Here is a 57,428-nt window from a genome sequence, read left to right on the forward strand (position 1 = left end):
TATTACTTGACCAGTTCAAGCCCGCTCCCACAGGGTCTCCGCCCGGTACACCCTCAGATGCTACAAAGGTCGCTTCCACGCAAATGAATAAACCTTCTCCACGCCCGGAGACTGGCAGCTCCGGTTATCGGCATCAGCCCCCACCAGAAACCACTCGGCCCTGGAGGTATCGCCAACACGTTGGGCCTTCTGTGGGTCATAACAGCGGGCCATTTCCCGCCCGGGCACCAGGGCAAAGGCCTGGGGATGGCTGCGCAGCCACTGGGCGGACTGTTCCAGTGAATGGCGGTTGTAGAAACCGAAATGCACAACAGGCTGTTGCGCGAACAACCAATGGCCCTCGCGCCAGCCCACAAGTGCCAGATCGGCGCCCTTCGTCAACCGGCCCACATCGCGCATGAGGGTTTCGTGGGGGTTGATGCCTTCCTTGTGCGGCTCGATAAAGCCTCGGGCAAACCACGCGCACAGCCACACCGCGGTCACCACGGCGAACACCATCCTGCCCCGTGGGCGCTGGCCGAACCAACGGCGCAGCATCCATGGAACCAGTGGCGCTACCACCAGAATCAAGGCCGGCAACGCCGGGAAGATGTACAGCTTGCGCTTGCCGCTGCTCAGGCTGAAGAACAGCAACACCAGTACCACCCAGCCCAGCAGCACCAACACCCGACCGTCATGCTTGAGCAGTTGCTTGCGCCAGGCCGGTACCAGCCAAGGAAGCATGAAGACAATCGGCAACCAGTACTTGGGCATCACCTGGACGAAGAAATACCAGAAGGGCTCACGGTGCTCCCAGGCATTGGCATATCGGCCAGCTGTCTGCTTGAGCAGAATTTCCTGGGCATACGCCAGGCTGTCTGGGCTGCCCTGCCAGACGATCATCAGCAACGGGCCGAGCCAGAATGCAATGGCCGCCAACGCCACCAGCAATCCCAACCACCAGGCCCCCGCCTTGCCGGGCATCGGCACCACGCCTTTCCAGCCTTTGCGCACCGCGTACGCATAGGGAACGAGCATCAGCGCCGGGAGAAAACCCACGCCTTTGCTGATGATGCCAAATCCCATGGCGGCGCAGGCCAGGTAATACCAGCGCCATTCCGGGCCGAGCAATAGATGCCGGCACAGGCCATAGATCCCGAGGATGGTCCAGAGTGCCAGGAAACCATCGATTTGCCCCGTCCGCAGAATGCTGTAGGTCTGGTAGGTCGCGAGAAACAACAGCACGGCGATCACCCCGACCCGGCGTCCCCACAGGCGTCGGCCCAGGTCATACAAACAGGCCGTGGTCACCGCGCTGGCCAACAGCGCAGGCAGGTACAGAGCGATTTTTGGCACGTGGGTGAGTTGCACGAACAGCGCCACCGCCCACATGAACAACGGCGGTTTGTCGGCGTAGATCTCGCCGGCGCGATGGGGAATGAACCACGAACCGTTCTGCAGCATTTCCAGGGCGACGCCGAGGAAACGCTCTTCATCGACATTCATCGGTTGGCGCCAGCCAAGACCGGCGCCCACCATGACCAGCGTCAACAGCACGACAGCCAGCCACTCCAGCCGTGAGGAAGCCAAGCGTATCCGCACCCTGTCAGCCCTTCTCGTCCAATTCACGGTTGGCCTGTTCCTGGTGCTTGGCGATCAGTTGCAAGTTGCGCAGGTACACCACGAAACCGAACGACTGGCCGACGATAAACACCGGGTCTTCGCGGTAGATCGCATAGGCCAGTAACAACGCGCTGCCGACGATGCTCAAGTACCAGAACCCCACGGGGATCATGCTGCGCTTCTTGTATTCACTGTAGAGCCATTGCAGGGCAAAACGCCCGGTGAAGGCCAACTGACCGCTGAAGCCTACGGCCAGCCACAAAGATTCTCTGCCCATGTCAGACCTCGGTTTCTTGTGCGTTGACGTCCAGGCGCGTGCGCTTTATCAGCCACCACACGCCGAACAGATCGACGATGCCCACCAGGGCACGGTCGAGGTTCCCGTAGTTGGACACCCCTGCCCCGCGTTCACGGTGGTTCACCGGTTGCACCAGCATCCGGCCGTTATGCCGGCGGATCAGCGCCGGGATGAAACGGTGCATGTGATCGAAGTACGGCAGGCGCAGGAACGCCTCGCGCTCGATCAACTTGATGCCGCAGCCGGTGTCGGGGGTCTGGTCCTTGAGCAAGCTGGCACGCAGCTTGTTGGCAAACCGCGAGGCCCAGCGCTTGCTCGCCGTGTCCCGCCGGTTGACACGGTGCCCCGCCACCAGCTTGACGCCTCCGGGCTGGCCTTCGGATCCACGGACCCGATCAAGCATCTTCGGCAGATCAGCCGGGTCGTTCTGCCCATCGCCATCAAGCGTTGCCAGCCAATGCCCGCGCGCCACCTGGGCAGCATGGTGAACCGAGGTGCTCTGCCCCAGGGACCGGGCATGGCTGAGGACGCGAAGTTGCGGGAAACCGTCACCCTGCAAGGCTCGCAGCTCAGCCGCCGTGGCATCGGTGCTGCCGTCGTCCACCACGATGATTTCAAAGGTTTCGTTGACCAACGCGGCACGCACCTCTTCCAACAATGGAATGAGGTTGCCGGCTTCGTTCTTGGCCGGAATCAGCACCGACACATAGGGGGTTTCGTGCATGACGCTCCCGTTAAAAATGAGCAATGAGCGGTTAGACGCCGTAATAGCTGCGATACCAATCGACAAATGACTGCACCCCGGTGGGCACGGCGACCTGCGGGCGAAACCCCACTCGCGCCTCCAGCTCACGGGTGTCCGCCCAGGTGTTGACCACGTCGCCCGCCTGCAACGGCAAGAAGTTCTTTATGGCGCGCACGCCCAGTGACTCTTCCAGGCACTCGATGAATTGCAGCAGCTTTACCGGCGCGCCAAACCCGATGTTGTAGACCTTGTTGTGCACGCCAGTCACGTCAGTCGGTGGCAGCGGCAGCAAGCGCACCAGCGCCTCGACGATGTCGTCGACATGGGTGAAATCCCGCGACATCGCGCCGTCGTTGTAGACGTCCAGCGGGCGACCATCAAGGATGGCCTCGGTGAATCTGAACGGCGCCATGTCGGGCCGCCCCCACGGTCCATACACGGTAAAAAAGCGCAGGCCGGTGGTGGGAATACCATAGAGGTGCGAATACGCGTGGGCCATCAACTCGTTGGCGCGTTTGGTCGCCGCATAGAAGGACACGGGCTGATCGACCGGGTCATCGATGCTATACGGCAGGCGATCATTCAGTCCGTAGACCGAACTGCTCGAAGCAAACACCAGGTGCGCCGGCTTATGCGTGCGGCAGGCCTCCAACACATTGAGAAAGCCCACCAGATTGCTTTGCGCGTACACGTCGGGATGGTCGATGGAATAGCGCACACCGGCCTGGGCTGCCAGGTGAACGACTTGCTCAAAGGCATGCTCGGCGAACAGCTGCAGCAACGCTGGCTTGTCCGCCACGTCCATCCGCTGGAACTGGAAGTTGCTGAAGACAGCCAACTGCGCCAGCCGAGCCTGTTTCAGTTCGACGCTGTAGTAACTGTTGAGGTTGTCGATGCCGACGACCTGATGGCCTTCGCTGCATAGGCGCTTGGCCGTATGAAACCCGATAAAACCCGCGGCGCCGGTGACCAGAACTTTCATGCGCCTGACCCTTGTCCAGCCTGGGTACAGGAAAACTCAGTGAAGCCAACCCACCCGCTATCAAAAACAGTCACTTGCATAATGAACTCTGTTTAATGGCCAGACTTTTTCTGGCACTTGCAGAGCCTTTTATCAAAAGTAAATGACGGTTTTATGATTAAAACATGACGCGCTAGCACGGCGCGTCACTTGCCCGGAACGCCAACGCTTGTTACCCCACCGTTTAAAACATCCGCGCCCAGTCGCAAAAACGTAATCCAAATTAAAAAGTCGCTGTAAGCCTTTTTCCATTGGCGATGTAAGCCCTTGTGCTGCAAGTCGGGCCGAGCTTATCCGTGAAGAATTATTTATCTGGCTTTTTTTCACACTTCTTTCAAAAAGCCGTGCTTAACCTCAATGGATACGGCGCCAACCTGTCGTCAGCGCTCAGTTGCGCAACGGGCGATAAAACAACCTCCGGTACATTTCCTACAAGGTAACCCTTTGATGCGGCTTTTCTTTTAACGTCTACGCTGTCGTTGGATCCAACTGCTCGTTTTAAAAAATTATTGTCTGCCCGGCCTTCGAGGTGCACATGAGTCAAGCGTTTCTTCCATTCTCTCGCCCCAGCATCGGCGACGAAGAAATAGCCGCCGTAGAGCAAGTACTGCGCTCTGGCTGGATCACCACTGGCCCCAAAAACCAGCAACTCGAAGAGCAGTTTGCCGCCTATGTCGGCTGTCAGCATGCGGTTGCACTCTCGTCAGCCACCGGCGGCATGCACATCACCTTACTGGCATTGGGAATCGGGCCCGGCGATGAAGTCATCACCCCGTCCCAGACCTGGGTGTCGACCGCCAACATGATCTGCCTGCTGGGCGCCACGCCGGTGTTCGTCGACGTGGACCGCGATACCCTGATGAGTGATCTGTCGAGTATCGAGGCAGCGATCACGCCGCGTACCAGAGTGATCATTCCGGTGCATTACGCCGGCGCGGCGTTTGATCTCGACCCGCTTTATGCACTGGCGGACAAGCACGGTATTGCAGTGATCGAAGACGCCGCCCATGCGGCGGGTACCCTCTACAAAGGGCGCCCCGTCGGGGCGAAAGGCACGGCGATCTTTTCGTTTCACGCCATCAAGAACATGACCTGCGCCGAAGGCGCCATGTTCGTCAGCGACGATGAGGCGCTTGCCTCCCGGGTGCGCATGCTCAAGTTTCACGGCCTCGGCGTGGATGCCTACGATCGGCTCACGCACGGTCGCAAGCCCCAGGCGCAAGTGATGGAGCCGGGTTTCAAATACAACCTGGCAGACATCAACGCCGCCATTGCCCTTGTGCAACTGGAGCGCCTGGACGCCATCAACGCCAAGCGCACCGAACTGGCGAAGGCTTACCTGCACCGGCTGGAAGGATCGAAGGTGCAGCCGCTGGCGATTCCGGCCCATGCGCAGCGGCACGCCTGGCACCTGTTCATCCTGCGCATTGATGCCGAACGCTGCGGCCTGGACCGCGAAGCGTTCATGAAAGCCCTGCAGGAGCAGCACATCGGCACGGGCATCCATTTCATCGCAACGCACCTGCACACCTACTACCGTCAACGTTTCCCCGACGTTCACCTGCCCAATACCGAATGGAACTCGTCGCGCCTGTGCTCGATTCCGCTGTATCCCGACATGACCGACGACGATGTGAATCGCGTTGTCGACACCCTTGAAAACGTCCTGGACGCACACCTGTGAAACCGTACCCCATCAACTGCGTGTCGATCGTCATACCGGTCTACAACGAGGAGGGAAGCCTGCCCGAGTTGCTTCAGCGTACCGAAGCGGCTTGCCGGCAGCTGCACCACCAGTACGAAATCGTGCTGGTCGACGACGGCAGTCGGGACGATTCGGCGCAGATACTGGAAGAAGCAGCGGCCCGCCGGGGCAGCCCGATCGTGGCGGTCATCCTCAACCGCAATTATGGTCAGCACGCGGCGATCATGGCCGGCTTCGAACAGTGCAAGGGCGACGTCATCATCACCCTTGACGCCGACCTGCAGAACCCACCCGAAGAGATTCCACGCTTGGTGGCCCAGGCCGAACTGGGCTATGACGTGGTCGCCACGGTGCGCAACAACCGCCAGGATTCGGCACTGCGACGCTGGCCGTCGAAACTGATCAACCTGGCGGTCCAGCGCTCAACCGGCGTGGCCATGAGCGACTACGGTTGCATGCTTCGCGCCTACCGGCGGTCCATCGTCGACGCCATGCTCGCCTGTCGCGAACGCAGCACATTCATCCCGATCCTCGCCAACAGCTTCGCTCGGCACACCACGGAAATCCTGGTGAGTCATGCCGAACGCGAACACGGGGAATCCAAGTACAGCGCCATGCGCCTGGTCAACCTGATGTTTGACCTGATCACGTGCATGACCACCACCCCGCTGCGCTTGCTGAGCATCGTCGGCTTCGCCATGGCCGGCCTGGGCGTGCTGTTCGCTACCGCGTTGATCATCCTGCGCCTGGTTTTCGGCGCCGGTTGGGCCGGCGGCGGGACGTTCGTCCTGTTCGCCGTGCTGTTCGTCTTCACCGGCGGGCAATTCATTGGCATGGGCTTGCTGGGCGAATACCTGGGGCGGATGTACAGCGATGTCCGTGCCCGCCCCCGATTCTTCGTCGAGAAAGTCCTGCGGGGGCAACCCGCCGCGCCAGCCCCTGTTGTCACCGTTGACGGCCTTACTCCCACTTCTTCAGATCAGGTTCACTCATGAGCGCAAAAGCCGTAGTTTTCGCCTATCACGATATTGGCTGTGCCGGCATCGAAACCCTTCTCAGCTCGGGCTTCGAGATTATCGCGGTGTTTACTCATGCCGATGATCCCAGGGAAAACGCCTTCTATGGCTCGGTTGCACAGTTATGCGCACGCAAGGGCATTGCCGTTCACGCCCCGGAGGACGTCAATCATCCACTGTGGATCGAACGCATTGGCAAGCTCGATCCCGAGTACCTGTTCTCGTTCTACTACCGCCACTTGTTGAGCGAGCCGCTGTTGGCTACCGCCCGTAAAGGTGCGTTCAACCTGCACGGTTCGTTGCTGCCACGCTATCGCGGACGGGCGCCGGCCAACTGGGTGCTGGTCAACGGTGAAACGGAGACCGGCGTAACCCTGCACCGCATGGTCAAGCGCGCCGATGCCGGAGCGATCCTTGCCCAGCAAAAAGTCGCCATCGAGCGCAGCGACACCGCGTTGAGCCTGCACGGCAAATTGCGTCAGGCCGCTACCGATCTGCTGCGCGACACGCTGCCTGCACTGTTGGCCGGCAAAGTCAGCGAGGTGGAACAGGACGAAACCATGGCCACGGTGTACGGGCGACGCACCGCCGCCGACGGCAAGCTCGTATGGCAGCGCCCGGCCGAAGAGCTGTTCAACCTGGTTCGCGCCGTCACTCAACCTTATCCCGGGGCGTTTTGCGCCGTGGGCGAACACAAACTGATTGTCTGGAGCGCGGAAGTCGTCAGGGGCAACGAAGGCCGGGAGCCGGGCCGCGTCATCAGCGTCAACCCGTTGCGTATCGCATGTGGCGTGGATTCCCTGATGATCACTTCAGGCCAACGTAACGAAAACGGCCTGTACCTGAGCGGGCCACAACTGGCCAATGAGTTGGGTCTGGTTGACGGTTCCGTGCTGCGCGGCACCGAGTCCGGCCGGGGCCCACGTCGCACCCGGGTGCTGATCCTGGGCGTCAACGGCTTTATCGGTAATCACCTGTCGGAACGGCTGCTGCGCGATGACAGGTACGAGGTGTATGGCCTCGACATCGGCTCCGATGCCATCGACCGTCTGCGCAACCACCCACGCTTTCATTTCGTCGAAGGCGACATCAGCATTCACTCCGAATGGATCGAATACCACATCAAGAAGTGCGACGTGATCCTGCCGCTGGTGGCCATCGCCACGCCGATTGAATACACCCGCAACCCGCTGCGGGTGTTCGAACTGGACTTCGAGGAAAACCTGAAGCTGGTCCGCTACTGCGTCAAATACAACAAGCGCGTGATTTTCCCATCGACGTCCGAAGTCTACGGCATGTGCCAGGACAACAACTTCGATGAAGACACCTCCAATCTCGTCGTTGGCCCGATCAACAAGCAACGCTGGATCTATTCGATTTCCAAGCAACTGCTCGACCGGGTGATCTGGGCCTATGGCCAGAAAGGCCTGAAGTTCACCTTGTTCCGTCCCTTCAACTGGATGGGTCCGCGGCTGGATCGGCTGGACTCGGCGCGCATTGGCAGCTCCCGGGCGATTACCCAACTGATTCTCAACCTGGTGGAAGGCACGCCCATTCGCCTGTTCGACGGCGGTGAACAGAAGCGCTGCTTCACCGACATCGCCGACGGCGTGGAGGCACTGGCGCGGATCATCGACAACGACAATGACGCCTGTGACGGGCAGATCATCAATATTGGCAACCCGGACAACGAAGCCAGCATTCGCCAATTGGGCGAGGAACTGCTGCGACAGTTCGAGGCACACCCGCTGCGGGACAACTTCCCGCCCTTCGCCGGTTTCCGCAACGTCGAAAGCAAGGCTTTTTATGGCACCGGTTATCAGGACGTGTCGCACCGCAAGCCAAGCATCGCCAATGCCAAGCGCCTGCTGGACTGGACCCCGACCGTGCAGATGAGCGAAACCATTGGCAACACGCTGGATTTCTTCCTGCGCGAAGCCATGCGCGAAATCGCGGACAAGCGCTGATGCAGGCGGGTCTTCGAATCGATGTCGACACCTACCGCGGAACCCGCGAGGGCGTCCCGCAGTTGCTGGAGATCCTCCAGGAGGCGCAGGTCAAGGCGACGTTTTTCTTCAGCGTCGGGCCGGACAACATGGGGCGTCACCTCTGGCGCCTGGTCCGGCCCCGGTTTCTCTGGAAAATGTTGCGCTCCAATGCGGCGGGCCTGTACGGCTGGGACATTCTGCTGGCCGGTACCGCCTGGCCCGGCAAGCCGATCGGTCGCGATCTCGGGCACCTGATGCGTCAGGCCCGGGCCGCAGGCCATGAGGTCGGCCTGCATGCCTGGGATCACCATGGCTGGCAAGCCAATGCCGGGCGTTGGGGGCAATCGCAACTGATCGAGCAGATCCGCCGAGGCGTGGACAGCCTCAGTGACATCCTCGGTGAACCCGTGACGTGTTCGGCAGCGGCCGGTTGGCGCGCCGATGCGCAAGTGGTCGAGGCCAAGCAGGTGTTTGGCTTTCGCTACAACAGCGATTGCCGTGGGCGCAGCCTGTTCCGGCCGGTGCTGGCCGACGGTGGCCTGGGAACGCCGCAGATTCCGGTGGACCTGCCGACCTTCGATGAAGTGGTCGGTCCGAACGTCACGGTCAAGGATTACAACGCTTATGTTCTTGGGCGCTTTACTGCCGAAACGCTCAACGTCTACACGATCCATGCCGAAGTGGAAGGGATATTGATGGCAAACGATTTCCGTCAATTGTTGGCCGATGCGCGCCGACGAACTATCCGCTTCCAGCCGCTGGGCGAGCTGTTGCCGCCAACCGTTGGCGACCTGCCGGCGGGGCGCGTGGTACGCGGCACACTCGAAGGTCGGGAAGGCTGGCTGGGAGTGCAAGGCGCATGAGCAAGCACTGGGCACTACCGCTGCTGCTGGCGACCTTCCTGCTGGCTTATCTGCTGCCGTTGGGCACCCATGGGCTATGGATCCCCGACGAAACCCGTTACGCCCAGGTCAGCCAAGGCATGTTGCTGAGCGGCGATTGGGTTTCCCCGCATTTCATGAGCCTGCGCTATTTTGAGAAACCCGCGGCGGGCTACTGGATGATCGCCCTAGGCCAGGCTGTGTTCGGGGAAAACCTGTTCGGCGTGCGCATCGCTTCGGCCATCAGCACCGGCCTCAGTGTGATGCTGTGCTATCTGCTGGCCCGGCGGCTGTGGAACGATCCTCGCAAGGGTTTCGTCTGCGCCCTGTTGTACATGAGCCTGACCGTGATCGCCGGCGCGGCGGGTTACGCCAACCTCGATCCGCAATTCACCTTCTGGGTCAACCTGAGCCTGGTGGCCTTGTGGTTTGCTCTGGACAGCCGCGGCCGCAGCACTCAACGCTTGATCGGCTGGGCGATGCTGGGACTGGCCTGCGGCATGGGTTTCTTGACCAAGGGCTTCCTCGCCTGGCTGTTGCCGGTGCTGGTCGCCCTGCCCTGGATGCTTTGGCAAAGACGCTGGCGTGAGTTGCTGGTCTTCGGGCCGGTGGCAATTGCCGTGGCTATCGCCGTCAGCCTGCCCTGGACCCTGGCGGTGCACGCAGAGGAACCGGACTACTGGCGGTTTTTCTTCTGGCACGAGCATATCCAGCGTTTCGCCGGGGACGATGCCCAGCATGACGCGCCATGGTGGTTCTATCTGCCGCTGCTGGTGGCGTTCAGTCTGCCATGGGTGGCGCTGCTGCCAACTGCCTTGCGCCAGGCCTGGCAAACACGTGGTCAGGCGAATATCGCGTTCCTGTCGTTATGGCTGTTGATGCCGCTGCTGTTTTTCAGCCTCAGCAAAGGCAAATTGCCCAGTTACATCCTGCCATGCCTGCTGCCGCTGGCGCTGCTCATGGGCCATGCGCTCGCGGACCGGCTGGAGCAGCAACAACGCCGGCCGCTTGTCATCAACGGTTGGCTCAACCTGACGCTGGGCCTGGTCGCGCTGCTCGCCCTGACCTATCTGCAGTTGAAAAACCCGCTTTATGACCGTGAGCCACACAATCTGGTGCTGCTGTGCTTCGCCCTGGGCGGCTGGGTTATCGCCAACCTGTTGCAGGCCCTCAGACCCTTGCGGTTTTGGGCCGCCCCGGCCTTCGGCAGTCTGCTGCTGATCGGGTTGCTACCGGCTGCGATGCCCGCGTCCGTGGTCACCAACAAAATGCCCGACCAGTTCATCCTCGAACACCTTCAGGCGCTCAGCCACACCGACAAGTTGCTGAGCAACGATCTGGGTGCGGCGTCCGCCCTTGCCTGGCGCCTGAAACGTGCCGAGGTGGCGTTGTACAACACCATCGGCGAGCTGAAATATGGCCTGGCCTACCCTGACGGCATCCACCAGCGTGTCGACCCAGCACAGGTGCAACAGTGGATGCGCGAAGCCCGCGCGAGCGGCTCGGTCGGTGTGGTCATGCGGGTCAAGGGCGATGAGGAACTGCAGGAGATCGAACGGTTGCCCAAGGATGGAACGCGTTATGAACGTGGCAACCTGGTCATTCTGATCTTCCCCAAGGAGGCGTCATGAGCCTGTTGTTGCTGTTGGCTGCCTGCCTGCTGACCTGCCTGGGACAAATCGCCCAGAAGTTCGCCGTTGAAAGTTGGCGCGGCGGGTCGTCGAGCTGGGTCGGGAAACTTCGATCACCGTGGCTGTGGTTGGCGCTTGTCGCCCTGGGCGCCGGTCTGCTGGTGTGGCTGCTGGTGCTGCAGCGCCTGGAAGTCGGTATCGCCTACCCGATGCTGAGCCTCAATTTCGTCCTGATCACCGTAGTCGGCCGGTTCGTATTTCACGAAGCCGTCGATCGTCGCCACTGGTTGGGGGTTGCGCTGGTGATGGTCGGTGTGATGTTGCTGGGGCAACACGCATGAATCTTCGTCGCGGCGTCATCTTTGCGCTCGGCAGCGTGCTGCTCGTCAGCGCCGCACAATTGGCTTTGCGCTGGAGCATGAGCCGTCTTCCGCCGCCCGGGCCGGGGCTCACCGAGCACCTCGACACCACGGCGCTAGCCGTGGTTCTGGGCGCCATTCTTGCCTACGCCCTGTCGATGCTCAGCTGGCTTCTGGCACTGCGGGACCTGCCGCTGGGCCGGGCCTACTCGCTGCTCAGCATCAGCTACGCGTTGGTGTACCTGCTCGCGGCTGCGCTGCCGGTCTTCAATGAAGGCTTCAGTCTTTCGAAAAGCCTGGGGGTGACGTTGGTCATCCTCGGTGTCCTTGTCATCAACTCTCGCCCCGTTCAAGCGGCCGAGTCCAGGAATGTCGTATGAAAATCAGTGTATTCGGTAGCGGCTATGTCGGCCTGGTTCAAGCCACCGTTCTGGCGGAGGTAGGTCATGACGTCGTCTGCATGGACATCGACTACGAAAAAGTGGCCGCCCTCAACCAGGGCCATGTCAGCATTTTCGAGCCCGGGCTGGCCGGGTTGGTCAAGGACAACCTGGATAACGGGAGGCTGCGGTTTACCTGCGAGGAGAAGCTCGCCGTAGAGCATGGCAAAGTGTTGTTCATCGCCGTGGGCACGCCATCACGCCCCGACGGTTCGGCGGACTTGAGCAGCGTCTTCGCGGTAGGCGAAGCCATTGCCAGGCACCGTATCGAGCCGGTCATCGTCGTGGAGAAGTCCACGGTCCCTGTCGGTACGGGGGATGCGCTGCGCGATCGAATCACCCAAGCCCTGCAACGCTATGGCCAGACACTGGACTTCGATATCGTCTCCAACCCCGAATTTCTCAAGGAGGGCTCGGCCGTTGCCGACTGCAGGCGTCCGGACCGGATCGTCATCGGGTGCGAGCGTGATGACGTCCGCGACGTGATGCGCGAGCTTTATGGGCCGTTCAATCGCAACCACGAGCGAATCATGTTCATGGACCTGCGCAGTGCGGAGCTGACCAAATATGCCGCCAACTGCATGCTCGCCACCAAGATCAGCTTCATCAACCAGATCGCCGAGCTCGCCGAGCATCTGGGCGCCGATGTCGAATCGGTGCGCCTGGGCATTGGCGCCGACTCGCGGATCGGTTATGACTTCATCTATCCCGGTTGTGGGTACGGTGGATCCTGCTTTCCCAAGGACATGCGCGCATTGATCCACAGCGCCCAACAGGTCCAATGTTCCAATGACCTGCTGCAGGCCGTGGAGGCGATCAATCAACGGCAGAAACAGAAGCTGTTCGAGCGCATCAACGCGTTCTACGAGGGGGACCTGCATGGCAAGACGTTCGCGGTGTGGGGCCTGGCGTTCAAACCCAACACCGATGACATGCGCGACGCCCCCAGCCGGGTTCTGATGGAAGCCTTGTGGGAAGCCGGGGCGCATGTTCGGGCATTTGATCCAGAAGCCATGCAACAGACTCAATCGCTGTATCAGGACCAGCACCATCTGAGCTTGATGGGCACTCCGGAAGCAACCCTCAGCGGTGCCGATGCGCTGATCATCTGCACCGAGTGGCAACAGTTCAAAGCGCCGGACTTCGACCTGATCCACAAACGGCTCAAGGCCCCGGTGATCTTCGATGGCCGGAACCTGTACGACTCAGAGCGCCTGGCGCAGCGCGGATTCCAGTACTTTCCGATCGGGCGTGGCGACTCCTGCAAGTTGCCGGTTGCGCAACCCAGGAGCAACACCGGGATTGCGCTGTCATCGATCAGCCACGGTCGTTGAGAATCAGACTGCGATAGTGCCCCGGGTTGGACCCCGACCATTTGCGAAACGCTTTGTAGAAAGAGCTGGCATCGGCAAAGCCCAGGCGCGCGGCGATTTCAACGAAACTGATCGACGGCTCGGCCAGCCAGGCGATTGCCAGCTCCCTGCGCACGCTGTCCTTGAGCCCCTGATAGGTCTGGCCCTCCTCTGCCAGGCGTCGGCGCAGGGTGGAGGCGGACATGCACAACTGCTGGGCCAGTGCATCGGTTTCCGGCCACTGCTCGGCGGGTAATTGTCGCAGGTCATGCCGGATGCGACTGGCGAGGCTTTGCGGGTCGCGGTACTTGACCAGGATATTGGCCGGCGCCTGGGCCAGGAAACGCTTGAGTTCCTCCGTGCTGCGGCGGATGGGCAGGTCCAGGCATTCAGCGGCGAAAATCATCCGGGTGCGGGGTCGGTCGAAGCGCAGGTTCTGGGAAAACATCACCCGATAATCGTCGCAGAAGTCCGGCGCCGGGCAGCGCAGTTCGACCGACAGAATCGGGATGCGCCGCCCCGCCAGCCAGCAGGCCACGCCATGGACGATCATCCAATAGGTGAAATAGGTAAAGGCCCGCCGCGGTTCCTGGTCATCCTCCAGCAGGACGATCTCCGCCAGGCTTTGCTGGCGCACCCACTGCGCCGGCAGGTGTTCGAGCATCAACGACAGAAAGCCGAGGCCCGCGGTCAACCCGGCCGCCAAGGTGGGTTGGGCCATGGCGCACTGGCAGAGGAATGCCAGGCTGCCAGACCTGAGCTTGCGCGGGTCCATGCCGAAAAATTCGTCATCCAGGCGCCGCGCCAGCAACCGCCAGAGCCGCGCATAGTCGTGGGCCGGCACGCGCGCCTGAGGATCCTCCAAGAGCACCGGGTCGATCCCCACCTTGCTCAGCACCTCAGCGGTGGCCGCGCCGGGGGCGCAGCTTTGCAGCAGCGCTTCCCTCACCAGTTGGATGGAGATGGTGTCTTTTTCCGACACGATGCGGGTGTTCACAGGATCCGGTAAAGCAGCCGCTCGATCCGCACCCGACTGACCCGCTTGAGGAACTTGGCGACGGCGGCCGGGTAATCCGGCAGCGCTTCCAGGTCCAGGAAACGCTCGATCCGGCGCGTGTGCTGGAAGATCTGCTCAAGCTCGCTCCGGCGCGGCGCCAGCCATTCACCCTTGGGGTCGTCCAGCAGCAAGGCGTTTTCCAGGTCCAGTCGAAAGGCCCGCGGGTTGAGGTTGTTGCCGGTCAACAAGGTATAGCGCTCGTCAACCCACATGCCCTTGAGGTGATAGGTGTTGTCGCCATCGCGCCACAAATGCAGGTTCAACTGGCCGCTGTCGATGTAGCGCTGATGGCGCTTGGCGAAGCGCCGCAGGCTGATTTCATACAGGTACGGCAGCGCCGCGATGATCTTGAACGGCTCGCTCGGCGGGATGTAGAAGTCGTTGGCGGTCTTGTCGCCGACGATGATGTCGATCTTGACCCCGCGGGCCAGGGCGCGGTTGAGTTCACGGGTCACGGCCAGGGGCAGGTTGAAGTACGGTGTGCAGATGGTCAGTTGCTGGCGACTGCTGGCGATCAACTCGCCGATGACCCGGCTCAGCGGATTGTTCTTGCCCACGCCCAGCAGCGGACTCACCGACAGGCCAGTCTTGTCGACGCTGCCGGCTGTGGTGTCATAGGCCGCGTATTTCAACCGGCTGCGCAGGTCGCCGATGTCCTTGCGCAGGCTGCGGGTGCTGGGCAGGTTCGGCAGGTCCAGGCGATGCACGGCCTTGGAGGTGATCAGGCCGTGTTGCACCAGGTGGTGCATGGAGTCGGCCAGGGCGGTGTTGTGCAGCAGGTGATAGCGGTCGTAGCGGTACTTGTCGAACTTGTGCAGGTACACGTTATTCAGGCTCGCGCCGCTGTAGAGCACGCAATCGTCGATCACGAAGCCTTTCAAGTGCAGCACGCCGAACAGCTCGCGGGTCTGCACCGGTACGCCGTAGATCGGTACTTCACTGGCGTGGCTGCGCGTCTGCTCCTGGTACCACGCCGAATTGCCCGGCTGCTTCTTGGCACCGATCAGCCCGCGCTGGGCCCGCAACCAGTCCACCACCACGACCACATCCAGTTCCGGACGGGCCGCCTTGGCGGCGTGCAAGGCATCGAGAATTTCCTGGCCGGCTTCGTCCTGTTGCAAGTACAGGGCAACAATGTAGATACGCTGGGTGGCCTGGGCGATTTTCTCCAGCAGGCAACGGCGGAATTCGGCGGCGCCATCAAGGATGGTCACGGCATCAGCGGTCAGTGCAAAGCTGCGCAGCTTGGGCAGCAAGGAGCGTTTGAAAAGCGACGGCATAGGGCTCGCAAAAGGTCGATTCCGAAGAGCGGATGAGCTTACACCATCACAGGTAACCCTGTGGAGCATCGCTTTGCTGGCGCTGTCACACTTCACATGCTATCGCTAGCGTCGTGCCTTTTATTTATCACCCGCTGGAGATCTGCCATGTCTGCCCCTGCTGAAGCCCGTCCGCCGTTGCCGCCCTTCACCCGCGAGTCCGCCATCGAAAAAGTCCGCCTGGCCGAGGACGGCTGGAACTCCCGCGACCCGCAGCGGGTATCCCTGGCCTATACGCTGGACACCCAATGGCGCAACCGCGCCGAATTCATCCATGACCGCGAGGAAGCCAAGGCGTTCCTGACCCGCAAATGGGCCAAGGAGTTGGACTACCGGCTGATCAAGGAGCTCTGGGCGTTCACCGACAATCGCATCGCCGTGCGCTACGCCTATGAATGGCACGACGACTCGGGCAACTGGTTTCGTTCCTATGGCAATGAAAACTGGGAGTTTGACGAGCACGGGCTGATGTCCAGCCGTTACGCCTGCATCAACGACCTGCCGATCAAGGAAAGCGAGCGCAAATACCATTGGCCCCTGGGTCGTCGGCCGGATGACCATCCGGGGCTGTCTGAATTGGGGTTGTAGCGCCACACCGGATCCTGTGGGGAGCACTTTATTGGAGCAAAGCCCGTTTGCGATGACACATTCGCTGCGTGCCGATTGACTACCGCGATCCACTATTCCCCGCAGGTGGATCGCGGTACCGTCGAGCGACAGATTACCCGTTGCGCGCACGCCGATGATCAGCAAAAAACGGCTTACCTACCCCAATACGATCCGACGCCTTGGGCGCATTCGCCGCCTGGCCGTCCTGAGCATCCACATACCAATAGCAATGCTGCACCGCCCGGGTAATCCCCACGTACGCCAACCGCAGGATCTCATCCTTCTGTGCCGTGTCGTACGGTTCAGCATCACCGTCCTGGCCCAGCCCGGCCATTCGATAGACCTGGTTCTTATAGGGGGAGCTGGTCAAGTGCTGACAGTCACCCAACAGGAATACCGCGTCCGCCTGAAGTCCCTTGGCACTGTGGTAAGTCATCTGCCGGAGCCGTCGCGCCTCATAAGGCAAGCTAGAATCCACATTAACTATTGACTGAATATGCTTTTCAATCAGTAGCTTATCGCTGCTTTTTCGATACAGCATCAAGATCGAATCGCCCTGGCGATAATGCTCATCCAACCGCTGAGCCAAACCCTCGTCATCCCGATCCAGCACGTTGACCGGGCTCAACGAACGAGGTTGGCCACTGGCCTTGGCCTTCTTCCCGGGGATCGCCGCCGCCGCGCGCACGATATGCTCGGCTGCGTCGATGATGTATTGATGGCTGCGGTAGTTGTCGGCCAGCATCACCCGGGTGGTCGCCGGCGACGGGAACTGTTTGTTGAAGGCCATGAAGTAGCTTGGCGAACTGCCGCGCCAGCCATAGATCGACTGCCAATCGTCGCCGACGCAGAGCAACGACGAGCGCTGGGCCCCGCGTCCTACATGCATCGCCGGGCCTCGACTACGCACTTCCCGCAGGCTGGCGCGCAGCCAGGAGACGATTTGTGGCGAAACGTCCTGGAACTCGTCGATCATCAGGTGCGACAGTGGCCTGAGCAATGCATCACCCAACAGCTTGAAGTTTTCCGGCGATTGCTCGCTGAACAACGCAAACATTCGGTTGTAAGTCATGACCGGCGGCGACTGGTCCAGCAAGTGATCTTCGAAGGCCCGCCAATAGCGGCTCAACGCCTCGAAGAAATACCGATCGGGATCATCCTGGGCAAACGACATCCGTCCGACAGCCTCCGGGACATCCAGGCCGAGGTTCTCGATAAAGCCTGCGGCGGCGACAAAACAATCCAGTAAAGGCGCTGAAGCCAGCTCCCCCTTGACCTTGTAATCGAATCCCGGACCGGCGCTAGCATCTCCGGCCAGCGAAGCCAGCACCCGCTTTGATGACTCATAGCTTTCTAGCCAGATCAGTGACTTACGGCAGAAAGCTTGAAACAACGTGCGCTTTACCGCCCATTCGGCCCGCAGACTCAGCTTGGCCCCGGGGCGAGACGCGCGTCCATCTTCCTGCGAATCGAAACCCAGCATGACCCAGGCATCCAGGGAGGAAATGTAGCCGTGGCAGCGAAACGTCGAGTCATTGATTTCAAAGGTCTGCCGTTTCGGCTCGATGCCTTTGATCGGCCAGGCACCTGCGCGGCGCCACAGGTTTTCGATGGCATCGCACAATGCGTCATCGCGCTGGGCCGCCAGTTCCGTCACGGCGACTCGTTTCTGCACGTCCGGATGATCGCGCTCCAGCGCCTTGAGCTGCAAGGCGTTCCGTGACAACGGCTTGATCAGCTCACGAAAGCGCTCGTCGCGTTGGTAAAGACGGTGATAACAGGCGTTGAGTTGCTGGCGCTGGACATCGTTGATACGCAAATCAAAGGGATTGCCTTGGCCATCGTCGTCGCCGGTGTCGCGGTGGCTGAGGGCCTCGAAGGCTTGAAGTCGTTCAAACCCCGGCAGGCTGCGCACCATCGGCAGGATACGCGAGTGGAAGGTCCGTACTAGGTCACGCGCCTCTTTGAGGCTGACCGTTCGCCCCCAGAGGGCAAACACCTCGATCAGTTTCTGGATGAAATCCTTGCGCGACTCCCGGGTAAACGTCACCACGGTCATCGAGTCCAATTCAAAACCCAGGTAATGGGACAGCAACACGATGCGCAGCACCAACGTCGTGGATTTGCCCGCGCCTGCCCCGGCGACCACCGAGGTGGACGGCGTGTCGCTGAATATCATCTTCCATTGCGCGGCACTGGGCTGTGCGTGGGCCGGCAGTAACCGGACGACGTCAGCCTTGATGCGCTTCTTCAATTCGGCGGTCAGAGGCAGGCGCCAGTCATCAAACAGTAAATCGTCGACCTGCGGTGCCGGGTGCTCTGTGCTGCGGGAGTCGCGGATCAACAGGACCTGTCGCCCGTCTTCGAGGCCTTCTTTATAGCCGTAGTCAAAACCTGCGGTATGACCGCTGCGAAAGCCATCGGCCTGGCCGTGCAACCAGGATGCACGATGCTGGGCCCGAAGGCGGGTCAGGCCGTGACCGAAAAAGCGCGCGGCCAGGCGTTTGAGCCACGGCATCTGGGCCAGGGGTAAAAGCTCGGGAGGAAGATCGGGGGTGTGTTGCGACACGCGTGGAACTCCGGTGTGCTGAACCATGGCGGACATGGTGTCTGCATTTGCCGCCGGGTTCCACCTGAAATGTTATCTGTCAGGGGGTTAAGCGATGAAGTGAAAGTTGTATGGAGTTCTACAGCTGACACTTGCCCCTGTGGGAGCGAGCTTGCTCGCGATGGCGGCGCAACAGTCAATTATGTGCCGACTGATACGCCCTCATCGCGAGCAAGCTCGGCTCCCACAGGCGGCTCCCATAGGGTTCAGGTGGTTTCAATCACTGCCCGGAAATAGCCCCGTCCACCAGCGTCTGCGCCTCGGCCACCAGTTGCTTGAGGTGCCCATCGCCAATGAAGCTTTCGGCGTAGATCTTGTAGATGTCCTCTGTACCCGATGGACGTGCCGCGAACCAGCCGTTTTCGGTCATCACCTTCAGCCCGCCAATGGCCTGGTCGTTGCCCGGCGCGTGGCTGAGGATGCTCTGGATCTTCTCCCCGGCCAGTTCGGTGGACGCCACCTGATCCGGCGACAGCTTGCTCAGCAGTGCCTTCTGTTGCGGACTGGCCTTGGCGTCGACGCGCACCGAGAACGGTTCGCCCAGTTCATCGGTCAGGGCGCGGTAGGCCTGGCTCGGGTCACGTCCGGTACGGGCAGTCATTTCGGCCGCCAGCAGCGCCGGGATCAGGCCATCCTTGTCGGTGCTCCAGACACCGCCGTCCTTGCGCAGGAAGGAAGCGCCCGCGCTTTCTTCACCACCAAAGCCCAGGGAGCCATCGAACAGGCCATCGGCAAACCACTTGAAACCCACCGGTACTTCGTAGAGGCGGCGGCCCAGACGCTTGGCCACGCGATCGATCAGGCCGCTGCTGACCACGGTCTTGCCCACGGCGGCATCGGCGCGCCATTGCGGCCGGTTCTGGAACAGGTAGTCGATGGACACCGCCAGGTAGTTGTTGGGGGCCAGCAGACCACCGGACGGCGTGACGATGCCATGGCGGTCATGATCCGGGTCACAGGCAAACGCTACGTCAAAACGTTCTTTCAAGCCAATCAGCCCTTGCATGGCGTGGCTGGAGGACGGGTCCATGCGGATCTGCCCGTCCCAGTCGACGGTCATGAAACGGAAGGTTGAATCCACCTGGGTGTTCACTACCTCCAGGTCCAGGCGGTAATGCTCGGCAATCGCCGGCCAGTAGCGCACCCCGGCGCCGCCCAACGGGTCGACGCCCAAGTGCAGCCCGGCGGCGCGGATGGCGTCGAAATCGATCACGTTGATCAGGTCGGCCACGTAGGTGTTGACGTAGTCGTGGCGGTGGGTGGTGTCAGCCTTCAGGGCCTGCTCGTAGCTGATGCGCTTGACCCCCGCCAACTGGTTGGCCAGCAGCTCGTTGGCCTTGGCTTCAATCCATTTGGTGACGTGGGTATCGGCCGGACCGCCGTTGGTGGGGTTGTACTTGTAGCCACCGCTTTGAGGCGGGTTGTGGGACGGGGTGATGACAATGCCGTCTGCCAGGCCGGTGGTGCGACCACGGTTGTAGCAAAGAATGGCGTGGGAAATGGCCGGTGTCGGGGTGTATTCATCCCCTTCGGCGATCATCACGGTCACGCCATTGGCGGCGAACACTTCCAGGGCGCTGGCGCCTGCCGGCGTCGACAACGCGTGGGTGTCGATACCAATGAACAGTGGACCGTCGATGCCCTGGGCTTCACGGTACAGACAGATCGCCTGGCTGATTGCCAACACATGCCATTCGTTGAAACCCAGGTCAAAGGAGCTGCCACGGTGGCCGGAGGTGCCGAATGCCACGCGCTGGGTCGCAACCGATGCATCGGGGCGGCCGGTGTAATAGGCCGTCACCAGTCGCGGGATATCGATCAACAACTCTGCCGGTGCCGGCTTGCCCGCAAATGGACTGACTGTCATGCAAAACCTCTGGATGGAGTGGCTCGGGAAATGGGATGCAGTTTACTGACAGTTCGACCGTGAAGCGACGGGTTCGATCCATCGCTGTCGGATTACGATTGCTCAAGTCGCAACGCATCAGCCAGTGCACAGAGTGCCGCGTCCAGGTCATGTGAACCACTCAAGGCGTGAGTCAGGCGCATGTGTTGCGTATACAGCCCCTGGAGACTGAACAGTTCGCCGGGCGCGATGACGATTCGCTGGGCCAGCAGCCGATGGAAAACCCGCCGCAGGTCAACCTGCCGCGTCGACTGCAACCAGATCGTCGCGCCACCCTGGGGCTCTGCCCAATGGAGGCTGTCGCCCAACCGCTCGCGCAACAGCTGTGTCGCTGACGTCGCGCTTTCTCGCAGCAGACGCCGCAATACCAGCAGATGCTGGTCAATCCTGCCGTTGCTGTACAAGCGGGCGATGGCTTTCTGGCGGATCGGCGACAGACGAAACGCACGCAGCAGAAAATGTCGCTGCAGATGCGCGGTCAACTGGCGCGACAGTACATAGCCATAGGGTGCCTCCGGACCGATGGTTTTCTCGAACGTGGAATAGACGATCAGCCGGTCCGGGTCGAGCAAGTCGCGAAACGGTGTCACCCCTGCCTCAAACGCCAGGTCCGCATAACTGTCGTTCTCCAGGACCCAGGTGCCATGCCGCTGCAGCAGATCGGCGACGGTACGACGGTTCTCTTCCGGAACCCGCGTTCCGCTGGGCATGCTGAGGACCGAAGACAGCACCACCAGGCGTACGGTTTCGCGCTCCAGCAGGTGTTCGAGCTGCTCGATATTGATTTCACCGCCCGCTTGCAGCGGCAACTCGATGACGTTGATGCTGGCCGCTTGCAGCAAGCGCAGGACCGTCCAGTCGCAGGGCGACTCGATCAGGACAGTCGTATCCCTGAGCGTCAGCACGACGATAAGGATCTCCAGGACGCCACGCAGGTCGGCGCCAAGGTAGACATCATCGGCATTCCAGCAACGGGCCGGCGAAGAGGTGTAGCGGGCTGCCAGCGCCGTGCGCAGCTCCTGCTCGCCCCAGGGCTGCAAGGGTGTCTGCGAAGATCGTGGGTACTGGCGCAGCAATTCACGTTCGAGCAACAACAACGGACTGTCCAGCGGCTGCATCGAGGCCGGCTCATCCGCGCTAAGCACGAGCATGCCCGGCCGCCGGACATTGACGTACAGGGTTTCGAGCAAATCGCCATCGCCGCCCAGGTTCGCGACGCAGGGTACTGGCAACGCGTAATAGCCAGACTTGGCAATCGAGTAGACCCGCCCCTCCTTCTCCAGCAACGAATAAGCGTACTGAATGGTTGAAATCGATACGTTGAGGCGCTCGGCCAGTTGTCGCAGCGACGGCAGGCGCACCCGGGTATCAACCCCCAGTTCGTTGATCAGCGTGGTCAGGTACCGATAAACCGCCTGGTAGGCGAAGTCTGTCTCTCGACAACCCTTCATGAGTTCGGGCCACGGGAGCGAAACCAGGCGGTCCCTCTCAAAATGCCAGGCGCCACGACCGGACAAGGAGTAGATGAATCCGTCAAACCCCGATCCTCAATGCCTTGCCGAGCGTTCGCACAGATCATCCGCGTCCTGCCCGGCGTCTGCGGTGTCGGCTCCGTCAAGGATCTGTTGCAGCTCGTTTGCGGGCGAAGCGTCCGTTTTTTCCAGCTGCGCAATGCTTGTCTGATAGAGCTTGCTGATGATGTCGAGGGGCAAGCCGCTGACATCGACCATCCATTGAGTGACCTGATCGGCAACGACCATGCCCTGCATCGCCCTGTGCAGGTCCGGCATTCCTATCAGCATGCCGGGGTGGCAGCAGCGCAGGAAATGCTCCAGGCCGGCGCCTTTTTGCACGAAGGGCGCAAACAGCATGCACACCAGTTGCGTTTCGCCGAGCCCCAGGGACTTTTGCGCCTCAATGGCGGCCTGGGCACGGCGTTGAGGGACCGATGAAGGTGAGCCGAACATGGCCTGCGCCTGCTCGCAGGCGTATATCGGCATTTGCTTGCGATGCATGAGCATGACCGCCCGCTGCGCATAATCTCCATAACCTGCTTCGTAGCTGCGCCCATGCAGGTAGCACGCCTGCAAGCCATGCAAATGGGCCGATAACAGGGGGCTGAGGAAGTCGTTTTCGGGCGCCGAGGGAATGAGACTTTCTGTCTGCACTCGCAGGAACTCGTTGAAAAGCGGCCAGTTGGTGCCCTCCAGACGGTCGACGGTCAGGTCATCGATGCCGATGTGGCTCACTGGCCGGCACGCCTCGAAATGGCCTTCCGGTTGCCACTTACCGAGGTGTTGCGGCTCATAGATCTGCCCATAGAGCTCGCCGCCAAGTGCGTCCAACTGTGCAAACAGGCTGTCGAAGCTGCTTCCACTGTCAGTGACCAGGCCAACCTTGCGAGCCGCGCGTCGAAGGCCCGACATGAAGTGTCTCTGCTGGCGCGGTGTATCAATGCTGACCCACGAATCCACCCCCGATTGCCAGCGCGCCATGTAGCGATAGAACTCTGCCATTGCCAGGTAACCTTCGTCCCCTACCTCCAACAGGTTGTCAGCCAGGCGAATATGCCCCAGTACCAGCATGTCCATGCGATTGGCTTCATGCCCCGCCAACGACAGGACATGCAAGTGGTTGAACGGCATCACTTCGCGGTTGTCGGCCATCAGCAACTCGACGCGTGGGTCGTCATAGACAAACAGCGCGCTGTAGCAGCGGTGAATGTTTTCCAGGGTGGCCTGGCTGGTCTGGCTCTGACGCGGCGTGGCCACGCGCAAGGAGAACGTCACCGGATGCCTGCCCGCGATGCTCAACTGCGCGGCCCGTAACGCCGTCAGGGCGTAAAAGCCGTCCCGGCTGCCGTTCTGCACCGTCAATACCCGATAATCGCCAATCCGATCGATGCCTCCGGCGGCGACAATTAAACGCTGGATCAGCAGCTGCAATGCGGTACGTTCTGCCCGGGAATAAAAACCCAACAACCGTTGCAATACTTGTTGATACACGTGAGTCATTGCTTGCTCATGGATTGCACTCATAGCCATTTACCTGGAAATTCAACTGTCGGCGTCGCATCCGCACCCGTATGGCCGGGCGACGTATTGATCTGAAGAGATTTTTATAGCGCTGCAGAGAGTATTAGCCGTACGTTCAAACTTTGCTTGTCGTAATTATTTGATACATACGCGCCGGAATCGATCCGCCTCCTTCGAGCCTGCCCTGGGAGCCGCGTGGACGCTGGGCCTAGCCGAATTTTCAGAAGGTCCTAGGAGATTTCCGACAACGTCCCACAGACAATGAGTACAAGAAATAGAGAACATGCCGAACTTGAAATGGCGTTCTACCACACCCTGCTTTCTCCGCAGTCGACAAATAACCCGACACCAAGTAACGCTCGATGCACCCTGACCGTGCTTTGAAGGACGAACATCTTCGAAAAAGTTATACCGCGACACGACTTCTTCCTTGAGACGGAAACAAGCGTTCAATTATCAGGACTTAAATAATGATTGGAAGATACAGATTAAGGGCAAAAACCAGTTCAGATATGGCAGAGGCAAACAGATTCGAGAGGGCGGACCGGGCCAAGCTACGCGATAACGCCGACCGTGACCGCAGCCCAGGCATGCGTGTGGCGGGGAGGAAAAACAAACGTTCGGGCCGCAGGCAGCGCAAGAGTCCGGGACAATGACTCTTGCGCAAGGCAGGTATCAGGCGGGGTTGACCACCTGAAGGGCAACACGTTCGCGGCAAGGGCATTCGCCCATGTAGCGATGAGCTTCGACAAACTCGGCGAACGGAAACACCCGAGTCTTGAGGGGCAACAGCACGCGGTCGGCGGTCAGTTGGTTGATATCACGCAATGCGCGCTGCAAAGCCACTTGGTCTTGGACGATACCCAGTTCCGGCTTGCCGGTGAAATTACCGATGCAGTGTACGAAGAACTGGATGTTTTTCTGGAACGCTGCGCAAGCCGGGAACGGTGTCTGGTTACCGCCCTGCAAGCCATACAGCACCAGGCTGCCACGGGGGGCCAACACATCCCCCAGGAGCGACATCTGCGGCCCGCCAAGGCCGTCGAACACCACATCGACGCCTCGGTTGTCGGTGAGCTTGTTGATTTGCATGAGCAAATCCTGCTCCTCGGTGACAATGACCTTTTCCGCACCCAGGGACAACAGGTATTCACGCTCGTCCGCTGTCTTGGTGGCCGCGATCACCCGCACACCCAGGGCTTTGCCCAGTTGCACGAAAGAAGGTCCGGCGCAGTGGCTGGCATCGGTGACCAGGGCAAACTGTCCCGGCTTGACCCGCGCCAGGTCCATATAGGCGAAGTACGCGATCAGCAACGGCGTGTAATGCACAGCCGCCTCGATCGGGCTGAGCACGTCAGGGTAACGGGTCAGCGCGGTGCGTGGCAGCACGATGACCTCACCGTACACCGGATAATCGTTCGGGCTCTCGGCAGGAAAGCTGGCGACCTTGTCACCCACGACCAGGTCGTCGACACCGTCACCGACGGCCGTGACCACACCCGCCATTTCGCTGCCCAGGCCCGAAGGCAAACGTGCCTGGGAGGACGCCAGGTTCTGGCGCCACAGGATGTCGTACCAACTGATGCCGATCGCTTCGACACGGACCTGCACTTCTCCTGGCGCAGGAAGAGCCGCCGCATGCTCTTCGAACTTGAGCACCTCGGCACCACCAAACTTGTGAAAACGGATCGTGCGGGACATCGCAAACCTCGTCAAAGTAACCTCTAATGCCATGAACTCTATCCGGGCTTTGTACCCAAGACCATCAGTGGCTATTAATAGTCGACATGCCTGTCATTGATTCCGCAGCAAGAAAGTGAACGGTTCGCAGGTTTTATCCCCAGGAACCGGAATTAGCCAGTGCAGAGTACCAGCCTTTCCCCGTAAGATTCATGCCGGCCATTGTTGCCATATGGCCGCTCACGTCAAGCTTACCGAATTCTGCCAGGACCCCAGATGAATCGTAATGACCTGCGGCGTGTCGACCTCAACCTGTTGATCGTGTTCGAAACATTGATGCACGAACGCAGTGTGACCCGCGCGGCCGAGAAATTGTTCCTCGGCCAACCGGCCATCAGCGCCGCGTTGTCGCGCCTGCGCAGCTTGTTCGATGATCCGCTGTTCGTGCGCACCGGCCGCAGCATGGAGCCTTCGGCCCGGGCGGTGGAGATCTTCGCCCTGCTCTCCCCGGCCCTGGACTCGATTTCCACGGCGGTCAGCCGCGCGGCGGAATTCGACCCCGCCACCAGCACGTCGGTGTTTCGCATCGGCCTGTCGGACGATGCCGAATTCGCCCTGCTACCGATGCTGCTCAAGCGCCTGCGCGCCGAAGCCCCGGGCATCGTGCTGGTGGTGCGTCGGGTCAACTACATCCTGATGCCAGGTTTGCTGGCGTCCGGTGAAATCTCCATCGGTGTCAGCTACACCGACGACCTCCCGGCCAACGCCAAGCGCAAGGTCTTGCGGCGCAGCATGCCCAAGGTGCTACGGGCCGATACCGCGCCGGGACGCTTGACCCTGGACGAGTTCTGCGCCCGTCCCCATGCATTGGTGTCCTTCGCCGGCGACCTGAGCGGCTTTATCGATGAAGAACTGGAAAAGCTCGACCGCAAGCGCCACGTGGTGCTGGCCGTGCCGCAGTTCAACGGCTTGAGCACGCTGCTGGCAGGCACCGACATCGTCGCCACCGTGCCCGACTACACCGCCGACGCACTGACCGCCGCCGGCGGCGTGCGCGCCGAAGACCCGCCCATCCCGGTACGCAGCTTCGAGCTACACATGGCCTGGCGCGGGTCCCAGGACAATGATCCCGGGGAGCGTTGGTTGCGTTCGCGGATTCAGATGTTTTTTGGCGACCCTGAGAGTCTTTAGGCGTTGTCGGGCAAACTGTTCATTTGATCACTTTTGCCTTTCCACAAACCATGGAGATCTATTCACTTTCAGTGGATTGCTACATTGGGGGCACATCTGAGGGCATGCTTTGGATGGTTTGAAAAGGATGCCCCCAGGCTGAGGTTCAACATCCACCTTTTCGAAAAGTCATACGCTGCTGCTCCGAAACCGCCGTCGAGCGCGGAGAACGGTAGCCACACACCCGGCGCGAGCGCCCGGTCCTCCCGATCTTCAACGCCGACCGCTGCCCGCATGACCGCGGTGTAACCGAGCTACGTTCTGATCGATACGGCCTTGGATAGTGCGCAAGGTGTCTCGAGTAATAACCTCTGGGTATAGGTTTTCGGCGATGCTTGCAAACCGGCTCGCCACATCGCAAATGCCTTCAATCATTCTGCCGGCAACGTCCGGCGGCACCTCGGCTTCCTCGGCAAGCCGAAGCATTTGCGTGCGAGAAATCGACAAGGCTTCCCCCATCACATCCATCTGATGATATCCACTTGGCCCCTCGCAGAAGGTCACGTCGTAAGCCGGCGACAATTTCCACTGACCGTCTTGCGACATGATGTAGGCAAAGTTCTTGGGATGATCGTCTCTGTTGTTGAACGTTACATTGAAGACGGCACGTTCGAAGGCCACCGCCATCTCTCGCACGTCGTTGGTACACATCTGTGTTGCCCGCAAGAAGTTGACGTAGTCCAACACCCCTGGAGACCGGTAATTTGCCCCCGTGAAGGCCGCGAGGCTTTGCATGGGTACGCGCCGACCTTCGCGACGGTCAAATCGCTTACTGGCAAACGCCGCCAACCCATCAGGCAGACTGAAGTACTGCGTGTCAGGGGTCTCGATACCGCACATGCGCAGGCATTCGGCGTAGACCATTTCGATAGCACACACCTCTGAATGCTCTTCTTTCGCCGGGAACTTGACCAACCAAGCTTCAAAACCCGCCGTCACGGCAGTGGTAAAACGGCCAGTTTCTGGATCGCGATAGACGAGGGCCTTAGGCCTCGCACCTTGAGGCGAGCCGCCCACCAGCAGCAACGTCTGCAGGAACTCGCCACCGTCTCCATGGAGTACTTCCTGCACTTCGCCGGCAAGCTGCTCCAGCGGGATATGGACTTCAGACTCCTGCCCTTCTGGTGCCACAGGCTCAAACGTCATGGCTCCCATCGCATTGCAACCGATGTAGGCCAGCCGTTCCAGTGAGCCGATGCGCGCCGTGGTGAGCCCGCGGCGCCTGAACATACGGTCCATCAGCAACATGCCCCACCCGTCCGGTAAGGAGTCGTAAACAGGCCCTGGCAAGTACAGTTGGTGGTCTGGAAAATCTCGGCGTAATTGAGCCCCCTCCAACGGCAGCGTGTAGGAGGACAGTTCCAAGCCCCTTTGCCTGGCTTCATTGCTGTACTCGAACACGATCAGCGGGCGACCGGTCAGGGCAGTCGTGGAAACCAGCGTGCCCCATTGCCATCGCTCACCCCATCCCTCGTAGAAGACGTTCACCTGCTCAAGCATTGCCGGACTTCCTCTTTGTACGGAGACGATTGGCGCTGTTTTCGTAGCGTCGAATATCCTCGATGCTGTCCAGCTTTGGCAGGAACAGGCCTTCCAGCTCCTTGGTTCGGCCAAGAGCCATCGCCACCCGAACGACGTTCTCGAATCCGACATTGCGCCCGGCTTCAAGGTTGGACACTGTATTTGTGCCGATGCCGGCACGACCGGCCAAGTCGGCTTGTGTCATATCCAGCGCCAAGCGCTCTGTGCGCAAGCGATCGCAGAGGCGCTTGACGACCTCGCTCGGCTTGCTGAAGCTTAAATCCAACATAGCGTGTACCTAGCCCATTTTGTGCCAGTTAATTCCCAAAATTATAGAATTAACGCTCAGCCCTAACAAGCGACTTAATCCCCTGACTCTGTGTCTTATCACTTGATTTCCAGTTTTAACGTATGCGTCCGGGCATCACGCCTTGCGTAACTAAGCCGGCCGCCACCTATGCGGCAGTAACTCCGCAATTTCACTTGCCCGCTGCGTTGGCAGTCGCGTGAGAACGTCCTTCAAGTAGGCGTACGGATCATGCCCATTCAGCCGCGCCGACTGGATGAGACTCATGATCGCCGCCGCCCGTTTCCCGAGTGGCGCGGCGATCGGCGCACAGATAAGCGCAGTGCGGCTTCGCCGCACCGAACACATCAATCACCCAGGCCAAGGCGGTTTCGGTACCGGCGCGCATGTCCATGGGCTCGGTGGCGAGCCAGATGGCGTCGATGCGAATCATCGCAACAGGTCTCGCAGGAAAGTTGCGCAGGCAGCCGCGTTCTCGGCCGGCCAGTTCACCTTGACGATGCCACGAGGGTGTGGGATTTCGAGGCTGATCGTCGGTGAGGTGGCTCGCGAACTTGCTCCGACTGGCAAGGGCAGTGGAATGAAAGCAGGTTGCAGCGCCATGGTTTTCTGCGTTTGCACGCGAATCCATTTATGGACGAGGTTCGCGTTGAGGCTATGGTTCAGCGCGACATTGGCAATTGAGGCGCCCGGCTGGGCGCATTCGTGAATGACCTGGGCTTTGAAGGATTTGGAGCAGGAGCGGCGTTGTGGCTGCATGAAAAAGACCCGCTTAAAAGGCTAAAAATGGTGTCCACTTAAATTGATCTGACCCCGAAATGTTGGACACCATCGCCTTTGGCGTCGGGGGTCAGGAAGGTGTGTTGGTCGGACGGATACCGATTTTTTCTCGATGTTGTATATGCAGTCCAGTAGCACCTGTTTTGTCACCGGCCGCCGGTAGAACAAAAACACGCTTTATCGACCTGAAAATACTGTCCTGGAGCCTAATCAAAATGTCTTCGAGGATCGGACAGTTAAAACGCTTCACTCGCCTTGGCGTCAAAGCTCCAAGGCGCCCCTGAGCAACGCCTCCAGCTTCAACCCGGCATCAACGCTGCGCCCATCCAGCAGCGCCAGCGGGATATCCTTCAGAACGGCGCGCGAATCGGCCAGGTCGCTTCCCATCAGTGCCAGCGGGCAGCTGATCTCCATCTGCAGGGAACGCAACCGCTTGGCAAGTGCCGCGTCCACGCCCCCCGGCACATCCAGCACCAAGGCGGCCGGACGGAGGGTTGCGCAGAGCAGGCGCAGCTCCTCGAGCGGTTGCCCGCAGCCCAGCACCTCAATACGCCGACGTTCACCACTGAGCAACACGCCGTTAGCCAGTAGCTCAAACTCAGTGCTGCTTGCCGTGCCAGCCAATAACACGCAAGGCGCATCAGGCTGGTTCAGTTGCAAACGCAAGAGTAAGCGCGCTCGCAGAAAAGCATCGAGGAACAGCCATTGGCTACGCTGGCCGAAAGCGTTGCCCAATGACAGGCTGCGCCAGACCGGGATTAGCACATCGAGCAATACGGTGACCTTGGGGTACACGGTAAAAAGTTGTCCGTGAATGCCTTCCAGTGCCTGCCGGTCGAATGCCTTCGTTGCGCGCAGTACGGCAGTGCGCCAATGTTCAAGGGAGTCGTCCAGCAGCGCGGTTGGGCGAGCAACCTCTTCGGGCTGGCGCGCGAGCACCTCGCCCACCTTGCTGATCAGCAGCCCACCGCCGGTCAAGCGCAGGATGTCTCGTATGCGCTCGACATCCTGTGCCGTGTATAGCCGATGTCCGCCTTCGGTACGCTGCGGGCGGATCAAGCCATGACGACGTTCCCAGGCGCGCAGGGTCACGGGGTTTATGCCGGTCAGGTTGACGACATCACGCATGGGCAGCAAATCGGTGGAGGTCGCGTCGGTCATCGCAGGTGATCGTCAGGGTGGTCGCACATTCTAAACCCATACCGATCTTCTTCGGCGATCGTTCTTGCGTCATGATACCGGCAACCGCACCTTAGCCTTTGCATCCAAAGAACTACGCTGCACCTATCGGACACGTTATGTGAGTGGGCCACATGATCGACGCAAAACTCTTGCAACTGATGGTCGAGAGCTCCAACGATGGCATCGTTGTCGCCGAGCAGGAAGGCAGCGACAGCATCCTCATCTACACCAACCCGGCCTTCACCCGTCTGACCGGGTACACGACTGACGACATCCTTTATCAGGATTGCCGCTTCCTCCAGGGCCAGGACCACGACCAGCCAGGTGTCGCGGCCATCCGCGAGGCGATTCGCGACGGGCGACCTTGTTGCCAGGTGCTGCGCAACTATCGCAAGGATGGCAGCCCGTTCTGGAATGAGCTGTCGATCACGCCCGTGCACAACGACACGGACCAGCTGACTTACTACATCGGCATCCAGCGCGACGTCACCGCCCAGGTTTGCGCCGAGCAGCGGGTCCGCGAACTGGAGGCAGAGGTCGCCGATTTGCGGCGACAACTCACATCGGACGACGATTGATTTGTAAAAACCTGTACAAGTTTATTGACTTGTACAATTTTGGGTTTAAGCTCTTCCTATATCTGTACGGCTTTCGTTTTTTGTACAGAATTTTGGGGAGCCCTGCATGTCCACTTATCTTGAGCTTTTCGCCGAGCGCTTCGCCAGCCTGGATGGGCAGAACCTCGACACCCTTGAAAAACTGTACAGCGATGACGTGGCATTCCGTGATCCGCTGCATCAGATTGATGGCCTCCCAGCGCTTCGCGCCTACTTCACCGGGCTTTACGCCAACGCACAAGACGTCCGCTACACCTTTGCCGGCGCGGATGAAGTTCAGCCGGGCCAAGGCTATCTGCGCTGGTCCCTGGCGTTCCGCCACCCACGGCTTGGCAAAGGCCGACTGATCAGCCTGCAAGGCTGCAGTTTCCTGAGGTGGCAAGAGCGGGTTCATTTCCACCAGGACTACTTTGATGCCGGTGCGCTGCTCTACGAGCACATACCGGTCATGAGCGGCGCAGTCCGCTGGCTCAAAGGCAGGCTGGTATGAGTCGCTGCTGGCTGACAGGTGCAAGCAGCGGTATCGGCGCGGCGCTTGCCATCCAATTGCTCGAGCAAGGGCACCAGGTCGCTTTGGGTACCCGGCGAGCGAATAGCCTGTCGCACTTGATAGAACGGTATCCGGGCCAGGTATTGGCAGCTGTCGGCGACGTCGATGTCCCTGAACAGGTCGCTTTGATCGGCGCACAAATCGAGCAGGCCTGGGGCGCCCTGGACCTGGTGATCCTCAACGCCGGGACATGCGAGTACCTCGAACCCGGGCACTTCGACCCGGCCTTGGTCGAACGCGTGGTTCGTACCAACCTGCTGGGTGTAAGCCACTGCCTTGCGGAGGCCCTGCCCTTGCTGAGTCGTGGTGAGCACCCGCATCTGGTCGTCACCGGCAGTTCGGTCACCTGGCTGTCACTGCCTCGGGCGGGCGCCTATGGCGCATCCAAGGCGGCGGTGCGCTACCTGGTGGAGTCGCTTCGCATCGACCTGATCAATGACGGTATCGCAGTCACATTGGTCAACCCGGGTTTCGTCGACACGCCGTTGACCCGCCGCAACGATTTCCCGATGCCCCAGAGGTGGACAGCCGAGCGCGCCGCCGCCCATATCATCGCGCGCCTGCCGCGACGCCCGCTGGAAATCAACTTCCCCGCCGCATTCACACTGGGCCTGCGCCTGCTCGGCGCCCTGCCGGCGAGTTGGCGACTGAAGCTGGGCCAGCGCCTGGCCCGTGCCCCAAAGGACTAGTCATCATGCGCATCGCCATCATCGGCTCAGGCATTGCAGGCCTGACCGTCGCCCACCTGCTGTCGCGCCGGCACGAGGTCACGGTATTTGAAGCCGCCGATTGGATCGGCGGCCACACCCATACCGTCGACGTGCAATGGCAAGGCCAGCAGTACGCGGTAGATACCGGATTCATCGTCTTCAACGACTGGACCTACCCGAATTTCATCCGCCTGCTCGACCACCTCAAGGTCGCCTCGCGCCCCACTCAGATGAGCTTTTCGGTGCATGATCCGCGCATCGATTTCGAATACAACGGCCACACCCTGGACACGTTGTTCGCCCAGCGCCGCAACCTGCTGTCCCCTGGTTTCTGGGGCATGCTGCGCGACATCCTGCGCTTCAATCGCGAGGTGCTGACCGACCTGGACAACGGGCGTATCGACAGTGAAACCACCCTCGGTACCTACCTCAGGACCCACGGCTACGGGCAGCGTTTCATCGAGCACTACGTCGTGCCAATGGGTTCGGCGATCTGGTCGATGTCACTGGCCGACATGCTCGCTTTCCCCTTGCAATTCTTCGTGCGCTTCTGCCGCAATCATGGCCTGTTATCGGTTAATCAGCGTCCACAGTGGCGGGTGATCGAGGGTGGATCGCGCAGCTATGTCTCGCCATTGTGCCGTCCCTTTGCCGAGCGCATCCGCTTGTACTGCCCGGTCAGGAGGGTCGAGCGTGACGACGGCGGCGTCACCCTCATCAGCGCGGCGGGCATCGAGCGCTTCGACAGCGTTGTGTTCGCCTGCCACAGCAACCAGGCCCTGGCCTTGCTGGCAAAGCCCAGCATGGACGAACGCCGGGTGCTGGGCGCCATCACCTACGCCAGTAACGAGGTAGTCCTGCACACCGACACTCGCCTGCTGCCGCGCCGGCGCAAAGCCTGGGCCAGCTGGAACTACCGCCTGGGCGGCCTTGAGCAAGCCCCCGCCGCCTTGACCTACAACATGAACATCCTCCAGGCGATCGAAGCGCCGGTTACCTTCTGTGTGAGCCTCAATCAGACGGCGCAGGTCGATCCCGCGCAGATCCTCGCCCGCTTCGATTACGCCCATCCCCAATTCAGCATCTCCGCCGTTGCCGCACAGTCCCGTCACGACAGCCTACAGGGCAGGCAAAACAGCTACTACTGCGGGGCCTACTGGGGCAACGGCTTTCATGAGGACGGCGTGCTCAGCGCGCTGAAGGTGGCCGAGCACTTTGGAGAGCGCCTGTGAACAGCAGCCTGTGCCAGGGCTGGGTCAGCCACCGTCGTATGACGCCGCGGCATCATGCGTTCCGTTACCGGATCGGCATGTTCTACCTGGATCTGGACGAGCTGCCCTGGCTGACAAGCCTTTCCTGCTGGCTGGGGCCGTCGCGTTTTGCGCCCTTGAGCTGGCGCGAAACCGATTATTTGCCGGGCCTGACCCGTGACGGGGTGCCCCTGGCCCAGGCCGCGCGCCTGCTGGTGGGCCAGGCCACTGGCCATAGCCCCGAGGGCGCCGTGCATTTACTCACCCAGCCACGCTGTTGGGGATTGTCGTTCAATCCGGTGAGTTTCTACTTTTGCCATGCCCTCGACGCCCAGTTGGAAGCGATTCTGCTGGAGGTGCGCAACACACCGTGGCGCGAACGCTTCCACTATGTACTGCCCGTGCAGGATGGCCTGGCAACGTCGTTCGCGATGGCCAAGGCTTTTCATGTCTCACCGTTCATGCCCATGGACATGGATTACCGCCTGCGTTTGCGCCTCGATGGGGAGCACGTACGTATCCACATGGAGAACTGGCGCTCGGACGAAAAAGTGTTCGAGGCCGATCTTGCACTGCAACGCCGGCCGCTCGATCGCGCCAGCCTGAACCGACACATCCTCGCCTTCCCCTGGATGAGTCTGCGCACCGTCTCGGCCATCTATTGGCAGGCCCTGCGCCTGTTACTCAAGCGAGTCCCTATTCACAACCACACGACCAGCCAGGGCAGCCTGGTACTCGGCCAAACCAGCGAGGACCCCGAACATGTCCAATCCCACCCTGAGCGTTAGCAAATCGGCAGGTATCACGTTCTTCATTGGCGGCCTGGCCAGGAACGCCGTTCTCGCTCAGTTAGGCCGGCTGAGCCAGGGCCATTTACGGCTGCTCTGCATGGGGCAGCAATGGCGATTCGGCGACCCTGCCAGTGCATTGCAGGCCGAGGTGGAGATTCTCGATGACGAGGCCTGGAGCCTGATCGCCGGTAATGGGTCGATTGGCGCAGGGGAAGCGTACATCCACGGCTACTGGCGCAGCCCCGACCTGGCGCTCGTCACTCGCCTGTTCGTTGCCAACCTGGAGGTGCTGGACGCCATGGAGGGCGGGCTGGCGCGATTCGGCCGTCCGAGCCTGCGCTTGTTGCATCGGCTCAACCGTAATAACCGACGAGGGGCGCGACGCAATATTCTTGCCCATTACGACTTGGGCAACGTCTTGTTCGAGCAGTTGCTCGACCCGACGATGATGTACTCCGCCGCCCAATTCGACAGTGCCGAACAGACCCTGGAACAGGCTCAGTTGAACAAGCTCGAGCGCATTTGCCAGAAGCTTGAGCTCAAGCCCGACGAACATCTCCTGGAAATAGGCAGCGGTTGGGGCAGCCTGGCCATTCATGCCGCTACTCGCCACGGCTGCCGTGTCACCACCACGACGCTTTCCGAAGCGCAGTACGCGTATACCTGCCAACGGGTGAAGGCATTGGGCCTGGAGCAGCGCATCACGGTATTGCGCGAGGATTACCGTGACCTGCGCGGGCGTTTCGACAAACTGGTATCGATCGAGATGATCGAGGCCGTCGGACATCGTTACCTGCCCACCTATTTCCGCCGATGCGAGGCGTTGCTCAAGGACGGCGGCCTGATGCTGTTGCAGGCCATCACCATTCGTGACCAGCGCTACGCCCAGGCGCGCAACTCGGTGGACTTCATCCAGCGCTACATTTTCCCCGGCGGCGCGCTGCCGTCGCTCAGCGTGATGCTCGAAACGGCCAGCCGCCAGACCGCGCTGAACCTGGTGCACCTGGAGGACTTCGGCCTGGACTACGCACGTACCCTGCGCCATTGGCATGACAACCTGCGTCAAGCACGCGCGACCCTGACGGAGCTTGGCTATGACGAGACGTTCCAGCGACTCTGGGAGTTTTATCTGTGCTATTGCCAGGGCGGCTTCGAGGAGCGCGCCATTGGTGTGGCGCAGTTGCTCTGGGCGACGCCGCAGGCTCGTCGGGCGCCGTTACCGGGCAGCTGAAAATGGCGCGCGGATGGATGCTCGGCAACGCCCTGTGGTTGCAGGTCGGCTGGTGGGCATGTGTGTTGGGAGCCCACCGTCCCTGGATGTTGCTGATCGTGCCGGTAGGCCTGGCCGCGCATCTATGGCGTTGCCCGCAGCCCGGCGCTGAAGTGCGTGCCCTGTTGCGCGTGACACTTGGGGGGTGCCTGCTCGATAGCCTGCTCGGTGCAGTGGGCGTATTCCGCTTCGACCAACAGCCGCTGCCTGTGTGGTTGGCATTGCTCTGGCTGGTACTGGCCAGCGGCTTGCGCCACAGCCTGGCCTGGATAAGGCGTGATGACCGGTTGGCGGCGTTGCTGGGCATGCTCGGAGGGCCGCCGGCTTATCTGGCAGGTGCCGGGTTGGCAGGCGTTGATTTGCCGATGGGCGAAGTCGGCACGGCCCTGCTATTGGCGCCGGTCTGGGCGCTGGTCTTGCCCTTGGCCTTGCGGGTCGCGGCCTGGCGCTGAGCGGCGGCAACGCTCGGAACAGTAGCGCACGTGCTCCCAGCAACGTATCCAACGCTTGCGCCAGGTGAACGGCAGACCGCACACGACGCAGATTTTGCTGGGCAACTGTTGCTTCTTCATAGCGACTCCCCGGCATCGAGCCGCGCCAACAGCCGCTGCCCACGTTGCCACACCCCATCGCGCCGGGCCGGTGACATGCCATCCAGGCTGCGGTAGACCAGTGACAGCCGGGGGTTCGTCGACAGCAATGGGCGATGACGGATGAGGAAATGCCAATACAGCGCATTGAATGGGCAGGCGTCGTCCTCCACGGCGCGATCGACTTTGTAGCTGCACGCCTTGCAATGGTCGGACATGCGCTGGATATAGCGGCCACTGGCGCAGTAGGGTTTGGAGCCCAGGTACCCACCGTCGGCATGCATCACCATGCCCAGGGTATTGGGCAACTCGACCCAATCGAAGGCGTCCATGTAGACGGCCAGATACCATTCGCAGATTGCAGGCGGCGCGATGCCGGCCAGCAATGCAAAATTGCCGGTGACCATCAGTCGCTGAATGTGATGGGCGTAGCCCAGCGCCAGCGACTGCTTGATCGCCTGGGCCATGCAGCGCATGCGGGTCTGGCCCGTCCAGTAGAACTCAGGCAGCGCGCGGACATTGCCCAGGTAATTGAGCCCGGCATATTCGGGCATGCGCAGCCAGTAGACACCCCGCACGTATTCGCGCCAGCCAATCAGCTGCCGGATGAAGCCTTCGGCGGCGTTGAGCGGCACCTTTCGCTCGCGCCAGGCCGCGTCGACGTCCTCGCACAGCTGGCGCACATCCAGCAGCCCGATGTTCAGTGCCGCGCTGATGCGTGCATGGAACAGGTACGGCTCGCCCTCCGCCATCGCATCCTGATAATCGCCGAACGCTACCAGGCCAAACTCTAGAAAATGTTCCCAGAGCTGCCGGGCCTCGTCGTGGGTCACTGGGTAGTCAAAGGTATCGACTGCGCCGTAGTGGTCGGTAAAACGCGTTCGTACCAGCTCCACGACCGCCGTCGTGATCGCGTCCCGGGTAAATTGCGCGGGGATCGGCCCACGCAGACCACGCGGCAGCGATTTGCGGTTGTCGCCGTCAAAATTCCAGGCGCCCCCGGCCGGGCCACCGTCTGGCTCCAGCAACAGGCCGCAGCGCTTGCGCATGCCTCGATAGAAGTGCTCCATGCGTAATTGCTTGCGACCTTTGGCCCACCGCGCGAACGCTTCGCGCGAGCACAGGAAGCGGGTGTCGCGATGCCACACCAGCGGCAGCCCGGCCTCGCGTAACGCTTGCTCCAACCGCCACTCGCCACACTCGGTGACATGCACCTCGTCTGCGTTCAGTGCAGCCTGCCAGCGCCGCAACTCCGCCGCGATACTGCCGCTGTTGCCCGGGGTATCCAGTTGCTGGTATTGCACCTGCCAGCCCCGTTCGCGCAGGGCCTGGGCGAAATGGCGCATGGCACTGAATACCAGCACGATCTTCTGCGGATGATGCGGTACGTAACGCGCTTCATCCTCCACCTCAGCCATCAACAGAACGTCGCGCGCCGGATCCAGGGCCCGCAGGACCGCCAGGTCGAACGACAACTGATCGCCCAGCACCAGTCCCAGGCGCCTGGCCTGCGCTACCACTGGCTGGCCAGCGTGAACGGCACCCGCAATGGGGCAACGGGGCCGTCGCGCAAACCGCACATTTCGTCGTGCACCACATGCTGCACCAGCATGCAGGGCACGGGAGGCACATCGACCAGCAGTTGCCGCAGTTCGGTGGTCGAGCGCAGGCACACGACTGCACCGTTCGCATCGCACAAGGTATGGGGACCGGTGGCGGTCAACGCGCGCAGCACGTAAAAGCCTCCCTCAAGTGACAACAATTCAAGCTCAGTGATCTGGCCGACGGCAGCCCACTCGGTCAACTGCTTCAGGTTCATAGCGTGCCCTCCGGCAGGCGGCGGAAGAACAGGGTTATCTGCCCGATCTCCACCCCCAGTTTGCTCATGCTGGAACGGTTGATGAGCGTGTCCTCGTCCATCAGGTACATCCAGTCATCCAGATCGACGTCCCAGTGCCGACCGTCGACAGGCAGGTCCAGGCGGTAGCGCCAGCGCAATGCATTGCCCGCCACTTCACCGCTGGCTTCGCCGATCACGTCACCGGCCGTTCCGCGCCAGCGACCGGGGCCGTCCGGGGTCAGGGTCCAGGTTCTCTGTTGGCGTGTACCGTCGCTGTACAGAAAATGCTCGTCGAGGACCAGACTTTCGCCCTCGCGCCGGCTGTCGATACGGACATGGAAGCGCTTGACGACTTCTCCCGAGCGCTTCTGGAACATGCCCCAGGCTTCTACCGGACGGGAGAAGAAAGCCGCCAGGTCCAGGCGCGGCTGCTGGTCGACGTAGCGTTCTATGCCGACATTGCCGCAACTGCCCAGCAACAGGCAGGTCATTAAGAAAAGTGCCTTGTACATCGTTCAGTCTCCTCTTTCGTTACCGACTTGCCCGAGCAGGCGCTGGCGCAGCTGTTGATCACGGGCACGGGGGTCGAGCCAGATGGCAAAAAATGCGCGAGCGAAGGCCGGGTCGGCGACTTCAAGGCTCAGTTGACCGTCGACATAGAAACGGCAACCCTGTCCCGGCAGGTACAGCCCGGTGATGCGCATGCCTGGACGCACATCGACGAACGCCTCGCGCATGGCTTGTGTCCACCGCTCCAAGCGCTCTTCAGCCAACGGCTTGTCAGCCAGACGACGCATTTCATCCACGCTGGCCTGTACCAGCGCGTCTCGTGACAACGCCCGGTGGTAAATCAGCTCCAGGGCAAATGGCTCCTGCCAATGCCACGTGGCACCGACCTGCCACAGGCGGGCGGTATAAAGACGCAGGCCGATCCAGGTGAATTCGCCGCTGCCGGCCAGGCGTGCCGCTGGCAGCGCCGGTCGCCAGTCTGGCCAGGCTGACGTAGTGGTGGTCATGAGAATGGCCAGGGTGATGCCGAGGACCAAGGTTCTGCTTGCCATGTGCGAGGCACCGGAAAGGAAAATAATGTACAACTATATGCCAATGTATAGATTTTTGTACAATTATGATTCGAGTGGCTGCGCAGGTAAGCCATGGACTGCGCCGAACCCTCTGCGCGCAGCCCCCTCAAAGCAAACGTAACGTGGGACAATCCCGCCCCACTTGACCCTTTCGGAGGCCACAATGCTTCGTGTGTTTGAACGAAGACTCGACCCTTTCCCGCCCGATGAAGCACCGCCGCCACCGGTTGGCCTGGCACGATTCCTGTGGGCCTGCACCCGCGGCGCCCGCGGCTACATCCTCATTTTTGCGCTGCTCAGTGCCGCCGTGTCGGTTTATGAAGCCTGGTTGTTTTCATTTCTCGGGCAAGTCGTGGACCTGCTTTCGACCTGGCAGGCAGGTGGTGATGCGCAACGGCAGGAAAGCCGTGCGCTGTGGGGGATCGGCATCGTGCTGGTCACCAGCATTGGCCTGGTGGCGCTGCGCACCATGGTGCAGCACCAGATATTGGCGATCAATCTGCCGCTGCGCCTGCGCTGGGACTTCCACCGGCTGATGCTGCGGCAGAGCCTGTCGTTCTTTTCCGATGAGTTCTCCGGCCGGGTAACAACCAAGGTGATGCAGACGGCGCTGGCCGTGCGCGAGGTTTTGTTTACCCTCATCGAAATCGCACCCGGGATCGGGGTGTACTTCATTGCGATCATCGCCCTGGCCGGCGGCTTCGCGTTGAAACTGATGCTGCCATTCATTGCCTGGATCGCGCTGTTCGGGCTGGCCATGCTGTATTTCGTGCCGCGCCTGGGGCAAGTCGGGCAGGAACAGGCCCATGCGCGGTCGTCGATGACCGGACGCATCTCGGACGCCTACACCAACATCACCACCGTCAAGTTGTTCTCGCACTCCAAGCGCGAAGCGCACTTTGCACGCGCGGCGATGGAGGATTTCAAACAAACGGGCTTTCGCCAGATGCGTCTGGTCAGCCAATTCGAGATCGTCAATCAGGCACTGGTGGTGGCACTGATCCTTGGCGCCGGCGGTTATGCCCTGTGGCTCTGGCACCAGGGTGAAGTCGGCACGGGTGCCGTGGCGGCGATCACCGCCATGGCGTTGCGTATCAATGGCATGTCCCACTGGATCATGTGGCAGATGACCTCGCTGTTCGAAAGCATCGGCACCGTGCAGGATGGCATGGACACCCTCACCCGTGGCCCCAAGGTGCAGGACGCGCCGGACGCCCGCGTACTGGTGCCCTCCGGCGGCGCCGTGACCTTCGACAATGTGAGCTTCAACTACAGCGGTGAACGCCAGGTGCTCGATGGACTCAGCCTGCACATTCGTGCCGGCGAAAAAATCGGCCTGGTGGGCCGTTCCGGTGCTGGCAAGTCCACGCTGATCAACCTGCTGCTGCGCTTCTACGACGTGGACAGCGGCGAGATTCGCATCGACGGGCAGAACATCGCCCAGGTCACCCAGGACAGCCTGCGCAGCGCCATCGGCATGGTGACCCAGGACACTTCCCTGCTGCACCGTTCCATTCGCGACAACATCGCCTACGGACGTCCGGATGCGACCGATGCGCAGATTCGCCAGGCGGCGGCCGACGCCCAGGCCGACGGGTTCATCAGCCAGTTGAGCGACCGGCAAGGCCACAACGGTTATGACACCCTGGTAGGTGAGCGCGGCATCAAGCTCTCCGGCGGCCAGCGCCAACGCATCGCCATCGCGCGGGTGATGCTCAAGAATGCCCCTATCCTGTTACTGGACGAAGCCACCAGCGCTCTGGATTCGGAGGTCGAGGTCGCCATCCAGGAAAGCCTCGATGAAATGATGCAGGGCAAGACGGTGATTGCCATCGCCCACCGACTGTCGACAATCGCGGCAATGGACCGGCTGATTGTCATGGATGACGGACGCATCATCGAACAAGGCACCCACGCCGAACTGCTCGCGAGGAACGGCACCTATGCGCGGTTGTGGCACCACCAGAGTGGCGGGTTCCTGGGTGAGGATCAGGGGGTAGTTGAAGCGGTGGAATAGCAGGCCGGAGGTTCATCCACCGTCGGTCTGCGCAAAGACGGTAAGCGTTTCGCGAAGCGCTTCCTGACCTGCGAGCGGGCAGATAGCCTTGATTTGCTCGCCAACGGCCAGGAGCTCTGCGCGCAACGCCTCGCCGGCATCGGTCAGCGCAATCAGCACCCGACGCTCATCCTCCTTGTCACGGGTTCTCGTCACCCTCCCCGACGCTTCCAGACGCTTGAGCAAGGGGGTGATGGTCCCGGTATCCATGCCGAGGCTGGCGCCCAGGTCGCCCACGGTCCTGGGGGCTGCGCTGTACAACTCGAGCATGGCCAAGTACTGCGGGAACGTCAGTCCCAGCGGGTCCAGCAGCGGCTTGTGAAGACGGATCATCCGATTGGAAGCGCTGTACAAGGCAAAGGCCAGCGGGGTTTCGCGCACAAATGCCGAATTCTGCAGCTCGATATTATCTAGCATGCTAGACAATTCGAAACTGTCCCTGGTGGAAGCGGCTACGTTTACAGGCGCGGTCGGCTCCTGGAGTGCTGCGCGCTCGACTTGTGCGTCGAGCTCAAGCAGCTCATCGCGTGTTGCGCGCAGGATCCGCGCGGACAACTGCTTATCATCGACCGCCCGGGCCAGCACCATTGCACCGACAATGGCAGCAACGAAGCTGGTGGCCTGGTCCTCCGTGGATCGGCCACGCCGCCACGTCAGGCCGGACCTCAGCGACTCGATCATCCGGACAAGCCCCTGCGTAAAGGAGCGGCGCATCCCTGGCTCGCGCGCAACATCAATCGCCAGCGCAGGCATTGCGCAGCCGGCTTCCGGGTGGTCACGGTGCTGCTCACTGAGGTACATCGCGAGAAAGGCGTCCCTGGGTGCATCGCTGCTCGAGACGGTCTCTTCAAGCTTCAGCGCCAACTGGTCCATCGCGCGCTCAAGGCTGGCGCATGCCAGGACCTCCTTCGAGTCGAAATGCGCATAGAACGCACCGTGAGTCAGACCCGAAGCCTTCATGACTTGCGCGATGCTCGCCCCGGCGATGCCGTTGGCGCGAAATAACCGGGACGCCTCATCAAGGATTCTCTCGGAACGCTCTGCGGTCTGGCCTGAGGGATATCTCATTGGAAACCTCCGTTATGACACTTGACGAATTGCATGATGCTCATCATGCTTGATCGACAATATGATGACCATCATACATAGCGACGCGACTATCGGCGGTTTTTTGTCCTAACGGGTCGTTTTAGCAAGCACACCGATCAACAGGTTCAAAACAATGACGATGACCTCCGTAAGCGACTCCACTCAGGCCTTGCAGCCACTGACCGGCCGAACCGTGGCATTGCTGGCGGGCCTGGCTGCCATCGGCATGCTCTCCACGAACATCATTCTTCCGGCGTTCCCGGCCATCGGCGATGACCTGGGAGTCAGCGCACGGGAGCTCGGCCTGACCTTATCCAGCTTCTTCATCACCTTTGCGCTGGGCCAGTTGATTGTCGGGCCATTGGCCGACCGCTATGGGCGCCTGAAACTGGTGCTGGGCGGACTCTCCATCTTCGTGGTCGGCACCGTCATCGCTGGCCTCGCCCCCAACCTTGACGTGCTGATCGGTGGGCGCGTCGTCCAGGCGCTGGGCGTGTGCGCGGCCTCGGTGCTGTCGCGCGCGATAGCACGGGACCTGTTCGAGGGTGAAACCCTCGCCCGTGCCTTGTCGCTGACCATGATCGCCACCGCTGCGGCGCCAGGGTTTTCGCCATTGGCGGGCAGCGTCCTGTCCGACACGCTCGGCTGGCGTGCCATTTTCATCCTGGTCGGGCTGGCCGCCGTGGCACTCGCCTTCTTCTATATTCGCGGCCTCGGCGAAACCCATCCCGCCGATCGCCGGGCACCGCACTCGGCCAAGAGCGTGGTGCTCGCCTATCGACGGCTGGCATTGGACAAACGCTTCATCCTGCCGGCCGTTTCCATGAGCCTGCTGATGAGCGGACTGTTTGCTTCGTTTGCGGCCGCCCCGGCCATTCTGATGAAGGGCCTTGGCCTGACGTCATTGCAGACCGGCCTGTACTTCGCCGCCACGGTGTTCGTGGTGTTTGGGGCCGGCATGGCAGCACCGCGCCTGGCCCACCGTCACGGCGTTGCAAGCATCACCCTCCTGGGCATTGCCTGCGCCATGGCCGGCGGTGTCATGTTACTGGCAGGCCCAGCGGACCCAAGCCTTGGGCGCTATGCCCTTTCAATGGTGACGTTTCTCTGGGGCATGGGGCTGGCCAACCCGCTGGGAACGGCGATCGCAATGGGACCTTTTGGCAAGGAGGCCGGCATGGCTTCCGCGCTGCTGGGTTTTGTCTCCATGGGCGCCGCAGCGCTGACCACCTGGCTGGCCTCGGTCCTGCCTTTTGCACCGGTGACGGCCTTGGGTGGCATCCAGGCGTTGGCATGCCTGATTGCGCTGGTCCTGTTCGCCCTCAGAGGCCGCTTCGCCAAGTAGACCCGCGCTCACGCGCCGTTCGATTTTTTTCATCAACCCCTGGAGAATCAAACATGCAAATCAAAGGCAGTGTGGTACTGGTAACCGGTGCCAACCGGGGCATAGGCAAGGCTTATGTGCAGGCACTTCTCGCCGCGGGCGCCGCAAAGGTGTATGCCGCGGCACGTGACCCTGCAACCATTGAAGCCCAACCCAACGTGGTGCCACTCAAACTTGACGTGACCCGCCCCGGGGACATCGCGGCGGCGGTCGAGCAAGCGCAGGACCTGACGCTGCTGATCAACAACGCAGGCATGCACGGGACCCAATCGCAGGCGGCCATCAGCCTGGAAAATCTTCGCCAGGAGTTCGAGACCAACGCGGTTGCGCCGCTGGCCACCAGCCTGGCCTTCGCCCCGGTCCTGGCCGCGAACGGCGGCGGCGCCATCGTCAACATGCATTCCGCCCTGAGCTGGGTCAACCTGCCCGGCACGGTCACGTATTCGGCCAGTAAAGCCGCTGCATGGTCGTTGACCAATGGCCTGCGCTTGCAATTGGCGACCCAAGGCACCCTGGTGGTAGGCGTACACGTTGCATTCGTGGACACGGACATGACACGAGGTATCGAAGGCGTGCCCAAGGCATCGCCACACGATGTGGTCCAGCGGGTGCTGGACGGGGTGATCAATGACCAGCCTGAAGTACTGGCCGACGACACGAGCAATCAACTCAAGCAGAACCTGAGCAACGGCATCTACCTGCGGCCGATTTCGTAATCAACCTGCGAATGCGCTAACCCTGTGGGTTCGGTAGTGTGTCCGAAATTACGCAGCCAGCCGCCAACCGTGATCAGGATTGCCAGCGGCGCAGCAGCACGCTGGCGTTAACCCCACCGAATCCGAACCCATTGGACAGTGCATGGGTGATCGGCATTTTCCGCGAATTCAAGCCGACCAGATCCAGCCCTTCGGCCGCATCATCGGGATGAAGCAGGTTCAGCGTCGGCGGCACGACCTGGTCACGCAGCGCCAGCACCGTGAAGATCGCCTCGATGCCCCCGGCTGCGCCCAGCAGATGTCCGGTAGCGGATTTGGTCGAGGTGATCGCCACGCCGGAATCACGCCCGAACACCGAGCGAATTGCGGCCAGTTCGCTGCTGTCACCGACCTGGGTGGAGGTCGCGTGGGCGTTGATATGCTGCACGCCCGCGGGATTGATCGCGGCCTGGCGCAGCGCCTGCTCCATTGCACGCCGCGCACCGTTGCCGTCTTCCGGGCCTGCAGTCAGATGATAAGCATCGGCGCTGGTGCCATAACCGACCAATTCCGCCAAGGGCCTGGCCCCGCGCGCCAGGGCGTGCTCCAGGGATTCGATCACCAGCAAGCCGGCGCCCTCGGACATGACAAAGCCATCGCGATCTCGATCAAACGGTCGCGAGGCCTCCTGTGGACGCTCGGAAAACCCCGTGGACAGCGCGCGTGCCGCCGCAAAACAGCCGAGGGTCACGCGATCGATCGCCGCCTCGGTACCGCCGCACAGCGCAATATCCGCCTCACCACTGCGGATCAACCTGGCCGCATCGCCGATGGCCTGCACGCCGGCAGCACACGCTGTAACGGGCGCCCCGAGCGGCCCTTTGAAGCCGTGTCGGATGGACACGTGCCCGGCGGCCATGTTGGCGAGAAAGGCCGGCGCGCTGAACGGTGACAGGCGCCGCGGGCCCCGCGCATCGGTGGTGCGGATCGCATCGGCAATCGCGCCGAAGCCGCCGACGCCCGACGAAATAATCGTCGCGGTGCGCTCTTGATCCAACGCTTCCGTCGGATGCCAGCCCGCCTGCTCCAGGGCTTCATCAGCGGCCACCAACGCGAACTCGATGAAGCGATCCATCTTCTTGCGATCCTTGGCGGCAATCACTCGATCCGGGGCGTAGCCGGCAATGGCATCGTCTTCCAGCGACGGCACCTGACCGCCCACGGCTACCCCCGTGCCCTCGGTAATCTCGCTAGACAGATGACGGATGCCGGACTGTCCTGCCAGCAACCGCTGCCAGACGGTTTCAACCCCGCATCCGAGTGGACTGACGATGCCAACGCCGGTGACGACGATGCGTTTCTGACCTTCGGGAGTCATCATAGGAACCTCTTCGTTTTTTTCAGTCGCCGCTCAATCCAAGTACCCAGCACTCGCCGGCTCGCACTTCCTTCAATGCGCCGGATGAACGGGGCGGATCTTGAACCAGATGGAATACATCGCCGGCAGGAACACCAGCGTCATGATGGTGCCGCCAAACGTACCGCCGATCAGCGTGTAGGCCAGCGTCCCCCAGAACACCGAGTGCGTCAGGGGAATGAACGCCAGGATTGCCGCGAGCGCGGTCAGCAGGACCGGACGCGCGCGCTGGACCGTGGCTTCGATGACCGCATGGAACGGATCCAGCCCCTCTTTTGCATTCTGGTGGATCTGCCCGATCAGAATCAGGGTATTGCGCATCAGGATGCCCGAGAGCGCGATCAGCCCGACCAGGGCGTTGATGCCGAACGGTTGCTGGAACATCAGCAAGGTCGGCACCACGCCAATCAACCCCAGCGGCGCGGTAAGAAACACCATGATCATCGCCGAGATCGAACGCACCTGCACAATGATGATCAGCAGCGTCAGGGCAACCATGATCGGCACCAGCGGCACGATCGCCTTGCCGGCCTTGCCCGATTCCTCGATGGCCCCGGCCTGCTCGATCCGGTAACCATCAGGGAGCGTATCGATGATCGGCTGCAGTTGCTGGATGATTGCGCTCGAAACGTCCGGAGGCTGCAAGCCCTCGGCAATGTCTCCGCGCACGGTAATGGTGGGCGTGCGGTCGCGCCGGCGGAGGATCGGGTCCTCCATGCGCACATCGACCTCGCCGACCTGGGACAGCGGAATCCGCTGCCCTGCCGCGCCCACCAGGGTGAAGCCTTCGATCCTGGCCGGGTCGAGGCGGATATCCCCCGCCGCGCGACCGATCACCTGCACCGAACGGATGTCCTCGCGAACCGCGGTGATCGGTACGCCAGTCAGCAGGAACTGCAGTTGTTGGGCGACAGCGCTGGAGGTCAGCCCCACCGCCTGCAAGCGGTTCTGGTCCAGGTTGAAATGCAACGCCGGCGTCAGCGGTCCCCAGTCGGTGTTGACGGTCCTCATCAGCGGACTCGCTTGCATCACGCCCTGCACCCGATCAGCGATCTGGCGCAACGTCGACGGGTCCGTCCCCATCACCCGGTAGGCGACTGGGAATGGCGAATAGGGTCCGAACACCAGCTGCGTGACCCGGACGCGTGCCTCGGGAGCCAGCCCTTCGGCGACCGCCGCGCGAAGCCGGAACTTGAGGGTTTCCCGCGCCTCCTGGCTGTCCGTCAACACCACAATCTTGGCGAACGACGGGTCCGGGAGTTCCGGCGCCATCGCCAGGTAGAAACGGGGCGCGCCCTGACCGATGTAGGCGGTGACGATTTTCGCTTCATCCTGCTTTTGCAACCAGGCCTCGACCCGGGCGGTGGTGGCGCTGGTCTGCTCGATGGAGGTGCCATAGGGCATTTGTACTTCCACCAGCACCTCCGGACGGTCCGAGGTCGGGAAGAACTGTTTCTTGACCAGTCCCATGCCGACAATCGCCACGACAAACGTCGTGATGACCGTCCCGGCCACCCACCATTTACGTGCAATGACCCGCGTGAGCACCTGGCGGAACCGGTTGTAGTTGCGGGTGTTATAGATAGCCGCATGGCCGCCCTCGACCTGCTTGATCTGCGGCAACATCTTCACCCCCAGGTAAGGGGTAAAGGCTACCGCGACGACCCAGGAGGCAATCAGCGCAATGCCGACGATCGAGAACATGTTGCTGGTGTACTCGCCGGCGGTCGATTGTGCGAAGCCGTTGGGCATGAAACCGATCGCCGTCACCAGCGTACCGGAAAGCATCGGTGCCGCCGTATGGCTCCAGGCATAGGCAGAGGCCTTGATCCGGTCGTAGCCCTCCTCCATCTTCACCACCATCATCTCGATGGCAATGATCGCGTCATCCACCAACAACCCGAGGGCCAGGATCAGCGAGCCCAGGGTAATGCGGTCAAAGTTCTTGCCGGTGGCCGCCATCACCACGAACACCACGGCCAGCGTCAACGGCACGGCCGCCGCAACCACCACGCCGACATGCCAGCCCATGCTGATAAAGCAGACAACCATCACCACCAGCAGGGCAACAAAGAACTTGATCATGAACTCGTCGACGGACGAGCTGATATTCACCGATTGATCGGTGACCTTGGTCAGCGCCATCCCCAGGGGCATCCCCGCATTGATCCGGGTCATTTCCGCGTCAAGCGCCTTGCCCAGGTCCAGGCCGTTCCAGCCCTCGCGCATCACCACGCCCAGCAGCAGGGCTTGTTCGCCGTTGTTGCGCACAAAAAAGGTGGCCGGGTCCTCGTAGCCACGCTCGACGGTCGCCACGTCGGAAAGCCTCAGGGTGCGCCCCTGGATCGCCAGCGGCGTATCGCGAATCTTCTCCAGCTTATCGAAGGCACCGTCTACCCGCACGAACACCTGCGGCCCGTTGGTTTCGATCGAGCCGGCGGGCGTGAGCACGTTCTGGCTGTTCAGCGCGGCAAAGATGTTCTGCGGCGAAACACCCAAAGTGGCAAGCCGATCATGGGAGAAGGACACGAAGATGCGCTCCGCCTGCTCACCGATGATATTGACCTTCTTCACGCCGGCCACATGCAGCAGGCGCTGGCGCAACGACTCGGCACCGCGCACCAGCAACCGCTGCGGCTCGCCTTTGGCCTTCAAGGCGAATAAAGCAAAGGTCACGTCAGAAAACTCGTCGTTGACCATCGGCCCGATGACGCCTGCCGGCAGCTTGGTGGCCTCGTCGTCGAGCTTCTTGCGCGCCTGGTAGAACTCCTCTTGCACCTCTGGAGGCGGCGTCCGATCGACCAGCGACACCATGGTGAAGGCCAGGCCGGGACGGGTATAGGTTTCCGTGCGGTCATACCATTTCAGTTCCTGCAGGCGCTTTTCCAGTGGCTCGGCGACCTGATCCTGCATCTCCTGCGCCGTCGCGCCCGGCCAGGCGGTAATGACAGTCAATTGCTTGACCGTGAACGGGGGATCCTCCGCCCGCCCGAGCTTGAAGAACGCCAGCGTGCCCGCGACAGCGATCAGGAAAATCAGAAACACCGTGATGGAGCGTTCGCGAACGGCGAGTGCCGACAGGTTGAGACTCATGGACGGCTCCCGGCAACCTTCACCTCGCCCTGTGGGGCCAGCCTCACTTCTTCGCCCTCACGAAGCAAATGCGCGCCCAGCCCTACGATGCGCTCGCCGACCTTGAGGTTGCCGGCGACCCGCGCGGCGTCGTCGCTCAAACCCAGGACCTGGACGGGGCGCCAAGTGACTTTCGCCGGCTCTCCGTCGATGCTCCACACACCGGCGCCGTTGCCCGAGTCATAAATGGCAGCGATCGGCACCTGCAGCACCTGCCCCTGTGCAGCGCCTGCGGCGATGCGCAGTGTGACGGTCGAGCCCAACGGTGCGCTGGCCAACACCCCCTCAAGCACGTAGCGTGCCTCAAAGGTGCGCGTCACCCGATCGGCCGAATCCGAAAGCAGTCTCAACCGCGCCGTGACGGGTTCCGTGGCATTGCCGTACAGCGTGGCCTGAGCGATGGATCCGGTAGCAGGTCGCAACGTCTCGGGCAACTGCACAACGGCTTCGCGCTGCCCGGCGCGTGCCAGGCGCACCACCGGTTGCCCAGGGCTGACCACCTGCCCCGGTTCGGCGAGCGTTTCCATCACCACGCCGTCGGCGTCCGCGAGCAACACGGCATAGCCGGACGCATTACGGGCCACGTCAGCCTGGGCCTCGGCCGCATTGAGTTGCGCCTTTGCGGTGTCGGCAGCGGCTCTGATCTGGTCGTAGCCCGAGGCGGAAATGGCGCCTGCGGCAACCAGCGCACGGTAGCGCGCCTCATCATCCGCGGTCTGTTTGGCCTTGGCCCGCGCAGCACTGACGGCTTCTTGCTGCGCCCGCGCCTGCAGTCCCAGGTCGATGGGGTCCAGACGCATCAGCGGCTGACCTCGCTTGACGGCCTGGCCGGCGTCGACGAGCCGTTCAACCACCTTGCCTGACACCCGAGGTCGCTCTGCACCCGCGCCGCCACGACGCCCGTGAAGGACCGGGAGATGTCGGCGGAGCCTTGAACTTCAGCGACCCGCACCAGCGGGGCGAGCGTGCGCGGGTCTTCGGCGGTGGTTGAGTCGCCACACGCCGCCAGCACGAGCGGCATCAAGCAAGCGGCAAGGGTGACAGGTCGGAGCCGGTGCATAGATTCCCTACTGGAAGAATGGAACAGGAGTTTCATTTTCAATCCAGTGACCAATACTGTCAATAGTCACAATGCGCGATTTTCGTAATGCTCTGCCAAGGGGCTTGAATCTTGAGATTGTTCGCTCGCCGGTGCTGAAGAGTGAGATTGACAGATTATGACTATAATCTAGTATGGTCACAAACCGCTTACACATTCCCAGGAATCTCAATGCCCTCCCTCCGCACCGCACTCTGCCGACCAGACACTGCTCCAGGCTTCCGATGCCCGGGCACACGCTCGAACCGGGTCGGCACGGGCGGCAATCACGGCATTCAGGACGCTCGGTGGTGCTGGCAAGCACAGAGACCTCAGCCTGTGGCGACCCGATAACCCCCACCCTCCCTTTCAACTGAAAATACCGGAGTACAGCAATATGCATACGAACGAGAATTCCTGGGTGCTCATCACAGGCGCATCAAGTGGATTTGGTGAGGAGTTTGCCCGGCAATACGCAGCCCAGGGAAAATCGCTCGTGCTGGTAGCGCGCCGGCTGAGCCGGCTCGAAGCGCTGTCGACGGAGCTGCGCGAGCGTTTCGGCATCGAGGTGATTGTCGAGCAGGTCGACCTGTCTTCGATCCCGGCGATTATCGAACTGCGCGAGCGACTGAACAGCCGCGGCGTCACGATTGATGTGCTCATCAACAATGCCGGGCATGGCTTGCAGGGTGCGTTCCTGGATCATCCGCTGGACCAGTCCCTGGCGATGATCGACCTGGACATCGCCAGCCTGACGGCCATGACGCGCCTTTTCGCGGCAGACATGCGAGCCCGCCGTCGCGGCCAGATCCTGATGGTCGCCAGCCTGCTGTCCTACCAGGGCGTGAAGCACTTCGCGGTTTATTCAGCGGCGAAGGCTTATGTGCTGCGCTTCTGCGATGCGCTTCATCAAGAGCTCAAGCACGATGGCGTCGTCGTGACGGCGCTGTGCCCAGGCATGTCGGACACCGGGTTTGCGCAAAGCGCCAGCCAGAAACTCACACCGGCCTTGAAAATGGTCATGATGCAGCCCCAACCGGTCGTTCGCGCCGGCATCCGCGCCCTGCAAGCCGGACGCATGAGCGTCGTGCCGGGCTTTGGCAACAAGGCGATCACGGTATTGACCTGGGCCACGCCACGCCGGTTTCACCAACGCCTGATGGCCCATGTCATGGGCGTATGAGTCAGCGCCCCGATGGAAAGTGTTCCTGAGGACCGGGAGCCCGACGGGCTCCCGGCAAAGGCGGCGCCGTCTTAGAAGCGATAGCTGACCGAGGCGCCAAGGCCACTGGCACTGTTGCGGTATTTGGAGCTGTATGCGCCCCGGGTCGGCGAGGTCTGGTTGACCCGCACGCTCTCTTCCTGCAAGTAGGAATACGCCACATCAATGGTGACATCTTCCACCGGCGTCCATCCGGCACCGAAGCTGGCCACCGTGCGATCACCCGTTGGAATCCGAGGCCCACGGTTGGTGTTGTTGGCCGGCGACTGATCGACCGAGAAGCCGGCACGAAGCACCCACTGGTTGTTCAACCGGTACGCCGTGCCGATCGCATGGCCCCAGGTGTCGTGCCAGTTCTCTTCTTCGCTGATGGTGCCCAACTGGCCGCTCAACAACGGCGGCAGGCCACTGTTCTCGATCGTCAGCTCCTTGAAGCGGCTCCAGCGCGTCCAGGTGCTGCCCAGGTACAAGGTCCAGTCATCATTGAGCTGATGGGTCACCGAGAAGTCCACCGACTCGGGCGTATCCACGTCCAGCGACGCGTCATAGCTGCGGCCACTCACTCCCAGCACACTGAATATGCCGTCGGTAAGCTTGGACTTGGCATCCAGGTGGTAACTGACCTTGGAATGGTAAGTCAGGCCCACGCGGGTCTGGTCCGTCGCCTGCACCAGAATACCGGCGTTGAAGCCCAAGGCTGTGTCGTCGCCGTTGCTTTTCAGCTTCCCGTCGTTGCTGCCGGGGCTGAGCGGATTGGGCACCATCCCGGATATCTCGCCACTGATACGGTTGATGGTGGGGCCGAACCCAATCGACACCTTATCGTTGAAGGCGTAACTGACGGTGGGCTGGAAGGTCAGTGTCTTGACCTCACTCTTGTTGGCGTAATAGCGCCCGGCAAAATCGCTGCCGTAATCGGTGATCAAACCGAACGGCACATAAAAGCCAACGCCGACGGCCCAGTGCTCATCAACAGGCTTGACGTAGTAACCCATCGGCACCGTGGTCGCCGGCACCATGTCACCGTCCTCCTTGCCGCCGAACGTGCTGCGGGTCTGGCTGATGTCACTCTTGGCAAACAGCGTCGCCGCACCCAGGCTCACCTGCTCCTTCTTCAAACGCGACATGCCCGCCGGATTACCGAAGACAGTGCTCGCGTCTTCGGCGGAGGAAGAGCGGCCGGCAAATCCCGAGCCCATTCCACTGATGCTTTGTTCGTTAAGGGCGAACCCACTCGCGAAAACGTGGAAAGTTGCAAGCGCAACGGCGAGACCCAGGGGAGTGTTGAGCAAGATTTTTTTCATTATTAGTACTCTAGGAACAGACGCAAAAGTGGTCGCGCAAGCGCGGACGCGCAATATTTATTCATATGACCGTTTTAGTCAATGGTCACAGAATGAATATAAAAAAGCCCTTGCCTTCGCCAAGGCATGAGCGACTTCTGGCGTTTACTGGAGGGCTATGCCTGGGTGGAGATGCTGAAGCTCAAGGCATCAGGCTACGCAGGATAAGATTGCAGGTGAGCGTTGGAGCCACTTCGACAAAATCGAGATTGTACTGCAGCAGCAGCGGATTGACGAACGGCCGAAGGGTCAGGTGAATCGCTTCTACCGTCTCATCGAGGGGCGTCTTGCGTTCGAACTCACCGCTTTCACGTCCTTCGCGCACGATCTGCACCACGAATTGCTTGATCCGCGCGTCATAGACCTGCGAGCTGGGCCAGCGCTCCGACGCGGAAAAAGCGGCGATGTCATAAAGCTTGCGGTCATTGAAAAACAGGTCTATCCCCGTTGTGACCAGGGTTTTGACCAGCCGCCGTAAACGCTCTGTCGAGGACAGCCCCTCTTCAGCGACGGCCTGTTCCACGGCCGCAACGATCTTCGTCAGGCAGCTTGAACAAATGGCTTCACCAATCGCCTGCTTGGAATCGAAGAACTTGTAGATATAGGCTTTGGAAAAGCCAATGGCCTTGGCCAGGTCGGATACTGTGGTCTTGGCATAGCCGTACTGACTGAAATGCTCGTTGGCCGCCGCAACAATCTGGTCGCGAATGTCATGATCGGCTGGGCCGCGGGTGCTGGGCGTAGGTAGGGATGGCTGGTTCATGGAAGCAGCTTACGCACCCGACAGACGATTGACAACTTGTGACCAACTGTACTTAAAGTCACAATTCGGCGTTTTCAAGCATGCCCTGCTTCTTCACGGACGTTCATCGTCGGCGCTGTTCAACTCTCTACCGCCGGCCTGAGTACCTCATCACACCAGCGGCGGAATGGCGTCGGCGTCGCCGACCTCGGACAGTGCCTTCAGCACCGCCCTCGAACGCATCTTGGGCTGCTCGCCCTGGCGCTATGCGGCACTCAACGTGCACACCCCGAGGTTTTTATCGGCGCTTTGATCTATACCTTCAGATACACGCGATCAAGCCGAAAAGATAGGCATGGCGCGTCCCGATAAAAACAATGACGCAGTCTTTTTCTTTCAATGCCTGAAGTATCGATCATGACCCCGATCACACGCCTTCTGAAGGTCCTCATCCAAGCGCTGTACGGGTTTTGCCTGTGGCTGCCGCTGTTGGTCGTTCCCCAGGCACGCGCTGAACCGACCACCATTGAACTGCACATCCTCGACGCGCCCCCACTGACCTTTGTCAGCGACACCAGGGGCTACGGCATCGTCGGCGATGTCGCGGTGGCGGCCATGACCAAGGCCGGGTATGCCGTAAAAATCCATGTGCTTCCCTGGGCCCGAGCGCAAAAACACGTGAGTGAAAATCACGATCATCTGATCACTCCCCTGTCGCGCATCCCGACCCGTGAAGATCGTTACACCTGGATCGCATCGATCATGCCCATGGAACGTGCTTTTTTCAGCCTCGAACGGCAGGTGAGCAGTTTTGCCCAGGCGAAGGACACCTACCACAAGATTGGTGTCGGCCTGGGTAGCGCACAGGAGGAAGTCCTGCGCACCGAGGGCTTCAGCGATGATCAGATCCACCCGCTGGCGATTGGTGACAACCCCGCCCAGATGCTGCTGATGGGGCGCATCGACGCCTGGTTCAACGGCGTTCCCGAGACCCGCTACATCTGGCCCAAGGTGTCCAACCGCAAGCTGCTCATGAGCTCAGTCGGCAGCAGCGCCGATCTCTACCTGGCCTGTTCGAAGCAATGCTCCCCAAAAATGGTCGAGGATTTGCGCGAAGCCGTTGAGGCGCTTCGCGTTGATGGCTCCGTCAAGCGCATCCATGACCTCTACTTGCCGGAATAGACGCTTCTGAGATTGTCACTCTTGTCCTCCGGCAGTCATCAATCAGATTGATAGCAACCTAACGAAAGCCCCGTACTAGAGGGCTCATCGATGGCTTATATCATTACGAATGATAGTTACCTTTGCTTCATTCGATTCGTTCCCCAGGCCTGCGCCACGCATCATCCGCCCATTCTCAATACATTGGCGGATGCTATCCATGGAACACTCACTCTCAAAACTGCGTTTTCCCCTCGCCTTGCTGGCGGTGCTGGTGATGAGCGCCTGTGGCAAGACGCCTGACACAGCCGCCTCGATGCCACCGGCCAAAGTCAGCGTCGCCAAGGTCCTGGAGCAACCCGTCAACGAATGGGACGAGTTCACCGGGCGCCTCGAAGCACCAGAGACCGTGGAGATCCGCCCGCGGGTTTCCGGGCAGATCGACGAAGTGGCCTTCATCGAAGGTGCGTTGGTGAAGAAAGGCGACCTGTTGTTCCAGATCGACCCACGGCCCTTCCAGGCTGAGGTTCGTCGTCTCGAAGCCCAACTGGCCCAGACCCGCGCCACGGCAACCCGCAGCGAGAACGAGGCCCAGCGTGGCGAACGCCTGCGCCAGAGCAATGCGATTTCAGCCGAACTGGCCGACTCGCGCACCAGCGCCGCCCAAGAGGCCCGCGCCGCCGTCGCGGCCATCCAGGCGCAACTGGACCTGGCCAAGCTGAACCTGAGCTTCACCCGTGTCACCTCGCCCATCAGCGGTCGCGTCAGCCGCGCGCAGATCACCGCCGGCAACCTGGTGACCGCCGACGTCACGCCGCTCACCAGCGTGGTCTCCACCGACAAGGTCTACGCCTACTTCGACGCCGACGAACGCGTCTTCCTCAAGTACACCCAACTCGCCCGCCAGGGCCAGCGCGGCCAAGCCACGCCGGTCTACATGGGCCTGTCCAACGAGGACGGCAACCCGCACCTGGGCCAGATGAACTTCATCGACAACCAGGTCAACCCGCAGACCGGCACCATTCGTGGTCGCGCGGTGTTCGACAACAAGGACGGCGCCTACACCCCGGGGCTGTATGCCCGCCTGAAGCTGGTAGGCAGCGGTACTTACTCTGCCGTGCTGATCAACGACGAAGCCGTCGGCACCGACCTGGGCAAGAAGTTCGTGCTGGTGATGGACGCCGACAACAAGCCGGCCTACCGCGCCGTCGAACTGGGGCCCAAGATCGAAGGCCTGCGCATCGTGCGCAATGGCCTGGACAAGAACGACACCATTATTGTCAAGGGGCTGCAACGGGCGCGTCCGGGTTCACCGGTCACCCCTGAAACCATCCCGATGGCCAGCGACGACACCCTCGCGGCCCTGGCACAACAACGTAAAGCGCTCGAAGCCAGCAACCTGCCTCAAGTCGCGCCTTCCAAGGCAGCGTCCGGAGCGGCAGGCAAATTGGCTGCGGCGACCCCACGCGGTTAAGGGACTGAATCCAAGATGAAATTTTCCCAGTTCTTCATTTCGCGGCCGATCTTCGCAGCGGTGCTTTCGCTGCTGATCCTGATCGCCGGCGCCATCTCGCTGTTCCAGCTACCGATCAGCGAATACCCGGAAGTCGTGCCGCCCACCGTAGTGGTTCGCGCCAACTTCCCCGGCGCCAACCCCAAGGTCATCGGCGAAACCGTGGCCGCGCCCCTGGAACAGGCCATCACCGGTGTCGAGAACATGCTGTACATGTCCTCGCAATCGACCGCTGACGGCAAGATCACCCTGACCATCACCTTCGCCCTGGGCACCGACCTGGACAACGCCCAGGTGCAGGTGCAGAACCGCGTCACCCGGACCGAGCCCAAGCTGCCGGAAGAAGTGACCCGGATCGGTATCACGGTGGACAAGGCCTCGCCCGACCTGACCATGGTCGTGCACTTGACCTCGCCGGACAAACGCTACGACATGCTCTACCTGTCCAACTACGCCCTGCTCAACATCAAGGATGAGCTGGCGCGCCTGGGCGGCGTGGGTGACGTGCAACTGTTCGGCATGGGTGACTATTCCCTGCGGGTCTGGCTGGATCCGAACAAGACCGCTTCGCGCAACCTGACCGCCACCGACGTGGTCACGGCGATCCGTGAACAGAACCGCCAGGTTGCCGCCGGTGCCCTGGGGGCGCCGCCAGCGCCGAATGCCCAGGCCTTCCAGCTCTCGATCAATACCCAGGGTCGCCTGGTGAATGAGGAAGAGTTCGAAAACATCATCATTCGCTCCGGTGCCAACGGTGAAATCACGCGCCTGAAGGACATCGCCCGGGTCGAACTGGGGTCCAGCCAGTACGCCCTGCGTTCGTTGTTGGACAACCAGCCGGCGGTGGCGATCCCGATCTTCCAGCGTCCGGGCTCCAATGCCATCCAGATCTCCAACGACGTTCGCGCCAAGATGGATGAGCTGAAGAAAGGCTTTCCGGCCGGCATGGACTACAGCATTGTCTATGACCCGACGATCTTCGTTCGCGGCTCCATCGAGGCGGTGGTGCACACCCTGTTCGAAGCGCTGATCCTCGTGGTGCTGGTGGTGATCCTGTTCCTGCAGACCTGGCGCGCCTCGATCATCCCGCTGGTGGCCGTGCCCGTATCGCTGATCGGTACGTTCGCGGTGATGCATCTGTTTGGCTTCTCGCTGAACGCCCTCTCGCTGTTCGGCCTGGTTCTGGCCATCGGCATCGTGGTGGACGACGCCATCGTGGTGGTGGAGAACGTCGAACGAAACATCGAGCTGGGATTGACCCCAGTGGAAGCGACCAAGCGCGCCATGGGCGAAGTGACCGGCCCGATCATCGCCACGGCCCTGGTGCTGTGTGCGGTGTTCATTCCGGCGGCATTCATCAGCGGCTTGACCGGGCAGTTCTATAAACAGTTCGCCTTGACCATTGCCATCTCGACAGTGATCTCCGCGGTCAACTCGCTGACCCTGTCGCCCGCCCTGGCCGCGGTGTTGCTCAAGAGCCACGACGCGCCCAAGGACCGTTTCTCGAAGTTCCTCGACAAGATCTTCGGAGGCTGGCTGTTCCGTCCGTTCAACCGTTTCTTCGAACGTGCCAGCCACGGTTATGTAGGCACCGTCGGCCGCGTGATCCGCAGCAGCGGCATCG

Annotated in this window: 50 protein-coding genes and 2 pseudogenes (1 of these 52 running past the window's edge); 24 read left to right on the forward strand and 28 right to left on the reverse strand. The window is 61.3% G+C overall.

Annotated elements, in window-relative coordinates:
• Window positions 1-60: 60 nt before the first annotated feature.
• The 4 genes from J7E36_RS18675 to J7E36_RS18690 all read right to left on the reverse strand — a co-directional run bounded on the left by J7E36_RS18675 (window position 61) and on the right by J7E36_RS18690 (window position 3,627).
• Entirely contained in the window at window positions 61-1,518 is a 1,458-nt protein-coding gene (locus J7E36_RS18675) for an ArnT family glycosyltransferase (RefSeq protein WP_231286520.1), read from the reverse strand.
• 67 nt (window positions 1,519-1,585) lie between these two features.
• On the reverse strand, window positions 1,586-1,879 hold the full coding sequence (locus J7E36_RS18680; protein WP_215006011.1) for a lipid-A-disaccharide synthase N-terminal domain-containing protein: 294 nt from the start codon (window positions 1,877-1,879) through the stop codon (window positions 1,586-1,588).
• Window position 1,880: 1 nt separating this feature from the next.
• Window positions 1,881-2,624, reverse strand: coding sequence for a glycosyltransferase family 2 protein (locus J7E36_RS18685; protein ID WP_215006014.1), 744 nt, complete (start codon window positions 2,622-2,624; stop codon window positions 1,881-1,883).
• Between the two features lie 31 nt (window positions 2,625-2,655).
• Entirely contained in the window at window positions 2,656-3,627 is a 972-nt protein-coding gene (locus tag J7E36_RS18690) for an NAD-dependent epimerase (RefSeq protein WP_215006033.1), read from the reverse strand.
• A 574-nt stretch (window positions 3,628-4,201) separates the two neighbouring features.
• Between J7E36_RS18690 and arnB the strand changes: the two genes are divergently transcribed.
• From arnB to J7E36_RS18730, 8 genes are read left to right on the forward strand one after another with little or no spacing between them, the layout of a single operon-like run.
• Window positions 4,202-5,350, forward strand: a complete 1,149-nt coding sequence (gene arnB, locus J7E36_RS18695) for a UDP-4-amino-4-deoxy-L-arabinose aminotransferase (protein ID WP_215006036.1) — start codon at window positions 4,202-4,204, stop codon at window positions 5,348-5,350.
• Entirely contained in the window at window positions 5,347-6,366 is a 1,020-nt protein-coding gene (gene arnC, locus J7E36_RS18700; protein ID WP_215006039.1) for an undecaprenyl-phosphate 4-deoxy-4-formamido-L-arabinose transferase, read from the forward strand. Before arnB ends, arnC begins: the two co-directional genes overlap by 4 nt.
• Window positions 6,363-8,354: a bifunctional UDP-4-amino-4-deoxy-L-arabinose formyltransferase/UDP-glucuronic acid oxidase ArnA gene (arnA, locus tag J7E36_RS18705; RefSeq protein WP_215006042.1), complete on the forward strand. Its 1,992-nt coding sequence runs from the start codon at window positions 6,363-6,365 to the stop codon at window positions 8,352-8,354. The genes arnC and arnA overlap by 4 nt, the downstream gene beginning before the upstream one ends.
• A complete protein-coding gene (gene arnD, locus J7E36_RS18710) occupies window positions 8,354-9,238 on the forward strand; it encodes a 4-deoxy-4-formamido-L-arabinose-phosphoundecaprenol deformylase (RefSeq protein ID WP_215006045.1) in 885 nt (294 codons plus the stop codon). Before arnA ends, arnD begins: the two co-directional genes overlap by 1 nt.
• Window positions 9,235-10,887 (forward strand): lipid IV(A) 4-amino-4-deoxy-L-arabinosyltransferase, encoded by a 1,653-nt coding sequence (gene arnT, locus J7E36_RS18715; protein WP_215006048.1) that lies wholly within the window; start codon window positions 9,235-9,237, stop codon window positions 10,885-10,887. Before arnD ends, arnT begins: the two co-directional genes overlap by 4 nt.
• Complete coding sequence (gene arnE, locus J7E36_RS18720) at window positions 10,884-11,228, forward strand: 4-amino-4-deoxy-L-arabinose-phosphoundecaprenol flippase subunit ArnE (protein ID WP_215006051.1); 345 nt, start codon at window positions 10,884-10,886, stop codon at window positions 11,226-11,228. Before arnT ends, arnE begins: the two co-directional genes overlap by 4 nt.
• Window positions 11,225-11,626, forward strand: coding sequence for a 4-amino-4-deoxy-L-arabinose-phosphoundecaprenol flippase subunit ArnF (gene arnF, locus J7E36_RS18725; protein ID WP_215006054.1), 402 nt, complete (start codon window positions 11,225-11,227; stop codon window positions 11,624-11,626). The genes arnE and arnF overlap by 4 nt, the downstream gene beginning before the upstream one ends.
• A complete protein-coding gene (locus J7E36_RS18730) occupies window positions 11,623-13,020 on the forward strand; it encodes a UDP-glucose dehydrogenase family protein (protein ID WP_215006057.1) in 1,398 nt (465 codons plus the stop codon). The genes arnF and J7E36_RS18730 overlap by 4 nt, the downstream gene beginning before the upstream one ends.
• On the opposite strand, the gene J7E36_RS18735 is transcribed toward J7E36_RS18730, so the two are convergent.
• On the reverse strand, window positions 13,004-14,020 hold the full coding sequence (locus J7E36_RS18735) for an AraC family transcriptional regulator (RefSeq protein WP_215006199.1): 1,017 nt from the start codon (window positions 14,018-14,020) through the stop codon (window positions 13,004-13,006). The two genes, J7E36_RS18730 and J7E36_RS18735, sit on opposite strands and share 17 nt — an antisense overlap.
• An 11-nt stretch (window positions 14,021-14,031) precedes the next feature.
• Window positions 14,032-15,375, reverse strand: a complete 1,344-nt coding sequence (gene pssA, locus J7E36_RS18740; RefSeq protein ID WP_215006060.1) for a CDP-diacylglycerol--serine O-phosphatidyltransferase — start codon at window positions 15,373-15,375, stop codon at window positions 14,032-14,034.
• 147 nt (window positions 15,376-15,522) lie between these two features.
• On the opposite strand from pssA, the gene J7E36_RS18745 reads away from it, so the two are divergent.
• The gene (locus J7E36_RS18745; RefSeq protein WP_215006063.1) at window positions 15,523-16,002 is read left to right on the forward strand and encodes a DUF1348 family protein; all 480 of its coding nucleotides are present in this window, start codon (window positions 15,523-15,525) and stop codon (window positions 16,000-16,002) included.
• Window positions 16,003-16,135: 133 nt separating this feature from the next.
• Here the strand turns inward: J7E36_RS18745 and J7E36_RS18750 are convergent, their stop codons facing one another.
• From J7E36_RS18750 to J7E36_RS18770, 5 genes are all read right to left on the reverse strand, one after another.
• Window positions 16,136-18,541, reverse strand: a complete 2,406-nt coding sequence (locus tag J7E36_RS18750; RefSeq protein ID WP_251030686.1) for a UvrD-helicase domain-containing protein — start codon at window positions 18,539-18,541, stop codon at window positions 16,136-16,138.
• Window positions 18,542-18,851: 310 nt separating this feature from the next.
• A complete protein-coding gene (gene pgm / locus J7E36_RS18755) occupies window positions 18,852-20,498 on the reverse strand; it encodes a phosphoglucomutase (alpha-D-glucose-1,6-bisphosphate-dependent) (protein ID WP_215006069.1) in 1,647 nt (548 codons plus the stop codon).
• Between the two features lie 92 nt (window positions 20,499-20,590).
• On the reverse strand, window positions 20,591-21,988 hold the full coding sequence (locus J7E36_RS18760) for a PLP-dependent aminotransferase family protein (protein ID WP_215006072.1): 1,398 nt from the start codon (window positions 21,986-21,988) through the stop codon (window positions 20,591-20,593).
• A gap of 96 nt (window positions 21,989-22,084) precedes the next feature.
• Complete coding sequence (locus J7E36_RS18765) at window positions 22,085-23,575, reverse strand: hypothetical protein (RefSeq protein WP_215006075.1); 1,491 nt, start codon at window positions 23,573-23,575, stop codon at window positions 22,085-22,087.
• Window positions 23,576-24,247: 672 nt separating this feature from the next.
• Entirely contained in the window at window positions 24,248-25,273 is a 1,026-nt protein-coding gene (locus J7E36_RS18770; RefSeq protein ID WP_215006078.1) for a zinc-dependent alcohol dehydrogenase family protein, read from the reverse strand.
• A 255-nt stretch (window positions 25,274-25,528) separates the two neighbouring features.
• On the opposite strand from J7E36_RS18770, the gene J7E36_RS18775 reads away from it, so the two are divergent.
• Entirely contained in the window at window positions 25,529-26,443 is a 915-nt protein-coding gene (locus J7E36_RS18775) for a LysR family transcriptional regulator (RefSeq protein WP_231286519.1), read from the forward strand.
• A gap of 252 nt (window positions 26,444-26,695) precedes the next feature.
• Here J7E36_RS18775 and J7E36_RS18780 read toward each other — a convergent pair whose 3' ends face one another.
• The 6 genes and pseudogenes from J7E36_RS18780 to J7E36_RS18805 all read right to left on the reverse strand — a co-directional run bounded on the left by J7E36_RS18780 (window position 26,696) and on the right by J7E36_RS18805 (window position 30,251).
• Complete coding sequence (locus J7E36_RS18780) at window positions 26,696-27,982, reverse strand: type II toxin-antitoxin system HipA family toxin (RefSeq protein WP_215006081.1); 1,287 nt, start codon at window positions 27,980-27,982, stop codon at window positions 26,696-26,698.
• The gene (locus J7E36_RS18785) at window positions 27,975-28,292 is read right to left on the reverse strand and encodes a helix-turn-helix domain-containing protein (RefSeq protein ID WP_008053646.1); all 318 of its coding nucleotides are present in this window, start codon (window positions 28,290-28,292) and stop codon (window positions 27,975-27,977) included. Before J7E36_RS18785 ends, J7E36_RS18780 begins: the two co-directional genes overlap by 8 nt.
• Window positions 28,293-28,442: 150 nt before the next feature.
• Window positions 28,443-28,598: pseudogene (locus tag J7E36_RS18790) on the reverse strand (transposase domain-containing protein); the annotation flags it as partial.
• Complete coding sequence (locus J7E36_RS18795; RefSeq protein ID WP_215006205.1) at window positions 28,540-28,743, reverse strand: hypothetical protein; 204 nt, start codon at window positions 28,741-28,743, stop codon at window positions 28,540-28,542. The pseudogene J7E36_RS18790 and the gene J7E36_RS18795, both read right to left, overlap by 59 nt.
• On the reverse strand, window positions 28,740-29,069 hold the full coding sequence (gene tnpA, locus J7E36_RS25430) for an IS66-like element accessory protein TnpA (protein ID WP_215006084.1): 330 nt from the start codon (window positions 29,067-29,069) through the stop codon (window positions 28,740-28,742). Before tnpA ends, J7E36_RS18795 begins: the two co-directional genes overlap by 4 nt.
• Before the next feature lie 282 nt (window positions 29,070-29,351).
• Window positions 29,352-30,251: a MerR family transcriptional regulator gene (locus tag J7E36_RS18805; protein WP_215006087.1), complete on the reverse strand. Its 900-nt coding sequence runs from the start codon at window positions 30,249-30,251 to the stop codon at window positions 29,352-29,354.
• Window positions 30,252-30,403: 152 nt separating this feature from the next.
• Between J7E36_RS18805 and J7E36_RS18810 the strand changes: the two genes are divergently transcribed.
• The 7 genes from J7E36_RS18810 to J7E36_RS18840 all read left to right on the forward strand — a co-directional run bounded on the left by J7E36_RS18810 (window position 30,404) and on the right by J7E36_RS18840 (window position 35,912).
• A complete protein-coding gene (locus J7E36_RS18810; RefSeq protein ID WP_215006090.1) occupies window positions 30,404-30,850 on the forward strand; it encodes a PAS domain-containing protein in 447 nt (148 codons plus the stop codon).
• A 106-nt stretch (window positions 30,851-30,956) separates the two neighbouring features.
• Entirely contained in the window at window positions 30,957-31,379 is a 423-nt protein-coding gene (locus J7E36_RS18815; RefSeq protein WP_215006093.1) for a nuclear transport factor 2 family protein, read from the forward strand.
• Window positions 31,376-32,128 (forward strand): SDR family NAD(P)-dependent oxidoreductase, encoded by a 753-nt coding sequence (locus tag J7E36_RS18820; protein ID WP_215006096.1) that lies wholly within the window; start codon window positions 31,376-31,378, stop codon window positions 32,126-32,128. The genes J7E36_RS18815 and J7E36_RS18820 overlap by 4 nt, the downstream gene beginning before the upstream one ends.
• Before the next feature lie 5 nt (window positions 32,129-32,133).
• Window positions 32,134-33,381, forward strand: a complete 1,248-nt coding sequence (locus tag J7E36_RS18825; RefSeq protein WP_215006099.1) for an NAD(P)/FAD-dependent oxidoreductase — start codon at window positions 32,134-32,136, stop codon at window positions 33,379-33,381.
• Window positions 33,378-34,187 carry a DUF1365 domain-containing protein gene (locus tag J7E36_RS18830; RefSeq protein WP_215006102.1) on the forward strand — a complete coding sequence of 270 codons (810 nt, stop codon included), beginning with the start codon at window positions 33,378-33,380 and terminating at the stop codon, window positions 34,185-34,187. The genes J7E36_RS18825 and J7E36_RS18830 overlap by 4 nt, the downstream gene beginning before the upstream one ends.
• Window positions 34,162-35,421, forward strand: a complete 1,260-nt coding sequence (locus tag J7E36_RS18835) for an SAM-dependent methyltransferase (protein WP_215006105.1) — start codon at window positions 34,162-34,164, stop codon at window positions 35,419-35,421. Before J7E36_RS18830 ends, J7E36_RS18835 begins: the two co-directional genes overlap by 26 nt.
• Before the next feature lie 2 nt (window positions 35,422-35,423).
• A complete protein-coding gene (locus J7E36_RS18840; RefSeq protein ID WP_215006106.1) occupies window positions 35,424-35,912 on the forward strand; it encodes a DUF2878 domain-containing protein in 489 nt (162 codons plus the stop codon).
• Here J7E36_RS18840 and J7E36_RS18845 read toward each other — a convergent pair.
• Genes J7E36_RS18845 through J7E36_RS18865 form a run of 5 tightly spaced genes read right to left on the reverse strand, consistent with a single transcriptional unit; the run spans window position 35,850 to window position 38,951 of the window.
• Complete coding sequence (locus J7E36_RS18845; protein WP_215006109.1) at window positions 35,850-36,032, reverse strand: DUF2256 domain-containing protein; 183 nt, start codon at window positions 36,030-36,032, stop codon at window positions 35,850-35,852. The two genes, J7E36_RS18840 and J7E36_RS18845, sit on opposite strands and share 63 nt — an antisense overlap.
• Window positions 36,029-37,570 (reverse strand): cryptochrome/photolyase family protein, encoded by a 1,542-nt coding sequence (locus J7E36_RS18850; protein ID WP_215006112.1) that lies wholly within the window; start codon window positions 37,568-37,570, stop codon window positions 36,029-36,031. The genes J7E36_RS18845 and J7E36_RS18850 overlap by 4 nt, the downstream gene beginning before the upstream one ends.
• Complete coding sequence (locus J7E36_RS18855; RefSeq protein WP_215006115.1) at window positions 37,564-37,869, reverse strand: DUF6482 family protein; 306 nt, start codon at window positions 37,867-37,869, stop codon at window positions 37,564-37,566. Before J7E36_RS18855 ends, J7E36_RS18850 begins: the two co-directional genes overlap by 7 nt.
• The gene (locus tag J7E36_RS18860) at window positions 37,866-38,402 is read right to left on the reverse strand and encodes a DUF3833 domain-containing protein (RefSeq protein WP_215006119.1); all 537 of its coding nucleotides are present in this window, start codon (window positions 38,400-38,402) and stop codon (window positions 37,866-37,868) included. The genes J7E36_RS18855 and J7E36_RS18860 overlap by 4 nt, the downstream gene beginning before the upstream one ends.
• 3 nt (window positions 38,403-38,405) lie before the next feature.
• Window positions 38,406-38,951, reverse strand: coding sequence for a chalcone isomerase family protein (locus J7E36_RS18865; protein WP_215006122.1), 546 nt, complete (start codon window positions 38,949-38,951; stop codon window positions 38,406-38,408).
• Window positions 38,952-39,135: 184 nt separating this feature from the next.
• Here J7E36_RS18865 and J7E36_RS18870 point away from each other — a divergent pair, with 184 nt between their 5' ends.
• Window positions 39,136-40,989, forward strand: a complete 1,854-nt coding sequence (locus J7E36_RS18870) for an ABC transporter ATP-binding protein (protein ID WP_215006125.1) — start codon at window positions 39,136-39,138, stop codon at window positions 40,987-40,989.
• A 12-nt stretch (window positions 40,990-41,001) separates the two neighbouring features.
• Here J7E36_RS18870 and J7E36_RS18875 read toward each other — a convergent pair whose 3' ends face one another.
• A complete protein-coding gene (locus J7E36_RS18875) occupies window positions 41,002-42,096 on the reverse strand; it encodes a transcriptional regulator, SarA/Rot family (RefSeq protein ID WP_215006128.1) in 1,095 nt (364 codons plus the stop codon).
• Between the two features lie 154 nt (window positions 42,097-42,250).
• Here J7E36_RS18875 and J7E36_RS18880 point away from each other — a divergent pair, with 154 nt between their 5' ends.
• Entirely contained in the window at window positions 42,251-43,462 is a 1,212-nt protein-coding gene (locus J7E36_RS18880) for a multidrug effflux MFS transporter (RefSeq protein ID WP_435304183.1), read from the forward strand.
• Between the two features lie 53 nt (window positions 43,463-43,515).
• Window positions 43,516-44,217: an SDR family oxidoreductase gene (locus J7E36_RS18885; RefSeq protein WP_215006131.1), complete on the forward strand. Its 702-nt coding sequence runs from the start codon at window positions 43,516-43,518 to the stop codon at window positions 44,215-44,217.
• A gap of 73 nt (window positions 44,218-44,290) precedes the next feature.
• Here the strand turns inward: J7E36_RS18885 and fabF are convergent, their stop codons facing one another.
• From fabF to J7E36_RS18900, 3 genes and pseudogenes are all read right to left on the reverse strand, one after another.
• Entirely contained in the window at window positions 44,291-45,577 is a 1,287-nt protein-coding gene (fabF, locus tag J7E36_RS18890) for a beta-ketoacyl-ACP synthase II (protein ID WP_215006134.1), read from the reverse strand.
• Window positions 45,578-45,646: 69 nt separating this feature from the next.
• Complete coding sequence (locus J7E36_RS18895; RefSeq protein WP_215006137.1) at window positions 45,647-48,706, reverse strand: efflux RND transporter permease subunit; 3,060 nt, start codon at window positions 48,704-48,706, stop codon at window positions 45,647-45,649.
• Window positions 48,703-49,805: pseudogene (locus J7E36_RS18900) on the reverse strand (efflux RND transporter periplasmic adaptor subunit). The gene J7E36_RS18895 and the pseudogene J7E36_RS18900 overlap by 4 nt, the downstream one beginning before the upstream one ends.
• 415 nt (window positions 49,806-50,220) lie before the next feature.
• Here J7E36_RS18900 and J7E36_RS18905 point away from each other — a divergent pair.
• Window positions 50,221-51,006 carry an SDR family NAD(P)-dependent oxidoreductase gene (locus J7E36_RS18905; protein ID WP_215006141.1) on the forward strand — a complete coding sequence of 262 codons (786 nt, stop codon included), beginning with the start codon at window positions 50,221-50,223 and terminating at the stop codon, window positions 51,004-51,006.
• A 71-nt stretch (window positions 51,007-51,077) separates the two neighbouring features.
• Here the strand turns inward: J7E36_RS18905 and J7E36_RS18910 are convergent, their stop codons facing one another.
• Together J7E36_RS18910 and J7E36_RS18915 are read right to left on the reverse strand one after the other, a co-directional pair.
• Complete coding sequence (locus J7E36_RS18910) at window positions 51,078-52,349, reverse strand: OmpP1/FadL family transporter (protein WP_215006144.1); 1,272 nt, start codon at window positions 52,347-52,349, stop codon at window positions 51,078-51,080.
• Between the two features lie 181 nt (window positions 52,350-52,530).
• Entirely contained in the window at window positions 52,531-53,151 is a 621-nt protein-coding gene (locus tag J7E36_RS18915; RefSeq protein ID WP_215006147.1) for a TetR/AcrR family transcriptional regulator, read from the reverse strand.
• Window positions 53,152-53,547: 396 nt separating this feature from the next.
• On the opposite strand from J7E36_RS18915, the gene J7E36_RS18920 reads away from it, so the two are divergent.
• The 3 genes from J7E36_RS18920 to J7E36_RS18930 form a co-directional block, all read left to right on the forward strand.
• The gene (locus tag J7E36_RS18920; RefSeq protein ID WP_215006150.1) at window positions 53,548-54,312 is read left to right on the forward strand and encodes a substrate-binding periplasmic protein; all 765 of its coding nucleotides are present in this window, start codon (window positions 53,548-53,550) and stop codon (window positions 54,310-54,312) included.
• A gap of 199 nt (window positions 54,313-54,511) precedes the next feature.
• A complete protein-coding gene (gene mexE / locus J7E36_RS18925; protein WP_215006153.1) occupies window positions 54,512-55,765 on the forward strand; it encodes a multidrug efflux RND transporter periplasmic adaptor subunit MexE in 1,254 nt (417 codons plus the stop codon).
• 15 nt (window positions 55,766-55,780) lie between these two features.
• Window positions 55,781-57,428, forward strand: partial view of an efflux RND transporter permease subunit gene (locus J7E36_RS18930; RefSeq protein ID WP_215006156.1) — the 5' portion only. The gene runs 1,532 nt beyond the window's last position; the window shows 1,648 of its 3,180 coding nt (coding positions 1-1,648); its start codon is at window positions 55,781-55,783; its stop codon lies off the right edge, out of view.

This window comes from Pseudomonas fluorescens, assembly GCF_018614775.1.
Taxonomy (GTDB): domain Bacteria; phylum Pseudomonadota; class Gammaproteobacteria; order Pseudomonadales; family Pseudomonadaceae; genus Aquipseudomonas; species Aquipseudomonas fluorescens_BY.

Coding starts and splice junctions, on each gene's coding strand:
- J7E36_RS18675 (WP_231286520.1), bottom strand. CDS start 1,518: ATGGTGGGCGCCGGTCTTGGCTGGCGCCAACCGATGAATGTCGATGAA.
- J7E36_RS18680 (WP_215006011.1), bottom strand. CDS start 1,879: ATGGGCAGAGAATCTTTGTGGCTGGCCGTAGGCTTCAGCGGTCAGTTG.
- J7E36_RS18685 (WP_215006014.1), bottom strand. CDS start 2,624: ATGCACGAAACCCCCTATGTGTCGGTGCTGATTCCGGCCAAGAACGAA.
- J7E36_RS18690 (WP_215006033.1), bottom strand. CDS start 3,627: ATGAAAGTTCTGGTCACCGGCGCCGCGGGTTTTATCGGGTTTCATACG.
- arnB (WP_215006036.1), top strand. CDS start 4,202: ATGAGTCAAGCGTTTCTTCCATTCTCTCGCCCCAGCATCGGCGACGAA.
- arnA (WP_215006042.1), top strand. CDS start 6,363: ATGAGCGCAAAAGCCGTAGTTTTCGCCTATCACGATATTGGCTGTGCC.
- arnD (WP_215006045.1), top strand. CDS start 8,354: ATGCAGGCGGGTCTTCGAATCGATGTCGACACCTACCGCGGAACCCGC.
- arnT (WP_215006048.1), top strand. CDS start 9,235: ATGAGCAAGCACTGGGCACTACCGCTGCTGCTGGCGACCTTCCTGCTG.
- arnE (WP_215006051.1), top strand. CDS start 10,884: ATGAGCCTGTTGTTGCTGTTGGCTGCCTGCCTGCTGACCTGCCTGGGA.
- arnF (WP_215006054.1), top strand. CDS start 11,225: ATGAATCTTCGTCGCGGCGTCATCTTTGCGCTCGGCAGCGTGCTGCTC.
- J7E36_RS18730 (WP_215006057.1), top strand. CDS start 11,623: ATGAAAATCAGTGTATTCGGTAGCGGCTATGTCGGCCTGGTTCAAGCC.
- pssA (WP_215006060.1), bottom strand. CDS start 15,375: ATGCCGTCGCTTTTCAAACGCTCCTTGCTGCCCAAGCTGCGCAGCTTT.
- J7E36_RS18745 (WP_215006063.1), top strand. CDS start 15,523: ATGTCTGCCCCTGCTGAAGCCCGTCCGCCGTTGCCGCCCTTCACCCGC.
- J7E36_RS18750 (WP_251030686.1), bottom strand. CDS start 18,541: ATGCCGTGGCTCAAACGCCTGGCCGCGCGCTTTTTCGGTCACGGCCTG.
- pgm (WP_215006069.1), bottom strand. CDS start 20,498: ATGACAGTCAGTCCATTTGCGGGCAAGCCGGCACCGGCAGAGTTGTTG.
- J7E36_RS18760 (WP_215006072.1), bottom strand. CDS start 21,988: ATGAAGGGTTGTCGAGAGACAGACTTCGCCTACCAGGCGGTTTATCGG.
- J7E36_RS18765 (WP_215006075.1), bottom strand. CDS start 23,575: ATGAGTGCAATCCATGAGCAAGCAATGACTCACGTGTATCAACAAGTA.
- J7E36_RS18770 (WP_215006078.1), bottom strand. CDS start 25,273: ATGTCCCGCACGATCCGTTTTCACAAGTTTGGTGGTGCCGAGGTGCTC.
- J7E36_RS18775 (WP_231286519.1), top strand. CDS start 25,529: ATGAATCGTAATGACCTGCGGCGTGTCGACCTCAACCTGTTGATCGTG.
- J7E36_RS18780 (WP_215006081.1), bottom strand. CDS start 27,982: ATGCTTGAGCAGGTGAACGTCTTCTACGAGGGATGGGGTGAGCGATGG.
- J7E36_RS18785 (WP_008053646.1), bottom strand. CDS start 28,292: ATGTTGGATTTAAGCTTCAGCAAGCCGAGCGAGGTCGTCAAGCGCCTC.
- J7E36_RS18795 (WP_215006205.1), bottom strand. CDS start 28,743: ATGATTCGCATCGACGCCATCTGGCTCGCCACCGAGCCCATGGACATG.
- tnpA (WP_215006084.1), bottom strand. CDS start 29,069: ATGCAGCCACAACGCCGCTCCTGCTCCAAATCCTTCAAAGCCCAGGTC.
- J7E36_RS18805 (WP_215006087.1), bottom strand. CDS start 30,251: ATGACCGACGCGACCTCCACCGATTTGCTGCCCATGCGTGATGTCGTC.
- J7E36_RS18810 (WP_215006090.1), top strand. CDS start 30,404: ATGATCGACGCAAAACTCTTGCAACTGATGGTCGAGAGCTCCAACGAT.
- J7E36_RS18815 (WP_215006093.1), top strand. CDS start 30,957: ATGTCCACTTATCTTGAGCTTTTCGCCGAGCGCTTCGCCAGCCTGGAT.
- J7E36_RS18820 (WP_215006096.1), top strand. CDS start 31,376: ATGAGTCGCTGCTGGCTGACAGGTGCAAGCAGCGGTATCGGCGCGGCG.
- J7E36_RS18825 (WP_215006099.1), top strand. CDS start 32,134: ATGCGCATCGCCATCATCGGCTCAGGCATTGCAGGCCTGACCGTCGCC.
- J7E36_RS18835 (WP_215006105.1), top strand. CDS start 34,162: ATGTCCAATCCCACCCTGAGCGTTAGCAAATCGGCAGGTATCACGTTC.
- J7E36_RS18840 (WP_215006106.1), top strand. CDS start 35,424: ATGGCGCGCGGATGGATGCTCGGCAACGCCCTGTGGTTGCAGGTCGGC.
- J7E36_RS18845 (WP_215006109.1), bottom strand. CDS start 36,032: ATGAAGAAGCAACAGTTGCCCAGCAAAATCTGCGTCGTGTGCGGTCTG.
- J7E36_RS18855 (WP_215006115.1), bottom strand. CDS start 37,869: ATGAACCTGAAGCAGTTGACCGAGTGGGCTGCCGTCGGCCAGATCACT.
- J7E36_RS18860 (WP_215006119.1), bottom strand. CDS start 38,402: ATGTACAAGGCACTTTTCTTAATGACCTGCCTGTTGCTGGGCAGTTGC.
- J7E36_RS18865 (WP_215006122.1), bottom strand. CDS start 38,951: ATGGCAAGCAGAACCTTGGTCCTCGGCATCACCCTGGCCATTCTCATG.
- J7E36_RS18870 (WP_215006125.1), top strand. CDS start 39,136: ATGCTTCGTGTGTTTGAACGAAGACTCGACCCTTTCCCGCCCGATGAA.
- J7E36_RS18875 (WP_215006128.1), bottom strand. CDS start 42,096: ATGAGATATCCCTCAGGCCAGACCGCAGAGCGTTCCGAGAGAATCCTT.
- J7E36_RS18880 (WP_435304183.1), top strand. CDS start 42,251: ATGACGATGACCTCCGTAAGCGACTCCACTCAGGCCTTGCAGCCACTG.
- J7E36_RS18885 (WP_215006131.1), top strand. CDS start 43,516: ATGCAAATCAAAGGCAGTGTGGTACTGGTAACCGGTGCCAACCGGGGC.
- fabF (WP_215006134.1), bottom strand. CDS start 45,577: ATGATGACTCCCGAAGGTCAGAAACGCATCGTCGTCACCGGCGTTGGC.
- J7E36_RS18895 (WP_215006137.1), bottom strand. CDS start 48,706: ATGAGTCTCAACCTGTCGGCACTCGCCGTTCGCGAACGCTCCATCACG.
- J7E36_RS18905 (WP_215006141.1), top strand. CDS start 50,221: ATGCATACGAACGAGAATTCCTGGGTGCTCATCACAGGCGCATCAAGT.
- J7E36_RS18910 (WP_215006144.1), bottom strand. CDS start 52,349: ATGAAAAAAATCTTGCTCAACACTCCCCTGGGTCTCGCCGTTGCGCTT.
- J7E36_RS18915 (WP_215006147.1), bottom strand. CDS start 53,151: ATGAACCAGCCATCCCTACCTACGCCCAGCACCCGCGGCCCAGCCGAT.
- J7E36_RS18920 (WP_215006150.1), top strand. CDS start 53,548: ATGACCCCGATCACACGCCTTCTGAAGGTCCTCATCCAAGCGCTGTAC.
- mexE (WP_215006153.1), top strand. CDS start 54,512: ATGGAACACTCACTCTCAAAACTGCGTTTTCCCCTCGCCTTGCTGGCG.